The organism is Campylobacter concisus (assembly GCF_003049065.1).
In the GTDB taxonomy this organism is placed as follows: Bacteria; Campylobacterota; Campylobacteria; order Campylobacterales; family Campylobacteraceae; genus Campylobacter_A; species Campylobacter_A concisus_BE.
This window is the reverse complement of sequence record NZ_PISC01000001.1, coordinates 286,644-344,314: the sequence shown is the minus strand read 5'-3', so window position 1 is coordinate 344,314 and position 57,671 is coordinate 286,644. Positions and strand designations below refer to the sequence as shown.

At 41.4% G+C, this 57,671-nt stretch carries 54 protein-coding genes and 1 pseudogene (2 of these 55 cut by a window edge); 10 read left to right on the top strand and 45 right to left on the bottom strand.

Annotation, left to right across the window (positions count from 1 at the left end; genetic code table 11):
- A protein-coding gene (gene putP, locus CVS81_RS01665) for a sodium/proline symporter PutP (RefSeq protein ID WP_021092063.1) crosses the window boundary here: on the top strand, nucleotides 1-697 show its 3' end. It extends 791 nt beyond the left edge of the window; 697 of the gene's 1,488 nt are visible here — the last part of the coding sequence; its start codon lies off the left edge, out of view; the stop codon is at nucleotides 695-697.
- A gap of 48 nt (nucleotides 698-745) precedes the next feature.
- Here putP and tsaD read toward each other — a convergent pair whose 3' ends face one another.
- The 11 genes and pseudogenes from tsaD to CVS81_RS01605 all read right to left on the bottom strand — a co-directional run bounded on the left by tsaD (nucleotide 746) and on the right by CVS81_RS01605 (nucleotide 11,992).
- Nucleotides 746-1,750 (bottom strand): tRNA (adenosine(37)-N6)-threonylcarbamoyltransferase complex transferase subunit TsaD, encoded by a 1,005-nt coding sequence (tsaD, locus tag CVS81_RS01660; protein ID WP_107964878.1) that lies wholly within the window; start codon nucleotides 1,748-1,750, stop codon nucleotides 746-748.
- Nucleotides 1,747-3,045, bottom strand: coding sequence for a M99 family carboxypeptidase catalytic domain-containing protein (locus tag CVS81_RS01655; protein WP_107964877.1), 1,299 nt, complete (start codon nucleotides 3,043-3,045; stop codon nucleotides 1,747-1,749). Before CVS81_RS01655 ends, tsaD begins: the two co-directional genes overlap by 4 nt.
- Nucleotides 3,045-4,280, bottom strand: a complete 1,236-nt coding sequence (locus CVS81_RS01650; RefSeq protein WP_107964876.1) for a uracil-xanthine permease family protein — start codon at nucleotides 4,278-4,280, stop codon at nucleotides 3,045-3,047. The genes CVS81_RS01655 and CVS81_RS01650 overlap by 1 nt, the downstream gene beginning before the upstream one ends.
- Nucleotides 4,267-5,376, bottom strand: coding sequence for a 1-deoxy-D-xylulose-5-phosphate reductoisomerase (gene dxr, locus CVS81_RS01645; RefSeq protein ID WP_107964875.1), 1,110 nt, complete (start codon nucleotides 5,374-5,376; stop codon nucleotides 4,267-4,269). Before dxr ends, CVS81_RS01650 begins: the two co-directional genes overlap by 14 nt.
- Complete coding sequence (locus CVS81_RS01640; RefSeq protein WP_103616906.1) at nucleotides 5,358-6,089, bottom strand: phosphatidate cytidylyltransferase; 732 nt, start codon at nucleotides 6,087-6,089, stop codon at nucleotides 5,358-5,360. Before CVS81_RS01640 ends, dxr begins: the two co-directional genes overlap by 19 nt.
- Nucleotides 6,090-6,410: 321 nt before the next feature.
- Nucleotides 6,411-6,485: pseudogene (locus tag CVS81_RS09970) on the bottom strand (restriction endonuclease); the annotation flags it as partial.
- 456 nt (nucleotides 6,486-6,941) lie between these two features.
- On the bottom strand, nucleotides 6,942-7,661 hold the full coding sequence (locus CVS81_RS01625; RefSeq protein ID WP_004317555.1) for a fumarate reductase iron-sulfur subunit: 720 nt from the start codon (nucleotides 7,659-7,661) through the stop codon (nucleotides 6,942-6,944).
- A complete protein-coding gene (locus CVS81_RS01620) occupies nucleotides 7,654-9,672 on the bottom strand; it encodes a fumarate reductase flavoprotein subunit (RefSeq protein WP_004317497.1) in 2,019 nt (672 codons plus the stop codon). The genes CVS81_RS01625 and CVS81_RS01620 overlap by 8 nt, the downstream gene beginning before the upstream one ends.
- Nucleotides 9,673-9,686: 14 nt before the next feature.
- Nucleotides 9,687-10,385, bottom strand: a complete 699-nt coding sequence (locus tag CVS81_RS01615; RefSeq protein ID WP_107964873.1) for a fumarate reductase cytochrome b subunit — start codon at nucleotides 10,383-10,385, stop codon at nucleotides 9,687-9,689.
- Nucleotides 10,386-10,504: 119 nt separating this feature from the next.
- On the bottom strand, nucleotides 10,505-11,320 hold the full coding sequence (gene lgt / locus CVS81_RS01610; RefSeq protein WP_103568585.1) for a prolipoprotein diacylglyceryl transferase: 816 nt from the start codon (nucleotides 11,318-11,320) through the stop codon (nucleotides 10,505-10,507).
- Nucleotides 11,321-11,356: 36 nt separating this feature from the next.
- Nucleotides 11,357-11,992, bottom strand: a complete 636-nt coding sequence (locus CVS81_RS01605; RefSeq protein WP_107964872.1) for an IMPACT family protein — start codon at nucleotides 11,990-11,992, stop codon at nucleotides 11,357-11,359.
- A gap of 126 nt (nucleotides 11,993-12,118) precedes the next feature.
- Between CVS81_RS01605 and galU the strand changes: the two genes are divergently transcribed.
- Genes galU through CVS81_RS01585 form a run of 4 tightly spaced genes read left to right on the top strand, consistent with a single transcriptional unit; the run spans nucleotide 12,119 to nucleotide 16,356 of the window.
- A complete protein-coding gene (galU, locus tag CVS81_RS01600; RefSeq protein ID WP_107964871.1) occupies nucleotides 12,119-12,940 on the top strand; it encodes a UTP--glucose-1-phosphate uridylyltransferase GalU in 822 nt (273 codons plus the stop codon).
- Entirely contained in the window at nucleotides 12,937-14,157 is a 1,221-nt protein-coding gene (locus CVS81_RS01595) for a glucose-6-phosphate isomerase (protein ID WP_107964870.1), read from the top strand. The genes galU and CVS81_RS01595 overlap by 4 nt, the downstream gene beginning before the upstream one ends.
- Nucleotides 14,158-14,160: 3 nt before the next feature.
- Nucleotides 14,161-14,706 (top strand): DUF1287 domain-containing protein, encoded by a 546-nt coding sequence (locus CVS81_RS01590; RefSeq protein WP_107944470.1) that lies wholly within the window; start codon nucleotides 14,161-14,163, stop codon nucleotides 14,704-14,706.
- Nucleotides 14,707-14,766: 60 nt separating this feature from the next.
- Complete coding sequence (locus CVS81_RS01585; RefSeq protein ID WP_107964869.1) at nucleotides 14,767-16,356, top strand: ABC-F family ATP-binding cassette domain-containing protein; 1,590 nt, start codon at nucleotides 14,767-14,769, stop codon at nucleotides 16,354-16,356.
- Nucleotides 16,357-16,560: 204 nt separating this feature from the next.
- Here the strand turns inward: CVS81_RS01585 and CVS81_RS01575 are convergent, their stop codons facing one another.
- The 30 genes from CVS81_RS01575 to galE all read right to left on the bottom strand — a co-directional run bounded on the left by CVS81_RS01575 (nucleotide 16,561) and on the right by galE (nucleotide 50,899).
- A complete protein-coding gene (locus CVS81_RS01575) occupies nucleotides 16,561-17,238 on the bottom strand; it encodes a DUF4272 domain-containing protein (RefSeq protein WP_107964888.1) in 678 nt (225 codons plus the stop codon).
- A gap of 39 nt (nucleotides 17,239-17,277) precedes the next feature.
- On the bottom strand, nucleotides 17,278-18,624 hold the full coding sequence (locus tag CVS81_RS01570; protein WP_107945574.1) for an FAD-dependent oxidoreductase: 1,347 nt from the start codon (nucleotides 18,622-18,624) through the stop codon (nucleotides 17,278-17,280).
- A gap of 128 nt (nucleotides 18,625-18,752) precedes the next feature.
- A complete protein-coding gene (locus CVS81_RS01565; protein ID WP_107964868.1) occupies nucleotides 18,753-20,765 on the bottom strand; it encodes a TonB-dependent receptor domain-containing protein in 2,013 nt (670 codons plus the stop codon).
- A gap of 232 nt (nucleotides 20,766-20,997) precedes the next feature.
- The gene (locus CVS81_RS01560) at nucleotides 20,998-22,020 is read right to left on the bottom strand and encodes an NADH:flavin oxidoreductase/NADH oxidase (RefSeq protein ID WP_107964867.1); all 1,023 of its coding nucleotides are present in this window, start codon (nucleotides 22,018-22,020) and stop codon (nucleotides 20,998-21,000) included.
- A 614-nt stretch (nucleotides 22,021-22,634) separates the two neighbouring features.
- Nucleotides 22,635-24,149, bottom strand: coding sequence for a 2-isopropylmalate synthase (locus CVS81_RS01555; RefSeq protein ID WP_107964866.1), 1,515 nt, complete (start codon nucleotides 24,147-24,149; stop codon nucleotides 22,635-22,637).
- Between the two features lie 139 nt (nucleotides 24,150-24,288).
- Nucleotides 24,289-25,020, bottom strand: coding sequence for a CDP-diacylglycerol--serine O-phosphatidyltransferase (gene pssA / locus CVS81_RS01550; RefSeq protein ID WP_021086093.1), 732 nt, complete (start codon nucleotides 25,018-25,020; stop codon nucleotides 24,289-24,291).
- Between the two features lies 1 nt (nucleotide 25,021).
- A complete protein-coding gene (locus tag CVS81_RS01545; RefSeq protein ID WP_107964865.1) occupies nucleotides 25,022-25,639 on the bottom strand; it encodes a phosphatidylserine decarboxylase in 618 nt (205 codons plus the stop codon).
- A gap of 2 nt (nucleotides 25,640-25,641) precedes the next feature.
- On the bottom strand, nucleotides 25,642-27,567 hold the full coding sequence (gene ftsH / locus CVS81_RS01540) for an ATP-dependent zinc metalloprotease FtsH (RefSeq protein ID WP_107797007.1): 1,926 nt from the start codon (nucleotides 27,565-27,567) through the stop codon (nucleotides 25,642-25,644).
- Complete coding sequence (locus CVS81_RS01535) at nucleotides 27,560-28,393, bottom strand: 50S ribosomal protein L11 methyltransferase (RefSeq protein WP_107964864.1); 834 nt, start codon at nucleotides 28,391-28,393, stop codon at nucleotides 27,560-27,562. Before CVS81_RS01535 ends, ftsH begins: the two co-directional genes overlap by 8 nt.
- On the bottom strand, nucleotides 28,393-28,758 hold the full coding sequence (locus tag CVS81_RS01530; RefSeq protein ID WP_002939933.1) for a chemotaxis response regulator CheY: 366 nt from the start codon (nucleotides 28,756-28,758) through the stop codon (nucleotides 28,393-28,395). The genes CVS81_RS01535 and CVS81_RS01530 overlap by 1 nt, the downstream gene beginning before the upstream one ends.
- Nucleotides 28,759-28,821: 63 nt before the next feature.
- Nucleotides 28,822-29,532, bottom strand: a complete 711-nt coding sequence (gene hisA / locus CVS81_RS01525) for a 1-(5-phosphoribosyl)-5-[(5-phosphoribosylamino)methylideneamino]imidazole-4-carboxamide isomerase (protein ID WP_107964863.1) — start codon at nucleotides 29,530-29,532, stop codon at nucleotides 28,822-28,824.
- Complete coding sequence (hisH, locus tag CVS81_RS01520) at nucleotides 29,532-30,143, bottom strand: imidazole glycerol phosphate synthase subunit HisH (protein WP_021085957.1); 612 nt, start codon at nucleotides 30,141-30,143, stop codon at nucleotides 29,532-29,534. The genes hisA and hisH overlap by 1 nt, the downstream gene beginning before the upstream one ends.
- Nucleotides 30,140-31,036 (bottom strand): PDC sensor domain-containing protein, encoded by an 897-nt coding sequence (locus CVS81_RS01515; RefSeq protein WP_009294679.1) that lies wholly within the window; start codon nucleotides 31,034-31,036, stop codon nucleotides 30,140-30,142. The genes hisH and CVS81_RS01515 overlap by 4 nt, the downstream gene beginning before the upstream one ends.
- A 2-nt stretch (nucleotides 31,037-31,038) precedes the next feature.
- Nucleotides 31,039-32,820 (bottom strand): UDP-N-acetylglucosamine 4,6-dehydratase (configuration-retaining), encoded by a 1,782-nt coding sequence (gene pglF / locus CVS81_RS01510; RefSeq protein WP_012140180.1) that lies wholly within the window; start codon nucleotides 32,818-32,820, stop codon nucleotides 31,039-31,041.
- Nucleotides 32,821-33,912, bottom strand: coding sequence for a UDP-N-acetylbacillosamine transaminase (gene pglE / locus CVS81_RS01505; protein ID WP_107964862.1), 1,092 nt, complete (start codon nucleotides 33,910-33,912; stop codon nucleotides 32,821-32,823).
- Between the two features lie 49 nt (nucleotides 33,913-33,961).
- Complete coding sequence (pglD, locus tag CVS81_RS01500) at nucleotides 33,962-34,552, bottom strand: UDP-N-acetylbacillosamine N-acetyltransferase (protein ID WP_107964861.1); 591 nt, start codon at nucleotides 34,550-34,552, stop codon at nucleotides 33,962-33,964.
- Nucleotides 34,539-35,144, bottom strand: a complete 606-nt coding sequence (gene pglC, locus CVS81_RS01495) for an undecaprenyl phosphate N,N'-diacetylbacillosamine 1-phosphate transferase (RefSeq protein ID WP_021088589.1) — start codon at nucleotides 35,142-35,144, stop codon at nucleotides 34,539-34,541. The genes pglD and pglC overlap by 14 nt, the downstream gene beginning before the upstream one ends.
- A complete protein-coding gene (pglA, locus tag CVS81_RS01490; protein WP_107964860.1) occupies nucleotides 35,137-36,252 on the bottom strand; it encodes a N,N'-diacetylbacillosaminyl-diphospho-undecaprenol alpha-1,3-N-acetylgalactosaminyltransferase in 1,116 nt (371 codons plus the stop codon). The genes pglC and pglA overlap by 8 nt, the downstream gene beginning before the upstream one ends.
- A 2-nt stretch (nucleotides 36,253-36,254) precedes the next feature.
- Nucleotides 36,255-38,354 carry an STT3 domain-containing protein gene (locus CVS81_RS01485; RefSeq protein ID WP_107964859.1) on the bottom strand — a complete coding sequence of 700 codons (2,100 nt, stop codon included), beginning with the start codon at nucleotides 38,352-38,354 and terminating at the stop codon, nucleotides 36,255-36,257.
- Entirely contained in the window at nucleotides 38,347-39,471 is a 1,125-nt protein-coding gene (locus CVS81_RS01480) for a glycosyltransferase (protein WP_107964858.1), read from the bottom strand. Before CVS81_RS01480 ends, CVS81_RS01485 begins: the two co-directional genes overlap by 8 nt.
- Nucleotides 39,468-40,511, bottom strand: a complete 1,044-nt coding sequence (locus CVS81_RS01475) for a glycosyltransferase (protein ID WP_107964857.1) — start codon at nucleotides 40,509-40,511, stop codon at nucleotides 39,468-39,470. The genes CVS81_RS01480 and CVS81_RS01475 overlap by 4 nt, the downstream gene beginning before the upstream one ends.
- On the bottom strand, nucleotides 40,508-41,566 hold the full coding sequence (locus tag CVS81_RS01470; RefSeq protein WP_107964856.1) for a glycosyltransferase: 1,059 nt from the start codon (nucleotides 41,564-41,566) through the stop codon (nucleotides 40,508-40,510). Before CVS81_RS01470 ends, CVS81_RS01475 begins: the two co-directional genes overlap by 4 nt.
- The gene (locus tag CVS81_RS01465; protein ID WP_107964855.1) at nucleotides 41,563-42,495 is read right to left on the bottom strand and encodes a glycosyltransferase family 2 protein; all 933 of its coding nucleotides are present in this window, start codon (nucleotides 42,493-42,495) and stop codon (nucleotides 41,563-41,565) included. Before CVS81_RS01465 ends, CVS81_RS01470 begins: the two co-directional genes overlap by 4 nt.
- Nucleotides 42,496-43,257 carry a glycosyltransferase family 25 protein gene (locus CVS81_RS01460; RefSeq protein WP_107964854.1) on the bottom strand — a complete coding sequence of 254 codons (762 nt, stop codon included), beginning with the start codon at nucleotides 43,255-43,257 and terminating at the stop codon, nucleotides 42,496-42,498.
- Nucleotides 43,258-44,775 carry an MATE family efflux transporter gene (locus CVS81_RS01455; protein ID WP_107964853.1) on the bottom strand — a complete coding sequence of 506 codons (1,518 nt, stop codon included), beginning with the start codon at nucleotides 44,773-44,775 and terminating at the stop codon, nucleotides 43,258-43,260. It lies immediately after the preceding gene.
- Complete coding sequence (locus tag CVS81_RS01450) at nucleotides 44,775-46,904, bottom strand: STT3 domain-containing protein (RefSeq protein ID WP_107964852.1); 2,130 nt, start codon at nucleotides 46,902-46,904, stop codon at nucleotides 44,775-44,777. Before CVS81_RS01450 ends, CVS81_RS01455 begins: the two co-directional genes overlap by 1 nt.
- 8 nt (nucleotides 46,905-46,912) lie before the next feature.
- On the bottom strand, nucleotides 46,913-48,145 hold the full coding sequence (locus CVS81_RS01445) for a nucleotide sugar dehydrogenase (protein ID WP_103580004.1): 1,233 nt from the start codon (nucleotides 48,143-48,145) through the stop codon (nucleotides 46,913-46,915).
- Nucleotides 48,142-48,588 carry an ecotin gene (locus CVS81_RS01440; protein ID WP_107964851.1) on the bottom strand — a complete coding sequence of 149 codons (447 nt, stop codon included), beginning with the start codon at nucleotides 48,586-48,588 and terminating at the stop codon, nucleotides 48,142-48,144. Before CVS81_RS01440 ends, CVS81_RS01445 begins: the two co-directional genes overlap by 4 nt.
- Nucleotides 48,585-49,907: a UDP-glucose dehydrogenase family protein gene (locus CVS81_RS01435; protein WP_107964850.1), complete on the bottom strand. Its 1,323-nt coding sequence runs from the start codon at nucleotides 49,905-49,907 to the stop codon at nucleotides 48,585-48,587. The genes CVS81_RS01440 and CVS81_RS01435 overlap by 4 nt, the downstream gene beginning before the upstream one ends.
- An 8-nt stretch (nucleotides 49,908-49,915) precedes the next feature.
- Entirely contained in the window at nucleotides 49,916-50,899 is a 984-nt protein-coding gene (galE, locus tag CVS81_RS01430) for a UDP-glucose 4-epimerase GalE (protein ID WP_107964849.1), read from the bottom strand.
- A 188-nt stretch (nucleotides 50,900-51,087) separates the two neighbouring features.
- Here galE and CVS81_RS01425 point away from each other — a divergent pair, with 188 nt between their 5' ends.
- Nucleotides 51,088-51,963 carry an LLM class flavin-dependent oxidoreductase gene (locus CVS81_RS01425; RefSeq protein ID WP_234399500.1) on the top strand — a complete coding sequence of 292 codons (876 nt, stop codon included), beginning with the start codon at nucleotides 51,088-51,090 and terminating at the stop codon, nucleotides 51,961-51,963.
- Nucleotides 51,963-52,127 carry a hypothetical protein gene (locus CVS81_RS09965; RefSeq protein WP_234399499.1) on the top strand — a complete coding sequence of 55 codons (165 nt, stop codon included), beginning with the start codon at nucleotides 51,963-51,965 and terminating at the stop codon, nucleotides 52,125-52,127. The genes CVS81_RS01425 and CVS81_RS09965 overlap by 1 nt, the downstream gene beginning before the upstream one ends.
- Here the strand turns inward: CVS81_RS09965 and CVS81_RS01420 are convergent.
- Genes CVS81_RS01420 through CVS81_RS01405 form a run of 4 tightly spaced genes read right to left on the bottom strand, consistent with a single transcriptional unit; the run spans nucleotide 52,124 to nucleotide 55,640 of the window.
- Nucleotides 52,124-52,972 carry a DNA ligase gene (locus tag CVS81_RS01420; RefSeq protein ID WP_107964887.1) on the bottom strand — a complete coding sequence of 283 codons (849 nt, stop codon included), beginning with the start codon at nucleotides 52,970-52,972 and terminating at the stop codon, nucleotides 52,124-52,126. The two genes, CVS81_RS09965 and CVS81_RS01420, sit on opposite strands and share 4 nt — an antisense overlap.
- Nucleotides 52,972-53,550, bottom strand: a complete 579-nt coding sequence (locus tag CVS81_RS01415; protein WP_107964848.1) for a DNA-3-methyladenine glycosylase I — start codon at nucleotides 53,548-53,550, stop codon at nucleotides 52,972-52,974. The genes CVS81_RS01420 and CVS81_RS01415 overlap by 1 nt, the downstream gene beginning before the upstream one ends.
- Nucleotides 53,551-54,609: an NAD-dependent epimerase gene (locus tag CVS81_RS01410; RefSeq protein WP_107964847.1), complete on the bottom strand. Its 1,059-nt coding sequence runs from the start codon at nucleotides 54,607-54,609 to the stop codon at nucleotides 53,551-53,553.
- A 20-nt stretch (nucleotides 54,610-54,629) separates the two neighbouring features.
- Nucleotides 54,630-55,640, bottom strand: a complete 1,011-nt coding sequence (locus CVS81_RS01405) for a 3'-5' exonuclease (protein WP_107964846.1) — start codon at nucleotides 55,638-55,640, stop codon at nucleotides 54,630-54,632.
- Nucleotides 55,641-55,703: 63 nt separating this feature from the next.
- On the opposite strand from CVS81_RS01405, the gene waaC reads away from it, so the two are divergent.
- The 3 genes in view from waaC to CVS81_RS01390 are tightly spaced (each overlapping or abutting the next) and all read left to right on the top strand, a layout consistent with a single transcriptional unit that may run on beyond the window.
- Entirely contained in the window at nucleotides 55,704-56,678 is a 975-nt protein-coding gene (waaC, locus tag CVS81_RS01400; RefSeq protein WP_107964845.1) for a lipopolysaccharide heptosyltransferase I, read from the top strand.
- Nucleotides 56,671-57,564, top strand: a complete 894-nt coding sequence (locus CVS81_RS01395; RefSeq protein ID WP_107964844.1) for a lipid A biosynthesis lauroyl acyltransferase — start codon at nucleotides 56,671-56,673, stop codon at nucleotides 57,562-57,564. Before waaC ends, CVS81_RS01395 begins: the two co-directional genes overlap by 8 nt.
- Nucleotides 57,558-57,671, top strand: partial view of a glycosyltransferase family 2 protein gene (locus CVS81_RS01390; protein WP_107964843.1) — the 5' end (the start) only. 591 nt of this gene lie beyond the right edge of the window; 114 of the gene's 705 nt are visible here — the first part of the coding sequence; it begins with the start codon at nucleotides 57,558-57,560; the stop codon falls past the right edge of the window. Before CVS81_RS01395 ends, CVS81_RS01390 begins: the two co-directional genes overlap by 7 nt.

Sequence of the window (57,671 nt, the reverse complement as noted above, 5' to 3'; positions counted from 1 at the left end):
AAAAGAGCTTGCAAAGGCAAGAAGGATCGGCATTGGCTGGATGACGATCGGCCTACTAGGTGCAATTATGAGCGGACTTATCGGCTTTGTCTATTTTAGCCAAAGAGGCGGACTAAGCGACCCTGAAACCGTATTTTTAAAGCTTGGCGAGCTACTTTTCCCACCATTTTTTATAGGTATCATCATCTCAGCGGTGCTTTCAGCGATCATGAGTACCATCTCAAGCCAGCTTTTGGTCACTTCAAGCTCGGTCACAAAGGACTTCATCTTTGCCTTTTATAAAAAAGAGGTGAGTCAAAGCACGCAAACAGCGATCAGCCGCTATGCAGTCGTGGTCGTAGCGATAATTGCCACAGTGCTTGCCTTTATCTCTACAGATAACGTTCTAAACGTCGTTGGCAACGCTTGGGCTGGATTTGGCGCGAGCTTTGGTCCGGTACTGCTTTTTAGCCTTTACTGGAAACGTATGAGCGCACTTGGAGCGCTTGCTGGTATGATAGCTGGCGGTGCTACCGTGATATTTTGGATAACATCAGGGCTAAATGCCTATGTTTATGAAATTTTACCAGGTATTTTAACCTCAAGCCTAGCCATCATCATGGTCAGTATCTGGGGCGACGCGATAAATAAAATGACTAGCGAGCCACACGAGCAAGTGATAAAAGATGAATTTGAAAAGATGAAGACAAGGCTTTAAATTTAAATAAGGTGGCTAGCTTTAGCCACCATCAAATTTACTCTAATTTTAAATTTCAAATTTCTTAAAACTAACCCTTGGATTTATAGTTAGCTTATCATGCGAGATAAACTCTTGTTTTAAGTATTTCTCACGTCCAGCTCTTGCTATCATCAGCGCATTATCAGAGCAAAACGCAAGTGGGGCTAGTAAAAGCTCACATCCATTTTTTTGACAAAGTGCTTCAAGCCTTTTTCGTAAATTTAAATTTGCACTCGCTCCGCCAACCACGCCAAATCGCTTGAAATTTCTTAGCTTGAAAACCCTTTCAAGCTTATTTAAGATGTGCTCACAAGCCGTATTTTCAAAGGCGTAGCAAATATCTGCGATATCTTTTTGTGTGATAGTTTCAAGCTTTGAAATTTCAACTCTGACTTGGTTTTTAAGCCCTGAAAAGCTGTATTCAAGGCGCTTATCGTGAAGAAGTGGGACGGTAAATTTAAACCTCTCTTTATCCTCACACAAAAGTGCGTTTTGCTGCACCACAGCACCGCCTGGGTAGCCAAGATCAAGCATCTTTGCCACCTTGTCAAAGCTCTCGCCAAAGCTATCATCACTTGTGCTTGCAAGCTCTGTAATTTCGCCATTTTCGCTAATCTCAAGTATCATCGTATGTCCGCCACTAACTAGCAAAACGCCAAGTGGGAAGGTGGCTTCATGGTCTAAAAATAGCGAGTAGATGTGACCAACTAGGTGATTTACGGCGATTAGTGGGATATTTAGGGCGATGCTTAGCGATTTTGCCATGCTGACGCCGCCTATCAGGCTCACGCTTAGCCCTGGCTCGTTTGTCACAGCGATGGCGTTTATATCTTTTAAATTTGGCAAGATATCATTTAAAAGTGCTGGCAGCGCCTTTGTGTGAAGCCTTGCCGCAAGCTCTGGGACCACGCCACCAAAGATAGCGTGCTCCTCTTCTTGCGAGATCTTTTTATAATAAATTTGCTCCAGCGTGCCTTCATCTATGAGCGCGACAGAGCTGTCATCGCAGCTACTTTCGATGCCAAGTATCATCTAAACTCCGCTAGTATCATGCCAGCAAATTTCTCTTTGCCATTTTCGCTTTTGTAAAACTCAACTCGGTAAATTTTGCCATCTTTATCTATGCTGTAGCTTTTGTTTAGGCTGTTTTTATCGATCTCTTGCTCGCTCTCATCAACGCTTTTAGTGCCATATCCTATGACGTTTACGCGCACGTTTTTGAGAGTTTTTACTTTAAAACTTTTTTTAACGCTAAATTTGTCGCCGCTTTTTAGCTCCTGCTCTTTGCCATCGATCAAAAGAGAAATTTTATCAAGTGGCTTTGCAAACTCGAAGTATTGTGGCTTTAGTCTTGTAACAGAGCGGTTGCCATACTGCACTTTATAGGTGTCGTTATCTTTTATGACGGCGATTAGCGGATTTGGCGAGTGGTAGCTTAGCTCGCCCTTTTTAAATGGCACAAAGCTTATCACTGGTTTTAAATTTTTAAGGCTAAGAGCGTAGCTGTCAAATAACTCAAGTCTGATCTCTTTTTCGATCGCTTTTTTCACGCTTTTGACATCAAGCTCAAATGGCCTAGTAAAGCTAATGCCAGCCTTTTTCATATACTCTTCGATCGCTACTAGGTGATAATATGTCCTTTGCTCGGCGTTTAAATTTTTGCTAGCTTCGTTTGCAAAGGCGGACTTGTTTTGCGTGATCGCGTAGTAGGTGAGGCTTTTTAGCATCTCTTTATCGCCCATCGCCGTGTGCGTGTTTTTGACGTGATATTGGTGTTTTGGGTCTATGAGGTGCTTATTTAGCACGTCTTTTACACTTGAGGCGATGCTTTCAAGCTCTGGATACTTTGAGCCTGGTAGCGTGCTTTGGTCGATGATGCAGGTGTTGCCCCATTTGTCTGGATTTTCGTCCTTGCTTATAAATTTATCTCTATAATATCCGCTGCCATCGTGTAAATTTAAGATGAGAGTGACGTTTTTGTCGGTGATGACGTCTTTTATCTTCATCACTGAGTTGTAGTCTGGATCGTCCTTTTCGACGTGAGCGAATTTTCTATTCATATCGCCCTTTGTGCCGCGACTTCGCTCGATGATGCTTGGGAAATTTAAATTTGGCACAACCCAAAGCGAGCCTTTTGTGATGTTATAGTCGGTTGCCACGATAGAAGCCGCCAAAAAGCCGCCTGGCTCGTCGCCTTGTATGCCACCGATTAAGAGCATAGTATTGCTACTTGGCTCACCTTTTTTGATAAGTGCATAGTCCAGTGCGCCTGCATTTGCAAGGCTTGCAGCCGCTAGAGCTGCTAGAAAAAGTCTAAATTTACGCATTAATATCCTTCGTAATGCTTTGTCTTTGGCAAAAGCAAATTTAAAACTATACCAGTAACCGCGCCAAGTCCGATACCTGAAAATTTAACCGCTCCAAGGTCAAGCACCATGCCGCCGATGGCGAAGATGAAGATGAGGGCTACGATTATCATATTTCTAGGGTCGGCAAGATCTACTCTGTTTTTTATAAGTGTCTCCATGCCAACGCTTGCGATGATGCCAAAAAGTAGCAACATGATACCGCCGATGACTGGAGCTGGGATGGTTGAGAGCACCGCGCCAAGCTTGCCAACAAAGGCTAGCACGATAGCGGTGATCGCCGCAAAGGTCATGATCGCTGGATTATACGCTTTTGTGAGGCTAACTGCGCCTGTGACCTCTGAGTAGGTGGTGTTTGGTGGACCACCAAAGGCAGCAGCTAGCGAGGTGGCCAGACCGTCGCCTAAAAGGGTATTTTTAAGACCTGGATTTTTCAAAAAATCCTCTTTTGTGACATTTGAGATAGCGAGCATATCGCCGATGTGCTCGATCGCTGGGGCGATGGCGATAGGTATCATATAGATGATCGCTTCGAGTTCAAATTTTGGCGCGCTAAAGCTTGGCACTCTAAACCAAGGGGCGCTTGCGATGGCGCTAAAATCAACCATACCAAAGCAGTAAGCCACGATGTAGCCAGCGATGATGCCAAGCAGGATCGGTATGAGCCTAAACATCCCCCGTCCTAGCATCATGACAACGATAGTAGCGATAAGCGAGGTGGCTGCAACTATCATCGCTACGTTTTGGGTGTAAGCCTCAGTAGCTGAAGTAGCCATCTTAACGGCATTTGGAGCTAGTATGAGGCCTATGGTCATGATAACAGGACCAACGACAACTGGAGGCAAAATTTTATGCAAAATTTTCTCGCCGCCAAAGCGAACGACAAGACTTAGCGCGACGTAGAAAAATCCAGCAAATATAACTCCGCCCATCGTCACTGGTATGCCCCATTTTTCGATGCCATACTGAAGCGGAGCGATGAAGGCAAACGAGCTTGCTAGAAAGATCGGTGGGACATTTTTTCTAGTTATTAGCTGAAAAAGCAGCGTGCCAAGACCTGCTGTAAAGAGCGCTACGTTTGCATCAAGCCCCGTAAGGATAGGCACGAGCACCAGCGCGCCAAAGGCGACAAATAAAAACTGCACACCGATCAAGCTTTGCTTAAGATCAAATTTATACCCCTCATACCTTTGCATTTAGCATCCTTTTTGCGTATTCTCGAACCTCTTTATCAACTTCATAAATTTCATCTACGCTTGAAATTTTTATATCTTTAAATTTCTTAGCCAAGCCCAAAATGAGCCTTGAGATATCTAAAAATGAGCACTTTTTCTCTAAAAAGCTAAATACTCCAACCTCGTTTGCAGCGTTTATGACGACACCTAGGTCAGGACTGGCTAAGACTTCATCTTTTAGCGAAAAGACTGGATATTTTTTAAGGCTGATCTTGTGAAATTTGATATTTTTTAGATCAAGTAAATTTGCGTGCGAGACGATATTTTGCTCAACTTTTTCAAAGATAGCATGCGCGATAGCTAGCTTCATATCTGTGCGTGAGAGGTGCATCGTGCTTGAGCCGTCGATAAACTCGACTACGGCGTGGATGGCTGAGGTTGGCTCTATCACGGCCTCGATATCTTTGATGCCATAAAGCCAGTAGGCCTCCATCACCTCAAAAAGCTTGTTTGTCATCATCGCGCTATCAATGGTGATCTTTGCGCCCATATCCCAGTTTGGGTGTTTAAGTGCGTCAGACGGCGTGGCATCTTTTAGAAATTTGATCGGTTTTTTATAAAATGCCCCACCGCTTGCTGTGATGATGAGCTTGCTTGGGGTAGTTTTGTTTTCTAGTAGAAATTTAAGCCCAAAATGTTCGCTATCAATTGGCAAAATTTCTCTTGTTTTTAAAAATTTACCGCCAACTACAAGGCTCTCTTTGTTTGCAAGTGCTAGCTTTTTACCAAGTGCTTGTGTCTTTAGGCTAGGAGCAAGTCCAGCAAAGCCAACAAGGGCGTTTATCACCTTTTTTGAGCTTGAAATTTCAAGCATTTCTAGCAGTCCAGCCTCGCCAAAAAAGATGTTTTTAGCCTCAATGTTTTTTACATTTTTAGCTAGCTTTTCATCGCCCACACAGACAAATTTTGGCTTAAATTTTAAAATTTGCTCGTTTAGAAGATCAACATTTTTAGCGCAGCTTAGCGCCTCAACCTCTACATTAAATTTCTCGCAGAGCGCTAGAGTATTTTTGCCGATCGAGCCAGTTGAGCCAAGTATTACCACGATAGCGACCAAAGTAGCGCAACAACGCCAAATAAATAACCATCTATCCTATCAAGCATGCCACCGTGACCTGGAAAAAGCGTGCCACTGTCTTTGACGCCGCAAAGTCTTTTTAGATAGCTCTCAAAGAGATCTCCCCAGACCGCAAAGACGCAGACTAAAAAGCTTGAAAATAGAATTTGAAAAAATCCATCTGTTACGAAATTTCCAACGACGCAGCCAACTATGGTGCCTACTACCACGCCGCCAACTGCACCCTCGATAGTCTTGTTTGGTGAGCTTGGGCTAAATGGGTGCTTGCCAAAGGCTTTGCCAATAAAAAATGCGCCACTATCGCTCGCAACTACGCTTAAGATAAGCCATACAAGATAGCCCATGCCATACTCTGAATAAAGCATCCACATCATAAATATAGGAGTTGTTGGATAGACAAAAGGGGCAACTAGCTTTAAATTTTCGCTTTTTATATGCGCAAGGATAGATGCTACCAGCATGATAGCTAGGATCGCGATGAAGATCGGATTTGTAAAATATGTAAGCACGTAAAATGCGAGCGCTGCATAAACTAGCTGTTTGTGATCGATGCCATAAAGCTTGAGCGACTCGTTAAAGGCAAAGTAAAGCACCGCGCCAAGCAAAATAAAATTTAAAATATAATTATCTATAAAAAAAACTACCAAAATAGCAACAAACATCAAAACGCCAGTGATAATGCGTGAAGACATACACTCTCCTTAAAATCGTTATTTTGCCGTAATTATAACACTTAAAATTTAGATGGCGTTTATAAGAGTGAAATTTGGTTTAAAATGTGTTTTGAGTTGGTAAATTTTAGATTTATTTGGGTGGCTACGCAAAAAATTTATGCGATGAAAACAAAAGATTGTTTATTCTTATATCTAGAAATTATTTTCCTCAAAAAAGTCGGTGTCGATCTTGCAAATTTCATATATCTGACCTGTTTGAACGCCTACTTTATACTTTATTATTAGCTCGGCCAGTCTGTCGCCATCTATCAAGACTACGCTAAAGTTTTGACTATCTTTGGCAAACGTTTGGGCCTCTTTTGTAAATTTTGCCGTTGTAATAAAGACGCCTTTTTTGGTATTTTTATTTGAGATAGCGCCGATGAACCGCTGTACCTCTTGCCTGCCTATATATTGCTACCATCCTTATATCTCTTTGCTTGGATGTAAATTTTAGAAAGTCCTAGCTCATCCATGACGCCGTCTAATCGACATCTAGTTCCATGGTTCATTTTTCTAAAATTTTTTTAATCTTAAAAGCTATAATCACCACATGAAATATGTAAGCCTAACAGAGTTTTTCTCTGATAATATCAACTTATTTATAAACGTGATCGCTTCATTGTTTGCGCTATTTTTTTGTTTTAGTGTTGGTTTTGGTCTTTTATTTTTTATTACTTTGCCGCTTGGCTATATAATGGGCTTAGTCTTGTCGTTTCCACTTTTAATATTTGTGTTTTTAGTATTTGCAGCGTTAGATATTTGTATCTGTATCTTGGTGTCAGTTTGCAGAGTTTTTAAATAAATTTGGGGCTTTTTACAGCCCCTTTGCTACTTTATAGCAGCCATTTTTCTACGCATATAAGCTATGCGGCTTTGAAGTGGTAGGTGTTTTGGGCAGTTGTCTTCGCAGCCAAGCAAAGTCATACAACCAAATACGCCATCATCATCGCCGATTAGCTCGTAAAAGTCCTCATCGGTTCTCTTATCAAGTGCGTCTATCTTAAATCTAGCAACCCTGTTTAGACCAACAGCGCCGATGAAATCAGGTCTCATGATAGCTGTTCCACAAGATGCGACGCAAATTCCGCACTCTATACAGCGATCAAGCTCGAAAACCTCTTGAGCGACTTCTGGCTCAACTTTCTCTTCAAGCTTAGAGATATCTGTCTCATGATCTGTGTGTATCCAGCTCTCGACACGCTTGCTCATAGCGTTCATCCAGTTGCCAGTATCTACGCTTAGATCTTTTAGTAGTTTAAAGACTGGCAAAGGCATAAGCTCGATGACACCGCTTTCAAAGTCTTTTGTTAGGGTTCTGCAAGCTAGGCTTGGTTTGCCATTTACTAGCATGCCACAACTTCCGCAAATTCCCGCACGACAAACAAAGTCAAAGCTAAGATCTGGATCAAATTTCTCGCGAATTTGATTTAACGCGATAAATAGCGTCATGCCATCAGTCTCTTCAAGCTCATAAGTCGCAAAATGAGGCTTTGAAACTTTGCTTAAAGGATTGTATTTAAAAGCTTTTATGGTTATTTTTCTACTCATTTCCTATACCTGCTCTTTCATTTGGTGCTTTATATTTTGGTTGAAGGTCATAGTGCATCAAAGCCTCTTGAATTTCTTGTCTGCTCTTGCCTTCTGCTTGCATTTTCTCGCGAATTTCATCGACCTCTTTTTGGCGGATAGCGCTGTTTGGATGCTCGATGATATTTCCTTTTGCACCATAACCTCTAAATGCTGGCGGCATCTCCATCTTCATGATATCAAGTGGCTCATAAGTGATAGTTGGCATAGTGTCGCCTTCTTTCCAGCTTGTAAGCGTTCTGTTTAGCCAGTTAAGGTCATCTCTTTTTGGATAGTCTTCACGGCAGTGAGCACCACGGCTCTCTGTTCTATCAAGCGCACCTTTTGCGATACAAAGCGCTAGTTTTAGCATCTTTGGCACGCGGTAAGCCTCTTCAAGCTCTGGGTTGCCAAATAGTGCTTTGTTGCTTACTTTTACATCAAGTGACTCTTTGTAGAGTGCTTCAAGTTCTTTAACAGCAAGCTCTAGACCTTTGCCTGTTCTAAATATCGCAACGTGCTCCCACATTACCTCTTTCATCTTGTTTTTGATATCAAAGACGTTAAATTTACCCTCTTTTGTGACAAGGCTATTTAGATAGTCTTCCTGTTTTTTAACAAATTTCTCGATATCAGCTGTGTTTATCTCGATCTCGTGGCTAGCACAATAATCTGCAAAATAATCACCAACGATCATACCAGCGACGACTGTCTCAGAAACTGAGTTACCACCAAGGCGGTTAAAGCCGTGCATATCCCAGCAAGCAGCCTCACCAGCGCTAAATAGACCTGCTAGTGTTGGGCTCTCGCCAGTTGGTTTTGTCTTGATGCCACCCATTGAGTAGTGCTGCATAGGTAGGATCGGCGCCCAGCCTTTGCCACGCTGATGTCCTGTCTCGTCAGTATATACTTCAGTATCAGCAGGATCGATGCCGTTAAAAATTTCGCAAATTTCTTGAACGTCACGTAAATTTTTCTCGATGTGCTCGCGTCCAAGGATAGAGATATCAAGCCAAACGTGATAACCATAAGGGCTAGGTACGCCTTTGCCTGCACGGATGTGCTCCATGATACGGCGGCTAACGACGTCACGGCTAGCTAGCTCTTTTTTCTCTGGTTCATAATCAGGCATAAAGCGGTATCCATCAACGTCACGTAAAATTCCACCATCACCGCGGCAACCTTCTGTTAAAAGAATGCCAGATGGGACGATCGGAGTTGGGTGAAACTGAACAGCTTCCATGTTGCCAAGCTGAGCTACGCCAGTCTCAAGTGCGATCGCAGCGCCGATACCCTCGCAAACAACAGCGTTTGTAGTGTGTTTATAAACTCTACCATAACCGCCAGTTGCTATCAGTGTGCCTTTTGAAACATAAGCTGTGATCTCGCCATTTACTAGGTCACGAACGATCGCGCCGTAACAGCGATTATTTTGGTGTATCAAAGCGATCGCCTCTTTGCGGTCGTGAATTTCTACATTGTGCTTAAGCGCTTCGTTTGCAACAGCAAAAAGCATGGTGTGACCAGTTGCGTCAGCTGTGTAGCAAGTTCTCCACTTTTTTGTACCACCAAAGTCACGTGAGTGGATAAGACCATGGACCTCTTCTTTTTCAACGATAGTTGTCTTTTGAGCGTTGATGATAGCGCTTCTTTCGCCTTTTGTGATCCTAGTCCAAGGCACACCCCAAGCTGCAAGCTCACGAATCGCTTTTGGAGCAGTTTGACAAAACATACGTGCAACTTGTTGATCACAACCCCAGTCGCTACCTTTTACTGTGTCAGCAAAGTGTACATCTTCGTTATCACCTTCACTCATTTTAGAGTTACCAAGGCTTGCTTGCATGCCGCCTTGCGCAGCAGCAGAGTGAGAGCGTTTTACAGGGATAAGGCTCAAAACTACGGTGCTTAAACCCTTTTCACCAGCAGCCACAGCAGCTCTAAGACCAGCTAGACCGCCACCAATTACCAATGCGTCATAATATTTTACATTCATCTTCTAGCTCCTTTTTAATGGCTGATCCACACGAAATCAGCGATCAAAGCGATCACAGCAAGTATGCCATAAATGACAAATACAACTGTCTTTGCCTTATTTCTTTTGGCAAACATTTCGTGTTTATTTACGCCATCAATGCTTACCCATTTGACATATAAGCGGTACATACCAACGCTAGCGTGAACGACCATGAAAACAAGTAGTGCGAAGTAGAAAATTTCTAGTTTGTGAAAAGCAGCAGCTGATTTGTCAGCAGTGATGTGTCCGCCAAAGATGATATCTATGAGGTGGGCGCTTGCTGCAAAAAATAGAGCAAAGCCTGTTAAAAACTGGAACCACCAAAGTGTGGTATCAAGGTGCTTCATGCGGTCTTTGTGGCCTCTAAACATTAAGTATTGTCTATAATTTGCAGGAAATTTTCTCATTGCCAAGAAGGCGTGAGTTACAAAAACTACAAAGATAACAGCAGCTATAGCATTTGTGATCCACCAAGTAGCCTCGCCAAATAAAAATTTAGCCTCTGCAAATCCTACGACAGCGTTAAATGCGTCTTTGCCAAGTAGTATAGTAGAAGTAAAAACCATATGGCACAATATGAAACAGGCTAGAATAAATCCTGTAATACTTTGCCATCTATCCCAAGCGGCTGGAGTGCGGCTTTTTTTGCCGTCCGACCGTTTCCCCAAAAAACCTTCTATAAGCCCGGTCATGAGCCCTCCTAAGAAATTTGAAATAAGTTATCATTTCTTAATACTAATTTAAACATTAGCATTAATTGATAAAGCTAATGTTATCAGAACTTTACTTTAATAAATTTTAAATATTGACATTAAATTTTCGTAAATCTCTTGTAGAGTTTAATATAGACAAAAATTCCGAACCCGCACATAATAAGTGATAAAATTTGCCCCATTGATAGACCAAAAATAATAAATCCAAGTCCAGAATCAGGCTCTCTGTAAAATTCACAAATAAATCTTGCAAATGTGTATAAAATGGCGTAAAGTGCTATGAGCTCGCCATTAAATTTCTTATATTTTCTATATAAAAATAAAATGACAAAAATAACTAAACCTTCTAAGAATGCTTCATAAAGCTGGCTTGGATGTCTTGGCTGGCCAAAGACATTTATCGCCCAAGGCACGTCTGTAACCCTACCAAAAAGCTCTTGATTTAAGAAATTTCCTATCCTGCCAAAGGTGTAGCCAAAAGGTATGCAGATGGCGCAAAGATCGAGTAGCTGCCAAGCGTTTTGCTTATATCTTTTGCAAAATAAAATTGTCGCTAGCAAAAAGCCAACCACAGCGCCGTGATAGCTCATGCCGCGAATTCCTATAAACTCGCCGTTGTGGATTGGATTAAAAATTTGCCAAGGCTGCGTTAGATAATATCCCGCTTCGCCAGAATAAACTAAAACCCAGCCAAGTCTAGCGCCTAAAATGACGCCTATTTCTACCCAAAAAAAGTAGTTATCTAAAAGTTGATTTGAGATAGGGATATCATCTTTTTTAACGAGATACTTTGCCATGGCAAGCGCCAAAACAAGGGCCAAAATATACATAAGCCCATACCAGTGCACGCTAAAGCCAAAGAGGCTAAAGGCGACTGGGTTAAAGTGGTTATAAATGTCGTTCCAAATTTCCATTTTTTACTTTCTTTTTAAATTTATGCGATTTTACAATTAATAAATAAACAGCGCTTTGCTGCCAAGTGGCAAGGCTAGAAATTTAAACTCGCTTGCTTCAAATTCTTTGCAAAATTTAAATAGCTCAGCAAACTCGGCTTCGTTTAAATTTACGCTCCAGATCGCTCCAGCATCATTAAATTCTCTTTCAAACTCGCTTAAATTTTTAGTGGCGAAGTAGTGCTCAAAGCGGCTCATCAACGAAAATGGCGTAAAAAATTTAACCTCATCTTTTATCTCAAATTTCATCACGCCACCATCTTTTATGGCTTCGTTTATCGCTTCATTCACAGCCCCTGAGTAGGCTCTAACAAGCCCTCCAGTGCCAAGCTTTATCCCGCCAAAGTAGCGAACTATCAAGACCCCAACGTTTATAAGCTGTGCTCCTCTTAGCGCGTTTAGGCTTGGCTGTCCGCTAGTGCCTTTTGGTTCGCCGTCATCACTTTGATTTTCAACGATTTGTCCGTATTTGTTTAGCTCCCTTGTCGCCCAAACTACATGAACAGCCTTAAAATGCTCCTCTTTTAGGTGTTCGTGCAAGCTTTTAAACGAGCTTATGGGGCACAAAAATGCTAAGAAATTTGACTTTTTTATATCAAGCTGGGCTTTAAATATCCTATCAATCGTCTGCAAAATTGCTCTTTTTTTAAAATTTTAAAAATCTTATCAATTTGCTAATTAAAGCCTTGTAAATTCAGACAAATTTATATTATTAAGGAAAAGATAGTAGAATTTTGCAATTTTTTACGAAGGACTAAAATGATACAAACTTGCCTATTTCCAGCGGCTGGATATGGAACGAGGTTTTTACCAGCTACAAAATCACTCCCAAAAGAGATGTTGCCGATCCTTACAAAACCGCTCATTCACTACGGCGTTGATGAGGCGCTTGAGGCTGGTATGGATAATATGGCCTTTGTCACAGGACGCGGAAAAAGGGCGCTTGAGGACTATTTTGACATCAGCTACGAGCTAGAAAAAGAGATCGCAGGCAGCTCAAAAGAGTCACTACTTAGCGAAGTTAGAAATTTAATGAGCTCATGCACATTTTCATTTACTAGGCAAAATGCCATGAAAGGGCTTGGACACGCCATTTATACGGGCAAAACACTAGTTCGAGATGAGGCATTTGGGGTCATTTTGGCAGATGATCTATGTATAAATGAAAATGGCGAGGGCGTGCTTTCGCAAATGGTTAAAATTTATGAAAAGTATCGCTGCAGCGTCGTAGCTGTGATGGAGGTGCCAAAAGAGCAGACCAAATCTTATGGCGTCGTAAGCGGTCGGTTTATAGAAGATAATCTCATAATGGTAGATGATATGGTTGAAAAGCCTGATCCTGCCGAGGCTCCGACAAATTTAGCGATAATTGGCCGCTACATCCTAACGCCAGATATTTTTAACATCTTAGAGCGAACAAAGCCAGGCAAAAACGGCGAAATTCAGATCACTGACGCGCTAAAAACGCAGGCAAAAGATGGCATGGTGCTAGCTTATAAATTTAAGGGCAAGAGATTTGACTGCGGTAGCATCGATGGCTTTGTCGAGGCTACAAATTTCTTTTACGAGCGCAGTAAATGATAGAAACTTCATTTAAATTTAACTTTGCAAGCAGCGAGGTCATCGACTCTTATGCCAAACGCATAAACGACGAATACGAAAGTGGCGAGATAGGCTACTACCACCTGCCAGTGCTCGGGCAAAATTTACTTGGCGAGATCGAGGAGTATGAAAAAGGGCTAGTTCATATCAAAAATGTAGTACTTGTTGGCATTGGCGGCAGCAGTCTTGGCGTAAAGGCGCTAAAATCAATGCTTGAAGGCACAAAGGGGATAAAAAGAGAGCTTTTATTTTTAGATAACGTCGATCCTTGCAGCTACAAAAGCACGCTTAGTGGGCTAAAATTTGACGAGACACTTTTTATAATAAGCTCAAAATCAGGCAACACGATCGAGACGATCACTATTTTTAAGTGCTTGCTTGATGACTTTAAGCCTCAAAATTTAGGCAAAAATTTCCTCATAATAACCGATCCAGGCACAAATTTAGAAAATTTCGCCAAAGAAAATGGGATTAAATTTTTTAACATCCCAAAGAACGTTGGCGGGAGATTTAGCGTGCTAAGTGCGATCGGCCTTGTGCCTCTTGGTATCTGTGGCTACGATATAAAGGCACTTTTAGAGGGCGCGCTTGCTTGCAAAAAGCAATACATCGAGCAAAAAGATAGCTCAATAGTCGCTAAAGCCTATCACTACGCCACTAGCAGAAATGCCAGTATAAATGTCATTTTTAGCTATTGCGATAGATTTTTTGAATTTAACGACTGGTACGTGCAGCTTTGGGCGGAGAGCCTTGGTAAAAAAAGAGGCTATAAAAGGGTCGGACTTACGCCAGTTGGACTTGTCGGCAGCCGCGATCAGCACAGCTTTTTGCAGCTTATCATGGACGGTGTAAAAGATAAGAGTGTGACATTTATAAAGATAAAAGATCACGCAAGCGACAAGACTATCCCAAATTTAAGCCTAAAAGGGCTTGAGGAGTGCGATTTTGTGGCGGGTCTAAGCCTAAATGAGCTTATAAATTTGCAGTGCGACGCGACGGCTATGGCGCTGGTGCAAGAGGGCATAAGTGTCGATACGATCACACTTGAGAGACTTGATGAGTTTCACGCTGGCTGGCTCATTTTTTACTACGAGCTACTAACCTCGGCCACTGGTATCATGCTAGGCATCAACACCTACGATCAGCCAGGCGTTGAGATAGGAAAGCGTATCTTAAAAACAATGCTTTTAAAGTAGAAAATGAAGAAATTTCTACTTTTGGCTCTTTTTGCCACGCAAATTTTTGCTTTTTCGGCGAGTAAATTTGTAAATGACGCTAGGTCGCAGATCGGCGTGACGCTAAGCTACGACCCAAGCTACGAAAAGCTAGCCTATCCTATGGGCGACGTGGATATCGAAAAGGGCGTTTGCACTGACGTTGTGGTAAGGGCGCTACGTCATCAGGATATGGATCTGCAAAGGCTCATTTTTGAAGATATGAGTAGAAATTTCGCAAGCTATCCTAAAAAATGGGGCCTTAAAAAGGCTGATAAAAACATCGATCACAGGCGTGTTTTAAACATCGCTACCTATCTAAAAAGAAAAGGTTTTGAGGTTAGAGATGATAAATTCTTACCAGGCGATATAGTCACATGGATGCTACCAGGAAATTTGCCTCACATCGGCGTGATCTCAGATAAATTTGAAGGCCAAACACCGCTTGTCATCCACAATATCGGCTCTGGCGTGCAAGAAGAAAACATACTTTATAGCTACAAGATCACGGGGCATTTTAGGCTAAAGTAGCAAAATGGCTTTTTAATCAAATTTTAGGCAAAATCGCAAAAAATAAATTCAAGGAAAATAATGTTAGAAGTTAGGGGACTTACTCAAAGATTTGCAAGCAGTTTGCTATTTGAGGATGTAAATTTAAAGCTAAATCGCCACAACAGATACGGACTAATCGGCGCAAATGGCGCTGGCAAATCGACATTTTTAAAAATTTTAAGCGGAGCTATCGAGCCAACTAGCGGCGAGATCATCATAGAAAATGGACTAAAGGTTGGCGTACTTGGGCAAGATCAGTTTGCGTTTGAAAATTTCACACTAAAAGATGCGGTGCTTTATGGCAACAAACGCCTATATGACGCCGTAAAAGAGAAAGAAAAGCTCTATATGAGCGAGGAATTTACAGATGAGATAAACGAGCGCTTAAGCGAGCTTGAAATGATAAGTGCTGAAGAGGATCCGAGCTACGAGTACGAGACTAGGATAGAAAAAATTTTAAGCTCACTTGGACTAAATGAATTTGATAAGCTCATGAGCGAGGTTGAAAACTCAGATAAAGTTAAAGTTTTGCTAGCTCAAGTGCTCTTTCCAAAGCCAGACATCTTGTTCTTAGACGAGCCGACAAACAACCTTGACATAGACGCGATCGCATGGCTAGAAAACGAGCTAAACCGCCACGAGGGCACGCTTGTGGTTATCAGTCACGACAGGCACTTTTTAAATAGGGTTTGCACAAACATTTTGGATGTGGATTTTAAGAAAATTCGCGAGTTTTCAGGCAACTACGACGACTGGTATATGGCTGCAAATTTGATAGCAAAGCAGCATGAGATGGAGCGCGATAAGAAGCTAAAAGAGAAAGAGGAGCTGGAGAAATTTATCGCGAGATTTTCAGCAAATGCGAGCAAGGCAAAGCAGGCGACCTCACGTGCAAAACAGCTTGAAAAGCTAGATATCGCAGAGATCGCAGTATCAAGCAGACGCGATCCTAGCATACTATTTCGTGCAAACCGCGAGATAGGCAATGAGCTAATTGAGCTTAAAAATATAAGTAAGAAATTTGATGATAAAGTGATATTTGACGGCTTAAATTTCAAGCTCGAAAAGGGCGACAAACTAGCCATCATCGGCCACAACGGCGTTGGTAAAAGCACACTTTGTAAGATCATAATGGGTGAGATAAAGCCTGACGCGGGCGAGGTGCATATAGGTGCGACCATCGAGCTAGGATATTTTGCGCAAGATACGGTAAATAAGATAGATGGCGAGCTAAAACTTTATGAATATTTGCAAGATGCCAAAAACAAGGACATAGACGAGATCAGAAAGTGCCTTGGCAGGATGCTTTTTAGCGGTGCCGAGCAAGAAAAAGCAGTCGGAGCGCTAAGCGGTGGTGAAAAACACCGAGTGAGACTAGCTCAGCTTATGCTTCATAGGCCAAATTTACTTGTCATGGACGAGCCAAACAACCACCTTGATCTTGAGGCCATCATCGCACTTGGCGAGGCATTTTACAACTTTAATGGCTCAGTCATCTGCGTGAGCCACGACAGGGAGCTAATAGATGCATTTGCAAATAGAATTTTACACCTAAAAGGTAGTGGCGAAGTCGTTGATTTCAAAGGCACATACGAAGAGTATAGAGCAAATTTAGGTCTTGAGAGTTAGTTTTTTACCGTTTAAACCGCGCTAAGCTAATTAAATTTGCTTAACACTTATTGCGACATAGACGAGCATTTTAGCCACTTATTAAAGGCGAGTAAAAAGCAAGCTCTGAGTTTCCAAAACCAAAAGAAGCAAGCTATCTTCGCTTTCCTATAGCATTTACATTAAGATAAATTTTAAGCTCATTTGAGCTTAAAATTTCTTAGATCAAGTGTTTAGATCAGGATAGTCCCAGCAGTTAAACTCAGCGTTCAAATCGTCATTTTCCTGCCCTTTGCAGCATAGCCACTCAAGCCCTGCTCGCCTCTCCATAACGACCTCTTCGTCAAGTCCAGCCACCTTCGTGCCATTTACTCTTGCATTTACACACGCCCAGTGGTAGCGATAAACTAGATCGAGCTTGCTTAAAATTTCATCCATGCTGCGAAGCTTTGAGCGGCTTTTTAGCCCGCCTTCTCTAAAGACATTCATTACAAACTCACAGTCGCAAATTTTATCCATCTGACCGATATCTTCAGCTATACCAAGCGCCCAAAGCAAGATCCAAAGTGACTCATATTTCCAGCCCATATTCACAGCCGTGTCCATATCGGCTCTGTCTTCAACGACCTCTTTTTCTTTTACGCTTAGTCCCTCGTAGGCATCACCCAAAAAGCTCTTTGCCCACGCCATATTTTCTTCGCCCAAAGAGCCCTCGTCACGGATCGTGCAAGCACACATGATCGCTGTAAATGAGCAAACTGCGCGCCTTACTATCTCATCAATATCTCTTGGTGTAACCTCACTATTTTCATAGCGAAGCGGCAAGCTCTCAAGCACCGCCACGCCCTCTTGCTTTAAAATTTTTATGTTCTCATCTTTTCTTTGTTGTGCTGTTTTTGGCATATCTGCACCTCCTTTAAAAATATCAAACACTCCTATTTCCTACCCAAAAAACTCGGCGTTAAATTTCTCTTCGTCGAAATTTTTGCCCAAAAATTTGCAAATTTCCTCCATATCAGCCCTCGCCGTTTCAAAACAGCTAGTAGCCCCCGGGCTTGGCGTCATATTAAAGCTTATGCCCTCGCCTGTGCTGATCTTGCCCTCGCCAAGCTCTAGTCTTTTTTTGTTGCGGTCGATCACCTGCGGTCTTACGCCACCAAAATTTACAGCGTAGCTTAGGTCGTTTTCGCTTAGGCTTGGCACGATCTTTCTAGCGTCTTTGACAAATTCTTTTTTGTTGATAAATGGCACTTCAAATAAGAAATTTCTTAGTATATATGACCTGATGTCTTCGTCTTTTAGTAAATTTGTAAAGACTTCAAGGACGTTTTTGTCAAATTTTAAGCACTTTAAGAAGTCAAAAAAGCTAGAACAGCCGTGAAATCTCTCAAGCTTTGGTATGACAAGAGCAGTTGGGCCAAAGCGAGTGTTGCCATTAGCTAGGATATCTGGGTCGCCGTGAAGTGCGGCAAATGGTAGCTTGTCGTTTTGCACCATATAGACTTTGCCGTTTAGCAAGCGCTTGTTAGCAAAGTAAAAGCTTCCAGCAACTGGCAGCGTGCTAAGATGCAGCCCGTAACCCATCTTGTGAGCTAGAAATAGCGAGTGCGCTCCAGCATCGACTACGACGTAGTTTGCTGTGATCACTTCGCCATCATTTATCTTGATATGAAAGGTATCACCCACCTTTTTCATATCAGTCACTTCTGAACTTAGGCTGATCTCATAGCCATCTCCGCCCAAATTTAGCGCATTTTGCACGAGCGAATTTGCCACGCCACCAAAGTCCATCGTCGTATACTGGCCATTTTGCGTGCCAATGGCGATGATATTTTCTGGGCGCTCATTGCCATTTGCGTCAAAAACGACGTTTGGCTCGATCTGCTTTAACTTCTCTTTGTCATAAATTTCAAGATAAGGAAATAGCTCTTTAAAGCTCTCATATCGCTCTTTGATGCGCTCTACTTCGGTATCTCCGATGGCTAGCGTCATCTTTTGATGAGCAAACATATATTTGCCCTCTAAGTTGTATTTTAGAGCGTATTTTACTGGCATATTTGCCACTTGTGAGACCTTTTTTGCCTTTTCTAGCGTGTAGTTTGTCTCGATATCGCCGCAGTGGATGGTCTGTGAGTTGCCCTTGCCGCTTGAATTTAGCGTCGCTACGCCGTCATATTTTTCTAAAAGTGCGACCTTTTTTATATCGCTAAATGCAGCCAACTCGTAAAAGAGTGCCGTCCCGCTAATGCCCGCTCCAACAATTGCCACTTCAAAGTGCTTTTGCCTCATTTTCTCCCCTGAAAGTTTAGTCGCATAAATGATACTATATTAAATTTAAATCAAACAGCAAAAAGCGAGGCATGAAAAATGGGCTGTGTAAAAGTGAAATTTGGCAAGGCTTTCACCTTGCCTTGAAGTTAAAATTTATAAGAGACATTTACTTTGAAATTTCTACCTGGCTCCCAGTCTATGTAATTTTGATTACCTGTATAGTCAGCCATTCTTTGTGACTGCGAAGCGTATGCCTTGTTAAAGAGGTTGTAAATTCCAGCATTTATCTCTAGCCCTTTAAATTTACCACTGCTTGGTGCATAGGTAGCGTAGATATCGCTAACTGCGTAGCTTGGTATCTTATCGCTCTTATCATTGCTGGCTGAGATGGTATTTTTTGATGCAAAGTAGATTAGGTTATAGCCTATTAGCGTATCGATCCTTGAAAATGCATACTCGGCGTTAAATGTGTATTTATCGCCTTGATCTCGGTAGCCGATGATGTTTGAGGTGTAGTAGCTGCCATTTGGTTTAGCGACCCTATCTTTATATTTTACCTTTTGATGAGTGTAGCTAGCAGCTAGGCTTAGTGCATCTAAATTTAGCCTTGCAAGTAGCTCGACGCCACTTATATCAGCCCCACCAGCGTTTATCCTGACTAGAGTTTGATTTACACCACCACCTGCTGCGTTGTTATCGACTATTAAATTTTTATATTTTGTCATGAAGTATTTTGCAGATAGGCTATATGAGCTAGCTTCACTTATGTCGCCATGGTATTTAAGACCGGTTTCGTAGCTATTGCCAGTGGTCGCTTTTAGGTCTTTATTTGCCGCCCAGTTTAAAGCCCTGCCCCTACTACTTCCACTTGCCATCATCGACTCCATAACGTCAGGCCCTCTAAAGACCCTCGCATAGCTTGCAAACGCGTGTAACCCTTTAAGTATCTCATAATCAAGCGCAAGCGCTGGGGTAAATTCGTTAAATTTATAGGTATAGCTCTTTACATTTCCAGCTCTGCCGTCGTAGCTTTTTAGCTCGTGATGAGTGTATCTGATGCCAGGAGTAACGGTTAGTGAGCTAAAATTTAGCGCATCTTCTGCGTAGATAGAGTAGTTATTTACCTTTTCAGGGTAGTGATTGTCTGGTTTGTTGAAATTTTTACTTTGGTAAAACTCAGCGCCGTATCTAAGCGTCTGCGTCAAAGCGCCGGTCTCGACTACGCTTTTAGCCTTTGCATTTATACCATTTGTCTTTACACCCAAAATTTTTAAGACTGGATCATCTTTTTTGTGCTCGGTGTTGTATGCCGTTACCTCTAAATTTAAAAGATCGCTAGGCTTATACTCGTATTTTAGCGTTGTCGTATCACGCTCGTATTTGCGGTAGTCGTCGGCATTTTGTTTATCGTGCCAGCTACCAAATTCTGCCCTAAATGGATAAATGCCTTTAAATTCATTATGCTCTCTTGAGATAGAAATTCTATGTGCATCAAGGAAGCTATAACCAAGTTTTAGAAGATAGCTAAGGTCGTTGCCATCGCCACCTATTTTATTGCCATTGCCACTTTTGCCGTAGTCATAGCCTTTGTGATTAATAGCTGCTATAAAATCAAGCCCTTCAACTGGGGCAGTAAAGAGCATAAGGCCTTGAGAAAATTCGCTGTTATTTGAGGCGTATCCAGTCTTTATCTTTGCACCGATCTTCTCGCCGCTTTCTAGCAAGTCTTTTGCATCGACCGTTTTAAAGGCGACCGAGCCACCAAGCGCGCCAGAGCCATTTACGACCGATCTTGAGCCAACCTCGACGTCTATTGCCTTTATGAGATCAGGATCGATCAGCAAGTCGGCGTTATGGTGAAAAGTATTTCCATTTTGTTTCGCGCCATCTATCGTGATATTTAGACCGCGGTCACTTACGCCTCTCATATAAATTTTTTGATTCATGCCGTTTGTGCCGCCCACATAGACGCCAGGGATGTCCCTCATCACGTCTTTTGCTAGGCCAGCGTTTCTAGTTGAAATTTTGATATCATCAACGCCGTATCCACCGCTGCTACTTGTCACCTCAACACCGCTTAGCACGCTCTCGTCTGCTGCGTTTGCACAAACTGCCACGCTTGCTGCAAGAGAGAGCTTAAATAAGCCCTTAAATCTCATCTCTCCTCCTAGTTTGATTATTAAAATTACTATTTTAGTTTATAGTCTAATTTTGAAATTGAATATTATAATTTTAAATATAAATTTCAGGTAAAAATTTAAAATATATGCGATTTTATAGCTATAAAAATATAAATTTGTATTTGTTAGTGTAGAAAAATAGCAAGTAAATTTTAGTGATTTTTATTTAAGAAAAATGAAATTTGGCAAGGCTCTCACCTTGCCGTAAATTTTAGTAAGCCCTTTTATAGGCATTTTCTATTTTGTCATTTTCGCCAAATTCTTTCATGGCGCCAAAAGCAAAATATGGGTTGCGCAGTAGCTCTCTGCCAAGCGCCACGCCGTCGCAAACATCGCCAAGCAGCAGCGCCTCGCACTCGCTAGCCTTTGTGATAAGACCGACTGCAAAGACTGGGATTTTGACTGCATTTTTCACAGCTTTTGCGTAGCCAGCCTGATAAAGAGGCGTAAATTTAGGCGCATTATCAACTTTTGCATAGACTCCGCCAGCTGAGACGTGGATGAAGTCAGCCCCATTTTTCTCTAGCTCACGCACTAGCTTTACGCTCTCCTCTACGTCCCAGTCGCCCTTAAGCCAGCTACTTGCACTTATCCTCACGCCAACAGTGATATTAGCGCGAGCCTTGATCTCTCTTAAAATTTCAAGCAGCAACTTTATGCGGTTTTCAAAAGTGCCGCCGTATTCGTCACTTCGCTTGTTTGTGCCAGCACATAAAAATTGATTTATCAAATATCCATGTGCCGCGTGTATCTCCACAGCCTCGTATCCTGCGCTCTTTGCTCTAATAGCCGCATCCACAAAGCTTTGCTTGACGCTTGCGATATCCTCTACGCTCATCTCTTTTGGCGTGCCGTAGTCTTCACTAAATTTGATAGCACTTGGCGCGATGATGCCCTCACAAGCACCCTTTCTACCAGCGTGAGCAAGCTGGATGGCCATTTTGGCACCGTATTTGCTGCAGCCTTTTACAAGCTCCGCGTGAGCCTCGATCTGCTCGTCACTCCAAAGCCCAAGGTCTTTTTTGGTGATCCTGCCACGCGCCTCCACAGCTGTCGCCTCAACGATAATCATGCCGACACCGCCGATCGCCCTTGTAGCGTAGTGGAGCTTGTGAAAGCACCTTGGACGGCCATCCTCTTTTTTGACCTCATACATACACATCGGAGCCATGATAATGCGGTTTTTGATCTCGATGCCACCTATCTTAAGCGGCGTAAAAAGCTTGTTTTGCATGAAAATTCCTTTAAATTTTTTGATTATTTTAGGATATTTGTTTAAATTCTTGGATTTATCTAAAATTTATCTATTACGACGTAGAAAGTTCAAGCAAATTTTAAAATTTCATGAACGAGTAATTTCGGCTCTAAAATTTGAGCTAAGCTGCAAGCGAAGCCAAATTTTAGTAGTCAACTCTTGCGAGTGAATGAAAGTTTAAAATTTGCAAAATAGCTTTTTAGAAATTTAAAGTTTTGCTTCTTTGTTAAGGGGGAAGAGGCTTGAATTACGAAGTCGCTCCCTTCCCCCTTAACAATCCCCTAACCCCTACGACGTTAGAGGTGCATGCAACGGTGCTGAAGCACTGCACGCGTTTAAAAAACTAGGACAAATTTTAAAAATTTATAAGCAAGCATATCACGGCTCTAAATTTAGTGCTAAACGAAGTGTAACCTAAATTTAGCAAGTTACTAAGGCGAGTGAGTAAAGTTTTAAAATTTGCAAAATAGCTTGATTAAATTTCTAAATTAATAAAGATTTAGAAATTAAAAAGCCAATAAATTTAAACCTTTTTTTTAAAGCGAAGTTAAATTTGAAATAGCCAGCTGCAAATTTAGCAGCCAGCTAAAATTTTAGTTTTTATGGATGCGAAGGTAGCTATTTAGTGCGCCGACGTAGGCTTTGGCACTTGCCATCATCGTATCGATATCAAGCCCGTGACCCATTACGGCTGTTTTGCCCTCGAACTCGACCTTTACATCGACCTTTGCAAGAGCGTCTTTGCCCTGAGAAACAGCTGTGACCTTATAGTCTTTTAGCGTGCCACTAATGCCACTAATGCGATCAACCACCTTAAATATCGCATCTGCTGTACCGTTGCCAAGGGCTGAGTCGCTAACGATCTCGTCGTTGTGTCTGATGCTCATAGAAGCACTTGCTAGGCTGCCACCGCTACTTTGAAGCAAGTCTGTGATCTCGTAAGCTTGCGGGATCTTAGTGATCTCTTCTGCCACAAGCGCCCTGATATCATCGTCAAATATCTCTTTTTTCTTATCTGCCAGGTCCTTAAATTTCTCAAACGCCTTATTAAGCGCATCGCTATCAAGGTCAAATCCAAGGCTAGCAAGCTTATCTTTAAACGCATGGCGGCCGCTGTGCTTGCCAAGAACGAGTGAGTTTTTCTCTAAGCCGATGCTCTCAGCACTGATGATCTCGTAAGTCTCTTTGTGCTTTAGTACGCCATCTTGGTGGATGCCACTCTCGTGCGCAAAGGCGTTTTTGCCAACGATTGCTTTATTTGGCTGCGGCTCGATGCCTGTGATGCTAGCGATCAGTCTTGAAGTCGGATAAATTTCTTTTGAAATGATGCCTGTGTAAAGCGGCGCAAAGACATCCTGACGAGTTTTTATGGCCATCACGATCTCTTCAAGTGCAGCGTTTCCAGCGCGCTCGCCGATGCCATTTATCGTGCCTTCAACCTGCCTTGCACCAGCTTTTATAGCAGCTAGCGAATTTGCCGTAGCCATGCCTAGATCGTTGTGGTTATGCACCGAAACTACCGCTCTATCGCCTATAAATTTTACTATTTCGCTAATGCGAGCTGTGATCTCCTCTGGATACAAGTAGCCAACCGTATCAGGGATATTTATGGTTTTTGCTCCTGCGTTTATCGCTGCGTCGCAAATTTCTTTTAAAAAGCTCATCTCGCTTCTGCACGCATCCTCGCAGCTAAACTCCACGTCATCGCAAAATGTTTTTGAGTATTGCACTGACTCAACTGCACGCCTGATCACCTCATCTGGGCTCATTTTTAGCTTGTACTGCATATGGATCGGACTTGTTGCTATGAAGGTGTGAATTCTTTTGTTTTTTGCTGGAGCTAATGCCTCGCCAGCTGCCTTGATATCACGCTCAACCGCACGTGCAAGCGAGCAGACAGTGATGTTTGAAGCTTGCTTTGCGATCTGATTTACCGCGTCAAAATCCCCTGGGCTAGCCGCTGCAAATCCAGCCTCCATCACATCTACACCAAGCCTTTCAAGCTGAAGTGCAATCTGAAGCTTTTCAGCTGTGTTCATAGAGGCTCCTGGGCTTTGCTCGCCATCTCTTAAAGTCGTATCAAAGATTATAATTTTATTTTTATCCATTTTTTGTCCTTTTATGATTTTTATATTTAAATTTAATGAGTTAAGTAAAGAAGAATTTGCTACCTAAGTAGCAGCAGTAGAGAGTTTTTGATTTCGATTTTTGGTAAAAATTTACGCGATTTTATTATGCCATTTTCGCTCATTCGCTCTCCTTTTTTTTGTGATTTTTGCTAAACATTATAGCCGCTCTAATAATACCATAAAGCACGTAAACACTCATTACTAAAGTTGCGCTCTCGAATGGATATAGATAAAGCATAGAAAAAACAACTACAAGTGCTACTAAAATTCGTATAACATGAGTTTGTTTTAAATTCATCTTTTTAAAGCTTGGATAGCGGATGTTGCTAACCATCAAGATAGCCAAAACTGCTTCAAGCAATATCAAGCACCACTCAAAACCCTCTAAAAACGTGTAATCTACATAAATGCCGATCCAAAGCACACTGACAATCGCTGCTGATGGTATAGGAAGTCCGATGAAAACATTTGGTTCGTATGTGCCGGTAGTGACGTTAAAACGAGCTAATCTAATAGCTCCAAAGACTACAAACATAGCTGCTATTAGCGCACCAAATCTACCAAATTTTGCACCAACTGTTAAATAAAATAAAATCGCTGGAGCCACACCAAATGCTACAAGGTCCGCAAGGCTATCAAATTCCACACCAAATTTACTTGTAGTCTTTGTAAGTCTTGCCACGCGTCCATCAAGTCCGTCTAAAATCAGTGAAAGAATGATGTAAATAATGGCCTTAAAATAGTTCCCCTGAATAGATGAAATAATGCTTATAACACCCAAAAAAGCACTTGCGGCGGTAAATAAATTTGGCAAGATATACATTAACTGCATTTTTTGTATGCTATTCATTTTATTTTTCCTCTTCAAAGTATCCAAGAAGTGAAGCAGCTTTAACGCTCTCGCCAACGCTTACACAAATTTTAGTATCTCTTGGCAAGTATAAAATCACTTCGCCGCTTCCTAAAAAGCCAAATTTTCTAGAGGCTTTTAGGCTGGTAATGTTATAAATTTCTAAACTTCTACTAAAAACTCCAGCTATGATCTTTATAGCAAATTTAATATTTCCTTTTTCAAAACGAATTATCGCTCTTTCGTTTAGCATCTCTGAAATTTTCATAGCCTGGCATAAAAAGAGCCCATGCCTTCTTTTAACTTCAGTGACGTTAGCATCGCTTATAGCCCTTAGCGTACCTACGCCAAAAAATGGCTTTGAGATAACTATCTTAGCCACCTCTTTATCATCAAAATTTGAAACGCTGATCTCTTTTATCTTACCATCTATGGGCGAAAGTAAGGCTAGCTTATCATCAGTAAAAGGCTCTCTTTCAGGGTCTCTAAAAAAATAAAGAGTCAAAAGAAGTAGTGCTAGAAAAAATAGTGGCGCAATACCAAACAATGCAGATATAGCAAATAAAATCAAAAAGAATAATATAAATTTATACCCTGCTTTTGCGATGTAGCCACTCATTTTTATTCCTCTTTTTTGCCTTTTTCCTCTTCTTCAAGCTCTACAAGCCTGCTTTCAAGACCATTTTCTTCTTCGTAGTTTTTGATGATCTCTCTAACTCGTTTTCCCTCGATAGTCTCTTCTTCATAAAGTGCTGAAACCATGTTTTCAATGGCGCCTTTATAAATTTCAAGAAGACCAAGCACAGCTGTATATCTCTCATGAAGAAGTGTTTTTACAAACTCATCGACTTTTTCAGCCATCTTGTCACTATAGTCTTTTATGCTTTGTCCGCCATTTAAAAATGTTGCGCGTTGCTTTTCAAGTACCATAAGACCGGCGACATCGCTCATACCATACATGCTAACCATAGCTTTTATGATATCAGTCGCACGCTCTAGATCGTTGCTAGCTCCAGTTGATATCTCTTTTATAAATACCTCTTCAGCAGCCCTACCAGCCAAAAGTACATCGACTTCTGCAAGTAGTTCATGCTTTTGCATCATAAATTTGTTCTCTTCAGGCGTATTTAGCGTATAGCCAAGCGCTGCAAGACCGCGCGGTACGACTGAGACCTTTGTCACTCTTTTTGCACCTTTTGTTAGCTCAGCTATCAAGGCATGACCGCTTTCATGATAAGTGACTATCTTTTTCTCTTTTGGATTTACACGGCGTGATTTTTTCTCTAAACCAGCTATCGATCTCTCGACAGCCTCCACTAGATCAGCCTGCTCGACAAAAGTCTTTGACTTACGTCCTGCAAGAAGTGCCGCCTCATTTATGATATTTTCAAGATCAGCACCTGCCAAACCAGTAGTAAGCCTTGCGATATCCTCGATATTTACATCTTTGCCGATTTTAACATCTTTCATATGGACTTTTAAGATGTCACAACGTCCTTTAAAATCAGGCTTATCAACAAGCACTTGCCTGTCAAATCTACCCGGTCTTAAAAGTGCAGCATCCAAAACTTCAGGTCTATTTGTAGCCGCTATGACGATGACTGGCGACTTGTCCGCATCAAAGCCGTCCATCTCAGAAAGAAGCTGATTTAGCGTTTGCTCTCTCTCGTCATTGCCACCCATCGGACCAGAATTTCTGCTCTTACCGATCGCATCGATCTCATCTATAAATACAATCGCTGGAGCCTCTTTTTTTGCATTTTCAAAAAGATCCCTAACCCTACTTGCACCAACGCCAACAAACATCTCAATAAAGCTTGATGCCGACATAGAGAAAAATGGCACGCTAGCCTCGCCCGCAACTGCTCTTGCAAGAAGCGTTTTACCAGTACCTGGAGGGCCAACTAGCAAAATACCTTTTGGAATTTTAGCTCCAAGTCTTAGGTATTTATCTGGACTCTTTAGATAATCAACTATCTCTTGAACCTCTTCTTTTGCCTCTTCAACGCCTGCAACATCGTCAAATTTAACTTTTGGCTTTTCAGAATTTATAAGCTTTTTTGCACTTCCTATGCCTAGTATGCCACCGCCGATATTCTTTTGCATACGACTAGCGATAAACATCCAAATAGCAAAAAATATAAACACCGGTATGATCCATGAAAATATAAGATCTCCAAACCAGTTATTTTCGCTATAAACGCTGTAAGTTATGCCGTTTTGCTCAAGTATGCCAATAAGCGTTGGATCATTTATGCGCTTTGCGAGGTAGATGGTTTTGTCATTACCAACGCCTTTTATCGTAGTTTCAGATATCGCAACCTCATTTAGTTGCTTATTTTTTAGCATATCTTTAAACTCAGAATAAGCTATCATCTTGCTTTGAGCGTTGCTGCCAAGCCCAAAAGTACCGCCTAGTCCGTCGCCACTAAAGCTTCTAAAAGCTAGAACTATAACTATTGCAAAAATAGCAAAGATAAAGATGGGATTTTTGTTAAAAAATCCGTTATTATCGCCATTATTTTGGTTATTATTTTGATTATTCATCCATTTCCTTATAAACAAAGCTAACCCAATCATTAGCCTGTTTTATCTCAACTAGCTCCAAATCCTTAAACGTATCTTTAATCCTATCTTCGTATTTGTTCAAAATTCCTGACAATACTAAATAGCCGCCTTTTTTAAGCGATTTTTTCAAGTCATTTGAGAGCATAAAAATGACATCAGCAATGATATTTGCTACGACGATATCATATTTTTGCTCTAAATTTGCAATAGAACCTGTCCAAATTTTATTAAATTTAACCTCATTTAGCTGTGCGTTACTTAGCGAGCTTTGCGTGGCCTGCTCGTCTGTATCGCAGGCATCGACCTTGCAGCCAAGCTTTGCTAAAGCTATGCTTAATATCCCGCTTCCGCATCCCACATCTAAAGCGCTATCACCACTTTTTGCATATTTTTGTAAAAGTTGCAAGCAAGAATTTGTGCTTTCATGGTGCCCTGAGCCAAAGGCTAGAGCTGGGTCGATTATGATATTTGTTACGCCATTAAGTGGCTCTTCCCAGCTAGGTCTAATATAAATTTTATCAACCAAAATAGGCTTAACTGCCTTTTTATATTCGCCTAGCCAGTCTTTATTTTCTTTTAAATTAAGAGAAATTTTTAAATCATTTGAAATTTTACGAACGTTAGAGAGCCCTTTTGCATACTCTTCGACACCCCAAGCTATATCTTTTAGATCATATTCTTCCCTGATGATGATCTCATGGTCTAGCTCTTCTACACAGGTGACCCCAAAAGAAAAAACTAACTCTAAAATTTCATCATAAAAATTTGATGTTTTGATGCTTAATTCGTAAAAATTATCTTTCATTAACCAAGAACGTCTTCAAGCTTCTCTTTTAAGACTTGTGGCGTAAAAGGTTTAACGATGTAGTTATTAACACCTGCTTTTAAAGCTGTTATAACCTCGGCTTTTCCGCCCTCTGTTGTTACCATTATGATAGGCATATCAACATATTTTTGCTCAGCTCTTACCTTTTTAACAAGCTCAAGACCATTCATCTCAGGCATGTTCCAGTCAGTAATAAGAACCTCAATACCCTCATTTTGTGTCAAGATATTCCAAGCTTCAAGCCCGTGCTCAGCCTCGAGAATTTCTTGATGTCCTAACCTTTGCAAAGTATTTTTTATGATCCTTCTCATTGTTGAGCTGTCATCTACAACCAAAATCTTCACATAATATCCTTTTAGTAAAAATTGCCCTATTCTAGCTAATTAAAATTTATAAAAGCTTTAACGCTAGCCAACTTGTTTGAAAGCTTCTTTTAAATCAAGTCGTCCCTCATAGTAAGCTTTACCAACGATCACGCCAGCTATCTCTTTTGTCTCTTTAAGTGCCAAAATGTCGTTTATATCGCTCACACCGCCACTTGCTATGGTCTCAAGCTTGCTGCTTCTAGCTATTTGCAAGCTAAAATCAACATTAACTCCGCCAAGCATTCCATCTTTGTTAATATCGGTGCAAATCACAGCTTCTACACCCACATCTGCAAATTTTTTTGCAAGATCGACTGCTTTTATGCTTGAAACCTCACCCCAGCCTTGCACCGCCACATAGCCATCTTTGGCATCTATGCCAACTACGACCCTGTAAATTCCAGCCATTTTTGCTGTAAATTCTGGATCACGAAGGGCAACCGAGCCAAGGATCACCCTGCTAACTCCAAGGTCCAAGTAGCGCTTTATACGCTCTTCATCCCTTATGCCGCCACCAACTTGCACCTTTAAATTTGTAGCTTTTACTATCTTTTCGATCGTCTTAAAATTTATAGCTTCTCCTGCAAATGCTCCGTCAAGATCGACCACATGCAGCCATTTTGCGCCGTAATCTTCAAATCTCTTTGCAAGCTCACTTGGCTCGTTGCTATAAATTTTAGCGCTTTGCATTAGCCCTTTGCTAAGCCTAACTGCTTGCCCCTCTTTTAGATCTATCGCTGGGAAAATTTCCATCACAACCTCGCAAAATTTTCTAAAATTTTAAGCCCAACCTCATGACTTTTTTCTGGATGAGGTTGAAAACCAAAGAGATTTTCGTGCTGCACCGCGCTTGTAAATTCATATCCATAAGTTGTCTTTGCAAGCGCAAATTTATCATCACAAACCACGTGGTAGCTATGCACAAAGTATAAATACTCAAGCTCTTTTAATCCTAATCTTAAAGGGCTGTTTTGTTTAAACTCGAGTGTGTTCCAGCCAACGTGTGGGATCTTTAGTGGTTTATCAAATTTAGCTTCATCAAATTTAACAACCTCTCCTGGCAAAAGAGAAAGCCCTTCATGCTCGCCAAATTCAAAGCTTTTTTCAAATAAAAGCTGCATACCAAGGCAAATTCCTATAAAGGCTTTTCCATTTTTTACAGCCTCTTTTATCGCTTCATCCATGCCATTAAATTTGAGCTTCTTCATCGCCTCGCCAAATGCCCCAACACCTGGTAAAACGATGTGAGAGTGCTCTTTTAGGCTCTTGGGCTCACTTAGCAAAACGCACTCATGTCCAAGAAATTTAAAAGCATTTATCACGCTTTTGATGTTTCCAGCACCATAATCAATAATAGCGATCATCTGTTCTCTTGTCTTTTTACACTAAAGAGATAAAAACTAAGTGCCGCCATCAGCATCGCTACACCGCCTATTAGATAGATAGCATTTATGATATTTTCAGGTGCAGTGATAGCAAATTTAAAGACTAGCATGAGCGCCTCGATCGCAAGTGCGATGATGATAGAGCCGATAAATCTAACCATTGTCTTATAAATAACGCTATTTTCTTCGTGATTTTTGCCTAAAACCTCTTCTTCAAATATCGTCTTAACAAGGTCAAAAATGGCAAGAGCCAGCGTTAAAATGATGGTTGATTCAAAAATTTCTTCGACATTTATATGCTCGATACTCTTTGAGATAAAGCTCTTTACGCCATGCCAAAATAAAAATGCGCAGATCATAAAAAGCGATGCACAAAAGAGCGCATAGACTGTCTTTAAAAATCTACCAAAATGCTCCTCTACAAAGCCGCTATCGACCATATTTAGGATATTTTCTAGGCTTATGTCAATGCAAGCGATAAATTTAAGCTCATTTTTTTCATTATAGATAGGCACGCTTGCTGTGACGCATAAACCTCCATTTAGACTTGATGGATATGGATCGCTTAAAACACACCTTTTCTCGCGCACAGCGGTGTAGTAGTAGGCTTTATTTGCGCGGTTTTCGCCTTTTGGGATTTTATACTTTTCATTTAGGCTGATCGAGTCTTCGATCTGTATGCCATTTTCATCTAAGATGTATAGTGCATCAAAATTTTCTATCTCGTGGCTGATCTTATCAAAGCCAGCTTTTATGTTTTCCAAGCACACTCCAGGCAGTCTGTTTGGCAAATTTCTGCTAAATAAATAGCAGATATACGCCCTTGCCTTGTATCTCGTGTCACTAAATCTCTTAATATCTTTTATAACCAAAACTAGCCTTTTAAATTTAATGCATGATTAAATTCTGGCACAATCACCTTAAGAGCAGGTGCCACCTCGTCATCTTCAAGCTGCAAAAGCCCATTTATCTGTGAATTTAAAAGGGTCAGATCATAAGGCTGTGAGTGTGTCACAAAGATCGACTCATACTTAGTTTGAACGTCGTCTTTGTTGATAAGTAGCTCCTCATAAAGCTTCTCGCCAGGTCTAAGTCCTACAAATTCGATACCAAGATGCTCTTTGTTTGAAAGCAGAAGCATCTTTTTAGCAAGATCGACGATCTTAACAGGCTCGCCCATATCAAGCACGAAAAGCTCTCCACCTTTTGCGATAGAGGCTGCTTGAAGGACCAGCTGGCACGCTTCAGATGTCAGCATAAAGTACCTTGTGATCTCTGGGTGAGTGACGCTTAAAGGCTTATTTGCAGCGATCTGCGCCTTAAATTTAGGTATGACTGAGCCACTTGAGCCAAGGACATTACCAAAGCGCACACAAACTATCTCGCACACACCTGCTTCGTTTGAATTTAGTGCGTAAAGCTCGCAAACACGCTTAGTTGTACCCATTATGTTTGTTGGGCGCACTGCCTTGTCTGAAGAGATCATGACAAATTTCTTAGCACCATATTTTTTAGAAAGATCGACTGCATTTTTTGTGCCAAGGATGTTGTTTTCAACTGCTGAGCGAGGATTTAGCTCGCAAAGTGGCACGTGTTTGTAGGCTGCAGCGTGGATGACGATCTCTGGTCTAAATTCTTCAAAAACCTCTTCAAAGTCTTTTAAATTTGTGATATTTACAAGCTTGCTAACAGTTCTTTTATCTCTTGTATCTTCGCCTATTTTATAAAGGTTAAACTCGCTGTGCTCGACCATTATAAGCTCACTTACGCCATATTTCAAGCACTGCTTACAAATTTCGCTTCCTATACTACCGCCAGCTCCAGTGACAAGCACTTTTTTATCTTTTAAGAAATTTGAAATGGCTTCTGGATTAAGGTCTTTTGGCTTTCTAGCAAGCAAATCTTCGATCGAGATATCTTTGATCGGCTCATTTTCGATAAGCGAAAAGAGCTTCATATCTCTTATGCCATATCCAGTTAGCTCATCAACTAAAGCTTGAAGCTCGTCTTGATCAAGTGCTAGTGCGATGATAGCAGTCTTTGCGTCGTAGTCTTTTATAAGGCTTGGTATATCTTTTTTATCTTGAACTAAAAATCCATCACAATATGTGCCAACAAGATCGCTTCTGCCATCTACCACGCCAACTGCGTAGTAGTCAAGATATCCCTGCTTTAAGCCACGTAAGACGTGAAGCGCCTTTGAGGTCGCGCCTATAACGATACAAGGCTCGCCTTTGTGAGGTCTATTTGAAAAGTCAAGCACCATACGCTTTGAAATTCTCAAAAGCCCGATAAGTAGGCATGAGATGAGAAGGTCGATAAATATGACGCTTCTTGGGTAAGGATTTAAAAAATCTTGTATGATGAAAAATACGATCGTAAATAAGATCGCCGCACAAACATGAGCTAGGAAAATTTTACGAGCTTCATTTAAGCCAAAAAATCTCCACGGCACCTTGTAAATTTTAAACATCCACATAAAAAAGAGCTTAAATACGATCAAAAATCCAGCCGTTACAAAAAGCCCTTGCACGTAGATATCTGGGATGTCGGCGTTAAATCTTAAAAGATATGCCGCATATATCGAAAAAACAAATATAAAAACATCACCAAGAAGGAAAAATACGAGCCTTTTTAACTTCGTTGCATGAAACATTTACGCATTTTCCTTGACTATTTTTATCACTCTTTCTTGTGTCTGCCCGCTCATATCGCTGCCGCTTGGCAAGCAAATTCCTCTTGAAAATAGATCTTGGCTATATCCATCGACAAAGCTTAACGCACCTTTAAAGACAGGCTGCAAGTGCATAGGCTTCCAAAGTGGGCGGCTCTCGATGTTTGCATCAGCTAGTGCTTTTATAACCTTTAAATGTGCATCTTTTTTAGCAAAAACGCCAGTTGTGAGCCATCTGTTTCCACGAGAATTTGGTAGCTCTGGCATAAATTCTAAAATATCGCCAAGCTCTTTTTCATAAATTTCAAAAACTTTTCTCTTTTGCTCGACTCTTTTTTCTAAAACTTCCATCTGAGCCACGCCAATAGCGCCTAGAACGTTGCTTAAGCGGTAGTTATAGCCGTAGTCCTTGTGTTCATAGTGAAGCAAAGGCTCTCTTGCTTGCGTGCTGTAAAATCTAGCTTTTTCTACAAATTCGCTATCTCCAACTAGCATGCCACCACCTGAAGTGGTGATGATCTTGTTGCCATTAAAGCTATATCCACCCATCACGCCAAATGTGCCAAGTGCCTTGCCGCCGTAAAATCCACCAAGCGCTTCAGCTGCATCTTCAACCAAGGCGATGCCCTCGTTTTGGCAAATTTCGCAAATTTCTTTCATCTTTGAAGCTTGTCCGTAAAGATGAGTGACGACTAATGCTTTTGGCTTTTTAGGTAAATTTGATATCGCTTTTTTAAGTAGCTCTGGGCTTAAATTCCAGCTCTCGTCGCTATCTATAAAGACCGGAGTCGCCTTTTCATAAAGTATCGGCGAGACTGAAGCCATGAAAGTAAAGCTAGAAGCTAGCACAAGATCGCCCTCTTTTACGCCAAGGACTCGAAGTGCTAGGTGAAGTGCCGCAGTTCCAGCGCATAGTGCAAGCGCATCCTTAGCGCCAGTATAAGCTTTTATGCTATCTTCAAATTTATTGACATACTCACCAAGTGGTGCTATGTAGTTGCTTTCAAAAACTTTTTTTATATATTCCTGCTCTTTTCCACTCATATTTGGTGGAGATAAAAAAACCCTATCCATTTTCATACCTTTCGTGATTTTTTGGCGATTTTAGCACTTATTTTTAAATTTATATCTTAGCACGCTCGCATGCAGGCACGCCATACGCCTTTACGCCATCTTTTATATCTCTAATGACCACGCTTCCAGCGCCGATAATGCAGTTTTTACCGATGCTTATGCCTTGAATGACACTTGAGCCAATGCCAACGTGCGTAAATTCGCCCACGCTCACATTTCCAGCAAGGGCTGCATTTGGGCTGATGTGAGCAAATTTGCCTATCACGCACTCATGCTCTATCACTGCGCCAGAGTTTATGATAGCGCCCTCTTTTATGCAAGCTTTTGCGTTTATCACGGCATTTGGCATGACGACTACGCCTTTTTCTATCACGGCACTTTTGCTCACAACCGCACTTTTATGGATCAAATTTACTATCTCAAAGCCAGCGGCCTCTACTTTTTGGCTGATCTTTTGCCTTGTTTTATTATCACCTATGGCTATTATGATGTCAGCTTTTTCAAGCTCTGGGTTAAATTTACGCTCGCTAGCATCGTCTAAAAAAGCTATCTCATCATAGCCGTTATCTCTAGCAATGTCAGCGATCACAAGACCATGCCCACTCGCTCCGTAGATGTAAATTTTCTTAGTTTTTGCCATTAAATTTCTCCGTAGTCGCCTGCCCCTCTTTGCTGACACCACTTCGTTTTAGCACCTTTTCGATGGTCTGCAAAGCGATCTTTACATCAAGCATAAAGCTTAAATTTTTAGCGTAATAGACATCGTATTCAAATTTTTTCTCCCAGCTTATGGCGTTTCTGCCATTTACCTGCGCTAGACCCGTGATACCAGGGCGCACGTCGTGGCGGTGCTTTTGCGTTTCGTTATAGATGGGTAGATACTCGACCAAAAGCGGCCTTGGTCCGATAAAACTCATATCGCCTTTTAGCACGTTAAATAGCTGTGGTAGCTCATCGAGGCTAAGAGAGCGGATAAGTTTGCCAAATTTGCCAAGACGCTGCTCATCTGGCAAGAGCTCGCCATTTGCGTCACGCTCGTCGCTCATCGTCTTAAATTTATAAATTTTAAAAATTTTCTCATTTAGCCCTGGTCTTGCCTGCGTAAAAATGACGTCGCGGCTTACCTTAAAATAGATAAAGATCGCCGTTGCTATGATGATAGGCGATGTTAAGATGAGCAAAAACAAAGCTCCCAAAATATCAATCACCCTCTTTAAAAAATTTCTATACATCTATAAATTTCCTATAAATTTCTATATATCTTTTTGCGATTTGCTTCTCGTCAAACTCACTAACTGCCCAGTCTCTGCCATTTGCTCCAAGCTTAGCACAAAGCGCTTCGTCATCAAGCAAAATTTTTATCTTACTAGCAAGATCGCTTGCGTCTTTTACCTTACATAAAAGCCCGTTGTAGCCATCTTTTACAGCTTCATTACAGCCTGTCACGTCGCTTGCAACGACTGCTTTAGCCATGCTCATCGCCTCTAAAACCGTTCTTGGAAAGCCCTCTTTGTAGCTTGGCAAAGCAAGTAAATAAGAAGCCTTTAAAAGCTGTGGTATGTCGTTTCTAGCGCCAAGATATCGCACTTTGCCACCTTTTAAAAAGCTCTCGTCTGCGGTTGATTTATTACCAGAAAAGCCCTCGCCCACAAAGACAAATTCGCAGTTTTTATAGCCATTTAAAATTTCTGCTGCCTCATAAAATTCACGAACGCCCTTGTGCCACATGGCTCTGGCGATCATTAAAATGACCTTTTTTTCACCCAAGTCCGCTGCCTGCGTGATAGCTGGGTCAAATTTAGCAGTATCGACGCCGACACTTTTTATGCGGTACACCTTGCTTTTATCTATCAAATTTTTAGAGATCAGATAGTCTGGATCTGCGTCATTTACGAAGATGCAAGCATCAGCCTTTGCAAAAGAGAGCTTATAAAGGCTCTCCATGACAAAACGCACAGCCTTTGTCTTAAGATCATCATCGATATAAAAGCTACCAAGGCCTTCAACCAAATTTATCACGTGCTTTATGCCAGCGTTTTTAGCGGCAAATGTGCCAAAGACATTTGACTTGTGAGCGCCAGTTTGAAGCAGGTCTAAATTTAGCTCGCCTAAAATTTGAGATAGTTTTTTTGAGTTATTTATCACGGTTAGCGGATTTAGGCTCGCCTTATCAAGCTCGTAGGTGACGGTGTGAAAGCTTTTAGCAAGCTCATTAGTAAAATTTCCTTTTGGAGCGATAGCAAAAACTTCATGCCCCATATCTTTTAAAGCCTGCATGATAGGGCGTCTAAAAAAGTGTATGCTCATATCAGCGTGGCTTAAAAATCCTATCCTTGCCATCTCTACCTCTTTAGCCTATAAACTTTTGCTGCCCCATCAAGTATGACTGGCTCAAAGACCTTAGGATCGTATCTTTCAAGCACGAAAAGCTGGATGTAGGCGCTATTTAAAATGCTCTCATCAAGGATGATAAATCTACCATAATCCCTCATAAAAATGACAGAAATGTTTGAGCTTTCATTATTTTTATACTCTTTGACATTTAGCTTGCCAGCCTCGTTGTAGTCGGTCTCTATGAAAGATCTTAGTGGTAAGACATTGCCATCATAGATCAAATTTGTGACATCACTTGTTAGAGTAAATCCACCACTTAGCCTAATGCCCTTTTCGCTTTGCGAGATCGCTCTTGTGGTGATGAAAAGTCCGTTGTTTAAATTTTTACCACTTTTTAGATCGATCTTGCTAAACTGCAAAATGGTCGGAAAGATGCTAAGCATCCTATCTGGCAGGTAATAATATATCTCTCTGCTCTTTGCTGGTAGGCTAAAATTTGCCTCTTTTATCTCGCTAAAAAACTGATCAACACTTAAATTTCTATCTTTTAAAATTTGAGCCAGGTTGCCATTAAAGTGCTCTTTGAAATTTCGCTCCGTATACTCAACATCAAGCCTTGCCATATTTGCCGAGCTCATCTCGTCGCTTCCAAGCGCAAAGCTCACGGCAAAATTTTCACGCCCAAGGTGCTTTCCGCCGTCAATTAGCGTCTTAACATCGCTGTAATATCTAATCGGATATCCATAGTCCCACCACGCAACCACGTAGTCCTCGCGTCCTGCGATACCTTTTAGCTTATTTAAAATTTCAACCTCTTTATTTACAAAGACTGGCTCAGCCTTGTAACCATAGATGTGAATGAGCGCTGGAGCAAGCACAAGAGCTGCTATGAAGGCTCTTATGAGATTTAGCACGGCTCCTTTTAGCTTTGAATTTGCAAGCACAAACTCTACTAAGTAACCAAAGCCAAGCGCCATGATAGGTACAGCATAAATGGTAAATCTAAGGCCGCTTTTAAAGGCTAAAAAGCCAAGTGCGAGCATGCCAAGCGAGACGGCAAATGAGCGGTGCTTGTAGCAAAAAAGAGCGACGCCAGCAAGCGAGATCAAAAATGTGATGACATTTGCGCTGATCCTCTCGCAAAATAGCGTAAAATCAACGACGCTTGACTCTTGGATAGTTTGATTGACATTAAAAAAGTGAAAGCTCATGCCGCCAACTTCAGGCGCATCCCTAAAGACGTAAAATTTAAGTTGAAAGATTATCGGATTTAGCCCGCCACGGATGACAAAAATGACAAAGATAATTGCCAAAATGCCAAGAGCAAATTTTAAATTTATCACATCTTTTTTAAGTAGGCAAAGTGCGTAAATAACGATGACAACGATGAATTTAAGAGTTAGATCAAGGTTTGAGATAGCAAGTAAAAGCAGCGAAATTTCAAGGTAAAAAAGTGGATTTTTCCTATCAAAAATGAGCGTGTAAAACAAAAATAGCCCAGTTAAAATGCTAATAAGCGAAAAGGCGCTCATATACCACCACATATAAATAAGCACGCTTAAAGGTGCTATTATCAGGCTCTTTGCGTCCTTTTTCTCAAGCACTCTAACAAGTCCCCAAACGACAAAGACGCTAAGCGGGATGATGAGCATGTCGGTGTCGTAGTAACCAGCCATCGTGCGGTTGTAGTAGCTATTTGCGATCACTGCAAGAAGTGCAGCGATGAAGCCAGCCATTTTTACTTTGTATTCATTTGCGATCAAGATAACAGGCACAGCCACAAGCGACGAGAAAAATACACTCATATAAATCATCGCCGCCTCAAGCTTGACGCCTAGAAATTTCACGATCCAGTAAGTAAGTGTCGAAAGCGGATAGCCGTAGTAGCTAAGGTCGTTTTCTTGGTGAAAGCCAGCTAGCATATCCCTTGCACCCTCGGCAAATGCGTAGCCGTCGTTTGTGCTGATCATCAGCTCGTTGTTCCAGAAAAAGACTGGATACTCACTCGCCCAAAAGACCCAGTAAAGCCTGCAAACCATGCCAAAGATGACTGCGGCAAATATCATAAGGTATAAAGAGTAATTTTTAAAAAATAATTTTCTATTCATTAGGATTTTCCAAAAAATTTATAAGCTTGCTCGCTATGTTTTCACTATCAAAAGATTTAGCCCGATTATACGCAACATTTTCAAAATTTTGCCTTATTTCACGCTCATTAAGCACTTTTATCATCGCCTCTTTCATCGCATTTTCATCATCAACAGGCACTAAGATGCCAAACTCGCTATCGCCCAAAAGCTCCTTTGCGCCACTCTTGTGCTCGGTTGAGATGATAGTTTTTTCGCACGCTAGTGCCTCCAAAAGCACATTTGAAAAGCCCTCAAAACGCGAAGCGCAAAGCAAGCAGGAGGCGTTTTTTATATGCCTAAAAGGATTTTTATCAGTGCCAAGAAGCTTTACTCGCTCGCCCACGCCAAATTTGTCTATCAAATTTTGCAGCTCATCCTTTAAAGGCCCTTTGCCAAGGATGCCAAGCGTGGCGCGAGGGTCGTTAATTGAAGCTATTATTTTTATTAGCATAGCTTGATTTTTACCGCTATCAAGGCGGCCTATGTTTATGAAAAATGGCTTAAAATCATCCTCAAGCGGCTCATCTTTTAGCAAATTTATAGTTTTTAGATCAAGGGCGTTATAAAGCACCTTTGTTTTTGCTTCGCTCATGCCAAAATTTCGCACCAGATCCTCTTTGTTGCCAGCTGCATTTGCGAGGATTAGATCAGCTTTTTTATAAAGATGAGTGAGTAAAAATTTATTAACTCGCCCGCTTAGATCGTTTTTATATAAGATCGACGGACAGCTTCGCTCGCTGATAACCAGCCTAGCCTTTAGCCCTAAAATCCTAGCAACCCCAGCGATATAGCAAGGGCGGTTCATCAGCACAAACTGCGTGTCGATGTTTAAGCTTTGACAAAGATTTTTATATTTAAAGGCAAGCATTGGCATCGCTAAAAAGAGCCTTGCAAGCTTCTTTAGCCCACTCTCGTAAGGATCGCTATTTTCTATAAAGTGGATCTGCACCTCGCTTGGGATCTCGTAAGCGATGACCTTGCTCATTAAGATGAGATGAACTTCATAACGTTTTACCAAAAATGGCAGTAAATTTGCCACATTTCGCTCAGCCCCGCCAGGTCCCATCGAGTATAAAAAAACGGCTAATTTTTTCACTTGCTAACAACCTTTTTTATAAATTCTCGCCACTGCTTGATGATATTTTCTTTGCTAAATAAATTTGCACTTTCGCTGGCGTTTTTTGCTAGTTTTTGCCTTAAATTTTCATCTTTTAAAAGCATTTCAAGCTTATTTTTTAGATCATTTGCATCGCCATTTTTAAAGATAAGCCCGTCTATACCGTCATTTATAAGCTCTCTTGCGCCCACGGTATCGCTACTTAGCCTAGCGCAGTTAAAAGCGCCTGATTCTATTAGCACATTTGAAAGCCCCTCGCTTCGTGAGCTAAGAGTAAAAATTTTTGCCTCGCTATAAAGCTTGCTAACATCGCTCATGTGACCTAAAAATTTGACGTTAAGCCCTAAATTTGACGCCATTTGCTTTAGCTCGGCCTCCTGCCTGCCACTGCCTGCGATCTTTATCTCCCAGCCATCAAGCAAGCTCTTATCCACCTTGCTAAGCGCCTCAAAATAGATATCATACCCCTTTACCGCCTCCAGCCTTGCCACGCTTAAGATGACGTTTTGCTTCTCGCAAATTTCAGGCACGCCGATAAAAAGTGGGTTGTGGATGACCTCGCGGTTTTTGGCAAATTTATAGTAGTCGTAGTCGCTTTTGCTTAGCACACTTAAGCCATCTACAAAGCGGTAGCTAATATCACGCATAGCGCTTGCGATTTTGCTTTTTAGGTAGCTGTGCTCGTGGTGCTCAGTTGCTATTAGTTTGCTCTTTAGCCCAGCATTTGCCAGCACGCAAGCGACATTTGTCCAGTCGATAAAGCTCATTATCAGATCAGCCCTTTGCTCTTTAAAAAGCGCTCTAAGAGCGAGGATTTTCTTAAATTTTAAAGCAAGCCCTGAGCCAGTGACGCTAAGGTTTATGATATTTATCTTTTCACTAAATTTATAAAGCCCAAGGTCCTCTTCAAGCAAAGCGATAGTGATCTCATTGTCCCTGCAAAGCTCATTTGCAAGCACGTTTAGCACGCGTTCAGCCCCACCATTTCTAAGCGCAGCGATGACAAAAAGAATTTTCACTTCACACCTCCAAGCTTTAAAAGCTCCAGCCATTTTTTATAAATTTGCTCCACACTAAACTCATCAAGCCTAGCTCTTGCGTTTTTAGCAAATTCGCCCATTTTTGCCTCATCTTGCAGCAAATTTGCAAGCTTTTTACTCATCTGATCAGCGTCATTTATCTCACAAAGTAAGCCATCAAAACCATCTTTTATAAGCTCTTTTGCCCCGCTAGTTCTTGTCGCAACCCGCACGCAGTCGTAGTTTATCGCCTCTATCAAGGTGTTTCCAAGACCCTCGAAATTTGAACAAGAGAGTAGCACCTTTGCCCTTTTATAGAGCGAGGCGATGTCGCTTACATTGCCTAAAAACTCTACATCAGCGCCCAAACTTTTAGCTAAATTTTCTAAATTTGCTCTCTCGCCGCCATCTCCAGCGACAGCGAATTTATAGCCGCTTTGTTTTAAGCTTGCAGCCACTCTTACAAACATTTCGCAGTTTTTTATCTTATTTAGCCTGCCAACAAAGATGATTAAATTTTCTTTAGCAAAGCTCTCACTGCGCACCTTTTCAAAGAGTGGGTTGTAAATTTTCATCACATTTTTGCAAAATTTAGAGTAGTAGTCTAGATCCTCGTCGCTTAAGACGCTAAGTGCGTTTGCAAATGGGTAGATAAGGCGTCTTAGCACCTTAAAAATGGCTCTTTTTGGCGCAAGATAGTTTGTGTGCTCGCTTATGATTATAGGCGTTTTTAGTCCAGCTGAGCTAAAGAGAACCAAGGTATTTACGGCGTCTAAAAAGGATATCACAGCGTCAAATTTGCCCTCTCGTATGAGCGCTCTTAAAGCAAGCACCTTTGAAACTCTCTTTTTTAAATTTCCAACAAAGCCAAGCTCATCAGCCCCAACGCCTAAATTTATGAGCTTCACGCCGCTTGCTAGCTCGTAAAATGGCTCGTCTTTGTCAAATTTAACAAGGCTTACCTCGTGATCCAAGCTAAATCTTGATGCGATCACCGCGCAAACTCGCTCCGCACCGCCACTTCTAAGCGTTGATGTGACAAATAATATCCTCATACGCCAAACCTTTGTTTTATCTTCACTCTAAGCCTTGAGAGTGCTGGTAAAATGCCACTTGGAAACGGGCTAAGCAGTAAGAAAATAAACGCCTCTTTACTAAATTTAATGCTAAGGCTTTTAAAGATACACCTTAGCATAAGGCCATATTCGCCCGCTATTTTGGCGTAGTAAGCGGCATTTTTATACTGCATAGCTAGAAATTTTGGCTCATTTTTTATAGCGATGTCGTAGTGTAAATTTGCTGTTTTGATGTAAGCGTTTGCCACATTTAGCGCGTGTTTGCCAGCATTTAGTGTCGCACTGTCACTTCTTGCGATGCGGTAGATGTAAAGTGGCTTTTTAAGATAGAAGACATTTTTTTCAAAAAAACGGATATAAAGCTCATTTTCGCCGCCAAAACTGCTCTCATCAAACCTAAAGCCGTCTATAAATTCACGTGAAAAAAGCTTAAAATACTCGCCATTTATCCGTCCACAATGATAATCAACCTTGCTCATCGCCCCACTCTTACTATATGGGCTTCTGCCAGCCACGACCTCGGTCATCACGCCATCTTTTTCGCAGATCGCGTCTGCAAAAACGCACGAATACTCGCCACTTTTTAAAATTTCATAGCACTGGGCAATCGCCTCTGGTAAAAGCTCATCGTCATCATCTAGCAAGCAGACAAACTCGCCTGTTACGTTGTCAAAGCCGTTATTTTTGTTACCATTTGGGCTCTTTTTGTGAGCACTGTTTTTTACAAATTTGATCCTTGCGTCGTTAAAACTCTTGCAAATTTCACTCGCACTCTCGTCATCGCCGTCATCGGTTACAACTATTTCTAAATTTTTATAGCTTTGAGCTAGAGCGCTTTTTATGGCCTTTTTTAAAAGCTCTGGACGCTTATAAGTCGCGGTTACGATGCTGATTAATGGCTCGCTCATTTAGCCCCTTTTAAAAATTCTCTCATAGCCTTGAAGCTTTTCAAGTCGTGAGAAAAGTATAAATTTAAATGTTTTTATGTATGCCTTTAAATTTGCGCTGTATCCTCTCTCAAGGCGCTCACCCTCGATGTTTGAGCCACTAAGATCAGTTGGGTGCGCAAAAAGATCGCAAAAATACATCTGCATATCATTAACGCCAAGCAAATAGTCCCAAACATCGGTCGTGCAAAGCGCACGTTTATGAATTTCAAGCAAATTTTTAGCACTTTTTTTAGTTAGCACATAAGCCCCTGCTCTATAAATGCTCGAAAATGAGTGCTTTGAGACCTGCCAAAGTGGCTTACTTAGGCTACTATCCACCTTTTTGCCAAAGGCGCTAAACCTGCCATCCAGCCCATCTTGCATGCCACATATCAGCACGCTATTTTCAGGCATCTTGCTGGCTGCTAAAAATGCCTCTTTTATGGCATTATCATCTCCGATCACGTCGTCTTCAAAGATGAGGGCACATTTTGCCTCGCTTGCCAAAAATGCCTCGTAGGCTTTTACGTGCGAGAGCGAACAGCCAACCTCTGCTGGGCTTAAAACCTTGCCGTAAGCTTTAAATGATGGCGAAATGATCTTATAGTACTCCCTCGCGTTTAGCTCCCTGCCATCAACTGCGTCTATTAGCTTAAAGCTATCATAAGAGCCAAATTTCTGCTGTAAAAGCTCGCGCCTTTTGGTATCTTTAGCCAAAGAGATCAGATAAATTTCATTCATTTAAGACCTTTTAAATTTTTTTAAAATTTTACGCCAGACTATGCCTCGCTCGAAGGCATTAAAAAACAAAAAATATCCCAAAACATAAGCTGCGCCGGCGTATATCGCAGCAAAGATAGCAAATTTTAGCCAGTTATTTAGGCTCACAAAGTCCTTGCAGGCAAACATCGCAAGCACGCAAAGCGCAAAAACGGCTAAATTTTTAAAATAAACCCCATAAAATGTGGTGAGCTTCACCTCTAAATTTAAGGCGGCATTTATGAGGTCAAAGCCGAGGATTCTTATGCTATAAAAAATGGCTGCGACGATGACGATACCATAAACGCCGTAGTCACTAAATTTAAGCAGTGCGATCTGCGCTATGATCGTGCTAACGCCAAGGATAGTGTTGGCAATGGCTGGGCGGCGAAGCTTGTTTGTCGCGCTATCAAGGTTAAAAAGCGAAAAAACAAAGCTTATAAATACGATAGGCACAAGCGTGATCATCGAGACATTGTAGATAAATTTAACCTCATCTGCGCTTTTAAAAGGTAGCCAAAGCGTGTAAAAATCAAGCCCAAAAACGACGAAAAATGCGGCTGGAGCGCTCATCACAAAGGCGATCACCTTCATTGAAAATTTAGCCTCTTTTATGAGGTCTGTGATCAAATTTTTAGAGTAAAGCTCGACAAATTTTGGCGCAAAGATACCGCTAAGCTGCGCTACAAAGCTCTCAAGTATGATAGGGGCGGCCTTAGCAACTGAAAGAAGGCCAGTGGCGTTTGCATTTACGAAAATGTTGCAGATAAAAAGATCCATGCCTGTTAAAAGTATGCGATTTAGCGCATTAAAGCTATTCCAAATGCCAGAGCTTAGAAGCTCTTTGATCTTAGAAAAGTCAAATTTACTAAGGCTAAATTTTAGCTCTGGCGTGATGCGAGCAGACATAAAAATGGTGCTAAAAAAGACAAAAAGGCTAGCAACTAGCGCTGAAATGGCGATGTATGAGATAAAGGGCTTAAAAAAGAAAAAAAGCGCCACGATGAGGGCTGCTAGAATCGCGCTTGAGATGGCGTTTCTGATGGAGAGTAGATAGAGCTTGTTTGTCACAAAAGCACAAACCGTCAAAACGCCGTTAAATAGCCCAACGCAGAAATTTATAAAGTAAAAAACAAGGGTCATTCTCACATCAAAGAGTAAATTTTCAGGGACGTTTAAAAAGCTTTGCAAATTTAGTATGAAAATGGAGCTTAGAGCCACGACAACGGCGCAAAAGAAGATATTTACAACAAGCACTGATGAGTAGTAGGTGTTTGCAAGACTTAGATCTTTTTTGTGCCACGCATGAGCGACAAAGCGCCCACTTACCGAGTTTATAGCTACACTTACGACCGCTGCATAGCTAACGATGGCGTTGCTAAGACCCACAAAGCCAAATGCCTCGTTGCCAAGGCTTTTTAAGATAAATGGCGTAAGAAAGAAATTTATGCCCATTGATACGACAAAAACGACGATTGAGCTTATTAGATTGATTAGCATTAGACTTTTAACCTGTAAATTTTTACGCCACTTGAGATGATAAATGGCTCAAAGTATCGCTCATCTGCTCGCTCAAATATAAAAAGCTGCACAAGGGCTGAATTTAAGGCATTTTCATCAACTAAAACCACGCGTGCATAGTCCTCTAAAAATAAAACAGAAATTTTCGCCTTTTCGTCGATAGTTTTCTCGTCTATTTGTAGCTCTTTGCCAGAGCCTTTTATCTTATAAAAGGACTTTACCGCAACTTTTTCGCCATTTTGAGTGATAAATTTTGGCTCTTTTAGCGGCAAGATATAGCCATTTCCAAGGTCTATGCCCGCTTCACTAACGCTATTTATAGGGCTAATGTAGTAAAAAAACTCCTCTTTTGGCCTCTCACCGCTCATAACGTCGATGTAGCTATATCTAAAGACATTTGGTGCGATATCTATCATGTCTGGCACAAGATAGTAAAAAACCTCTTTTTTTGCCGCTGGCAGAGTAAAATTTACTCTTTCAAGCTGGCCTAAAAAGAGGTTTAGGTCGCTTGTGTTGTGATCTTTTAAAATTTCTTCTAGCTCTCTACTTTTTTTCTCAAACGAGATGTCGCTATACTCGCTCACTACTCTAGCTAGCTTGGCTGAGGTTGCCTCATCTTTTTTTAAAGCAAGGCTAACAAAATAGTTATTCTCGCCGCCTTGCCTGCCAGGATCATTTAGTGTCTTAACATCAGCAAAGTATCTTACCGCATATCCATAATCCCACCACGAAAGCACGTAGTCATCGCGCTTAGCAGCTTTTTTTAACTGATCAAGTGCCATTGCCTCATCGTGCGTGATCAAAGTATGAGGTCTATAAGAGTAGGCGATCTCTAAATTTGGATCAAGCGCAGCAGCTGCAAAGATAAAAAAGGATAAATTTTTAAGAGAATTTCTAAGGTCAAATAAATTTAAAAAAAAGTGTAAAAAATACCCAAAACCAAGTGCAACAAGTGGCGTTACATACATAGCAAATCTAACTCCGCCAAAGAGCGCTAAAGCGCCAAGTCCAAGCAGTGGCAAGCTAAGTAAAAATGGGCGAAATTTAAAGCAAAGCGCCAAATACCCAACTGCTGCAGCTAGCAAAATAAGGATGTTTCCAGCCATGAAATAGACAAAATATAAAGGGCTAGCGCTTTTTACCTCGTCAATTAGCGTGTATTCGCTTATAAAGTGAAATTTATTTGCAACCTCTGAGCTGCTTTTTAAAACGTAACTGCCAATCTTTGAGATGATAAGATCAAAACCACCAAAATAGATAAAAATAGCTAGCATAATAGCTAGAAAAATGCTTAAATTTCTAGGTGAAAGTAGTTTTTTATATTTGCAAAAAATGGCGTAAAATGAAGCAATGCCCGCTAAATTTAAAATCAAAATTTTATTTGCGATGAGTGGATCTTTTGAAAAAATATTGAAGCTAACGATGCTTATAAACATAAAAAATATCGCTTGGTAGTTTTCTATCTTGTTTCGCATAAAAGCAAGCGTGTAGACAAAAAAGACAAAAATGATGCTCAAAATAAGAGCATAAGAGCTTTGATACCACCAAAGATAAAGCGATATAAAAAGTCCCGGCAAAACGATAAATTTTTGTTCATTTGCATTTAAAAGTCTGATCAAAAGATAGATGATGAAAAGCGCAAATGTGACATTTAGCATATCGCTATCAAAGTAACCAAGTGACGTTCTTACAAGATAGCCTGGCAAGATAACGCTCATAAATGCAGCCACAGCTCCAGCTTTTAGGGCTTTAAACTCATTTGATATCAAGATAACTGGAAGCGCGATAAGGGGTGCCAAAAACGCACTCATATAAAACATCACGCTTTCGATCTTGAAAGGTAAAATTGTGCAAATATAAAAAACTATGGTTGAGATTGGGTGATTAAAGGGGCTAAAGTCATTTTGCTGATGAAAGCCAGCAAGCATATCTCTAGCGCCCTCTGCGTAATAGTATGCGTCATTTGTCGTAAGCATAAATTCGCCATTAAAGTAAAACTCTGGCATATCCTTTGCCCACAATACCCAAAGCATCCTAGCTGCAAATCCAAACAGATAAGCAGCCAGAAAGATAAGTAAAATTTTACAATTTACGCTTACTTTGTGCACTAAATTCCTTACAGCCTAGCGTCAGCCTCTGGGTAGATATTTTTTATATCATAAACCAAGTGGCCTTTTAGGTTGAGCTTTTTAAATTCATTGTGAGCTACGGCGATCACGATGCAGTCGTAGTCGTCTAGGTTATACTCTTTTACTAGATCAAAACCGTACTCATGTTTTACCTCGGCGCTATCAGCCCAAGGGTCAGTCACATCGACCTTGCAGCCAAAGTCTTTTAGCTCATCAACTACGTCTATAACGCGAGAATTTCTTATGTCTGGGCAGTTTTCTTTAAATGTCATACCAAGAACAAGCACACGCGCTTTGTTGATAAGCACACCTTTTCTTATCATGAGTTTGATCACTTGATCGGCTGCGTATCTGCCCATATCATCGTTGATACGGCGACCTGCTAGGATCATTTCAGGGTTGTAGCCTACCTCTTGAGCTTTGTGAGTTAGGTAGTATGGATCTACGCCGATGCAGTGACCACCGACTAGACCTGGGCGGAAATTTAAGAAATTCCACTTAGTACCTGCAGCCTCAAGCACGTCGATAGTGTTGATGTGAAGCTTTTCAAAGAGCATCGCAAGCTCGTTTATAAAGGCGATGTTGATGTCGCGCTGAGTGTTTTCGATGACCTTTGCAGCCTCTGCTACTTTGATGCTTGAAGCTTTGTGAGTGCCAGCTGTGATGATAGAGCGGTAAATTTCATCAACCTTCTCAGCGATCTCTGGGGTTGAGCCACTTGTGATCTTTTTGATCTTTGTCACAGTGTGCTCTTTATCGCCTGGGTTTATGCGCTCTGGAGAGTAGCCGCAGAAGAAGTCTTTGTTAAATTTAAGCCCACTCTTTTCAAGAAGTGGCACGCAAATTTCTTCTGTAACGCCTGGATAAACGGTGCTTTCATAGACAACGATGTCGCCTTTTTTAAGCACTTTTGCCACGCTCTCAGTCGCTTTTACCACTGGAGTTAGATCAGGGCGTTTGTTCTTATCTATCGGAGTTGGGACGGTTACGATGAAGAAGTTGCAACTTCTGATGTCATCTAAATTTAGGCTAAATTTCATGCCATTATCGATCGCTTTTTTCATCTGCTCGTTGCTAAGCTCAAGCGTTCTATCATAGCCACTTTTAAGCTCTTCTATACGTTTTGCATTTACGTCAAAGCCGACTACTTCGTACTTTTCACTAAAAGCTGCTGCTAGTGGAAGTCCCACATATCCAAGTCCTACTACTGCTATTTTCATTTCTCTTTCCTTTTTAAAATTTTTGGTTTTATTGTTTCTACACGTTCATAAATTCTTATCTCTGCGCCCACGCTTTGTGGGGTTACGATCTTAATGGGGCTAATGCCAGGCAAAATTTGAGTAAATTCATAATAAATTTGCCTCTTTTTATTTTTGCCATTGCAAGGTTTAAGTGGCACATCTTCTGCGCTAAATTTATAATAAACCCCACTTTTATCCTCTTTTTTATCTAAATGTCCGCCCTCTAGCATAGCAAATTTGCAATCCGTTTGCACCTCTTTAAAAAATGCAACTTCATATTTAAAATAATCATTCGGCATCTTTGAGATGGGCAGCTCAAAAACCTGCTCTTGCGTCTTTGCTTCACTTTTACCTGCCACTTCGCTAGCTAAGAGCGAAAAAGGCAGCAAGCAAGCTACAAGAAAAGACAAAATTTGCTTCACGCTTTGACGCCTATCTGAAAATACTTAAATCCATGCTCGGCTAAAGCTTTAGCGTTATACTGGTTGCGTCCGTCAAATATGACAGCATTTTTTAGCCTCTCTTTGATCTCCATAAAATCAGGCGATCTAAACTCACTCCACTCGGTTACAAGCACCATTGCATCGGCACCATTAAGAGCGTCATACTTATTTTTAGCATATTTCACATCTAAATTTGGTATATATTTTTTAGCTTCTTCGCTCGCTTTTGGATCGTAAGCGACCACTTTTGCGCCAGCCTCGTCTAAAAGCTTTATCAAAGTTAGTGAGCTAGCCTCTCTCATATCATCGGTATTTGGTTTAAACGCAAGCCCCCAAAGTGCGATCGTCTTGCCCTTTAGATCGCCGCCAAAGAAGTTATAAATTTTATCAAATAGCACTCTTTTTTGGGCCTTATTTCTTGACTCGACCGCGTTTAAAAGCTCTGGCTCAAAGCCATTTTGTCTAGCTGTGTAGATGAGCGCCTCGACGTCTTTTGGAAAGCAGCTACCGCCATATCCGCAGCCTGGGTAGATGAAGCTATATCCGATCCTTGAGTCGCTACCGATGCCCTTTCTTACCAAATTTACATCAGCGCCCACACGTTCGCAGATATTTGCTATCTCGTTTATAAAGCTTATTTTGGTTGCCAGCATCGAATTTGCAGCGTATTTTGTCATCTCAGCTGATTTTACATCCATGCAAATGAGCCTATCGTGATTTTTCATAAATGGTTCATAAAGCTCTCTCATCACGCTAAAGCCCCACTCGCTGCTAGCTCCGATAACTACGCGGTCTGGCTTTAAAAAGTCCTCAACCGCCGCACCCTCTTTTAAAAACTCTGGGTTTGAGACGACTTCAAATTTAACATCTACATTTCTCTTTTTAAGCTCAGCCTCGATCACCTCATGTACCTTAACTCCAGTGCCTACTGGAACGGTTGATTTATCGACAACTATTAGCGGTTTGCTTAAATTTTCTCCGATTGATTTGGCAACTGATAGGACATATTTTAAATCAGCCTGCCCATCAGCGCCCATAGGCGTGCCAACTGCGATAAATAGCACATCTGCATGCTCTAGCGCCTCGGTTATCTGCGTGCTAAATTTAAGTGAGCCATTTTTGTAGCAGTCACTCACGATATCAGCAAGCCCTGGCTCATATATAGGCACGACGCCGTTTTTTAGCGCCTCGATCTTTTTACTATCGACATCGACGCAGATGACGCTGTTGCCCATTTTAGCAAAGCATGCACCACTTACTAGTCCAACATATCCAGTTCCGATTACTGCTATTTTCATGTTTTCCCCTAAATTCTCTTTTCCCACTCAAGGGCGGTTTTTATGATGAGCGCTAGATCGTCTCTTTTTGGCTTCCAGCTTGTTAGCGAGCGTAGTTTGCTTGCGTTTGAGATGAGGATAGCTGGGTCGCCGTCCCTTCTTGGCGCATTTAACACCTTAAAATTTACCCCACTTACTTTTTTTGCGGTCTCGATGACCTCTTTTACGCTAAATCCCCTGCCATATCCCACGTTAAAGGTTTCGCTGCCATTTTGACTGATGTATTCAAGTGCGCTTATGTGGGCGTCCGCTAGGTCGCTAACGTGGATGTAGTCTCTAACGCATGTGCCATCTTTTGTCGCGTAGTCATCGCCAAAGATACCCATGCTATCGCGCTTGCCAAGTGCTGTTTGCACGGCTACTTTGATAAGGTGCGTGGCGTTTGGATAGTTTTGACCGATAAGCCCCTCCTCGTCCGCACCTGCTACGTTAAAGTAGCGCAAAATCGCAAATTTGAAATTTTCATTTGATGCGGCGTAGTCTTTGATGATCTGCTCGCTCATGAGCTTGCTTCTGCCGTATGGATTTATCGGGTTTGTAGGTGTTGTTTCGCTAACCTCCGCCACGTCTGGCTCGCCATAAACTGCGGCAGTTGAGCTAAATATAAATTTATTTACGTTGTAAGTTTTTGCGTATCTTAGCACTCTTGCGACGTTTGCGGTGTTGTTTAGATAGTATTTTAGCGGCTCGCTCATACTCTCAAAAACCTCGATAAATGCTGCAAAATGGATGATTGCATCAAATTTGCCATTTGCGAAAATTTCGCTTAGATCATCCTCTAAATTTGCATTTATAAATTTAAAATTTCCTATATTTTTGAGTGCCTCAAGTGCTTTTTGTGAGCCCTTGCAGAGATTGTCGATGATGGTTATCTCATCTTTGCCTTGCTTTAAAAGTGCTTTTACTACGTGGCTGCCGATGTATCCAGCTCCACCTGTTACTAAAATTTTCAAGTTTAAGCCTTTCATTAAAAGTGTGTAATTTTATCAAAAATAGAGTAAAGCAAAAGTAAAGCAAGGTTAGTTTTTAAAATTTGCCTAAAAGCTGCAAAATAGATCTTTGCCTTTATAAATTTAAAATAGACTTACAATCTATTTTAAATTTAATCTTTATAATCCTTCATCTACAAAAAAGGATAAAAATGGAAGTCTCAATATTAAATTTACTACCGATAAAGCAAGGCGGTGACGCAAAAGCTGCCATAGATGCAGCCGTTAGACTAGCTATTTTTGCCGAAGATATCGGCATAAAGCGCTACTGGATCGCTGAGCATCACAATATGAGAAATTTAGCTAGCTCAGCCACACAGCTTATCATCGCGCACATCTTAGAGCACACAAAGAGCCTGCGCGTGGGCTCTGGCGGCGTGATGTTACCAAACCACAGCCCCTACTCTATCGCAGAGCAGTACGCCACCATTGAGACGATATTTCCTAACCGCGTCGATCTTGGGCTAGGCAGAGCTCCAGGGACTGACCAAGATACAGCTGCAGTGCTTAGACGAGGCGCAAGAGAGATAGAGTTTGACCTGCAGATAAACGAGCTAATGGACTATTTTAACGCCAAAAGAGCCGTGAAAGCCTATCCAAAAATTGAAAAATTTCCGCCCATCTACATACTTGGCTCAAGCATATATAGCGCATACGTGGCGGCTGAGTTTGGCCTGCCTTACGCCTTTGCGTCGCACTTTGCACCACGTGCGCTAGAAAAAGCGGTAGAAATTTATCGTCAGAATTTCAAGCCATCCCACTTTCTTGCCACACCTTATGTCATCGCAGGAGCAAATGTGATAATAGCCCAAACTGACGAGCTAGCAAAGAGTTTAGCAACTACGCAAACGCAGTTTTTCTTAAACGTGGTCACTGGCGAAAAAGAGTATTTGCAACCACCAAAAAAAGATAACGACGAGGTCTTTGCTGCCTCTTACAAAACAGGCATCAAAGCTCCACATTTTGGGCCGATCGACTTTAGGCAAATAGAGCTAAAAATAGAGAAAGAATCGTCACAGAAGAGATGATGGCGTGCTCTTTCATAGGCTCAAAACAAAGCGTTAAAGAGCAAATTTTAGAGTTTCAAAATAGGCTTGAAGTCGATGAGATCATGGCTCAAAGTTTCATTTTTGATGAGGAGGCGCAGCTTAGCTCTTTTAGGGTGTTAAAAGAGACCATAGATGAAATTTAATCCTCTCTAACCCTTAAAAATATAGGAAATCTTGGCTTGCCATTAGAGGTTAAATTTTGAAATTTATATGTGATGATAGAGCCTATCTTTGGGGGATTTGTGCGCTGCTCGTCGCTTAGTCCTGAGCCTATTTTAAAGATAGTGCCCTCTTTTGGCTCGCCAGCTTTTTCTTCTTTATCTTTGCCGCCAAGCGCCCTGCAAGTGAGCGAGCCAGCAAGATTAGCGTATTTGCCGCTGCCTTTATTTATAGAAACAACCTCGCACTCAGCGTCTTTAAATTTCTTAAATTTAAGTGCATTTTTGCTTCGTTTTCGCTCGTAGGGCGCATTTGGCTCACGCACGACTGCTCCCTCGCCGCCTTTTGCGACAATGTCCTTTGTAAATTTTAAAAATTGAGCGTTATCGCGCATTTTTATCTGTTTTATGATGATTAAATTGTCATTTGGCTCATTTTTTAGAAATTTAGCCAAAACTTCAAGCCTATCAAGCAAGCCGCCACTTGCCTCTGGCACGTCAAAAATGTGAAATTTAAGCCTGCTCCACGCCTTTTCATCTGGCAGCTTATCCATCACGGTCGCTTGAATTTCTTCAAATTTAAGCTCCTTTGCGTAAAGCTCGCCATCAAGTGCAAATTTTGGGAAATTTTTAGTAAAACTTTGCGGTGCATTTAGCCTTTTGCCCTGTCTTGAGAGTAAATTCTCTCCGTCCCAGTAGGCACGCACACCATCAAGCTTCTCGCTAGCTAGCCAGCCTGAGACGTTTTGATCTTTAAATTCGCTAAGGCGCAACAGTTCAAGAGAAAATGCAAAATTTAAAAGCACCAAAAGTGCAAAAATTATTCTAATCAAGCCTTGCACTTACAAAAACAATAGTCCATATGATCATCCACCACGCCCACGCTTTGCAAAAAGGCATAGGTGCTAACAGAGCCTAGAAACTTAAACCCTCGCTTTTTTAGCTCCTTTGCCACAAAGTCAGACATAGGCGTAGTAGCTGGCACTTGCTTGATATTTTGGTAGTGATTGATGATCTGTTTGCCGTCAAATTTAGGATCAAATTTTCTTAGCAAATGTCCCCAAAGATAATCATAAAAGCTACCAAATTCTTGCGTTACCGATAAAAATGCAAGGGCGTTTGCAGAAAGCGATTTTAGTTTTAATCTATTGCGTATAAGCCCTTCGTTTTGCATAAATTTAGCTATCTCAGCCTCGCCATAGAGCTTGATCTTTTTAGGATCAAAGCCGTCAAACGCCGCTCTCATAGCCTCTCTTTTTTGAAGTACCCCATGCCACGAAAGTCCCGCTTGAAAGCCCTCCAAAACTATCATCTCAAAAAATTTTCTATCATCTTTTATGACCTTGCCCCACTCATTATCGTGGTAGGCTATGTCAAGCTCGCCATTGGCCCACTCGCAACGTCTCATTTAAATTTTGATCCCATAAAACTCGCTGTACCACTCGACAAATTTAGCCACGCCGTCATTTACTTTTGTATTTGGCTTGTAGTCAAAGTCAGCCACCAAGTCGCTCACGTCCGCGAAGGTCGCTGGCACGTCGCCTGCTTGAAGTGGGAGAAAATTTTTCTTGATCTCGCGGCCGATCTTTATCTCAACTGCTTTGATGTAGTCCATGAGCTCAACTGGGCTGTTGTTGCCGATATTATAGACCTTAAACGGCGCTTTTGAGGTGGCAGGGTCTGGGTGCTTTGCGTCCCAAGCTGGATTTGGCTTAGCAGGGTTGTCGATGCACTTAATGATGCCCTTTACGATGTCGTCCACGTAGGTAAAGTCGCGCTTCATCTTGCCGTAGTTAAAGACGTCGATGGTTTTATCTTTAAGCGCGGCATCAACAAACAAAAATAGCGCCATATCAGGGCGTCCCCATGGTCCATAAACCGTAAAAAAGCGAAGTCCAGTCGTTGGCACGTTAAATAGGTGGCTGTAAGTGTGCGCCATCATCTCATTGCTCTTTTTGGTCGCTGCGTAGAGGCTTATAGGGTGATTGACCCCCTCGTGCGTAGAAAATGGCATGTTTTCATTTAGTCCATAAACCGAGCTAGAGCTTGCATAGACTAAATTTTTGATCTCATTGTGACGGCAGCACTCGAGGATATTCATAAAGCCTGTGATGTTGCTGTCGATGTAGGCTTTTGGATTTATAAGCGAGTAGCGAACGCCAGCTTGTGCGGCTAAATTTACCACTACGTCAAATTTCTCTTTAGCAAAAAGCTCTTTCATCGTCTTTTCATCAGCGAGGTCTGCTTTTATAAATTTTAAATTTGGATGCGTTTTTGAGGTGATGAGCTTGCCATACTCTATCTCGCTCACATCAAAGCCAGCCGTTTTTAGGCGCGCAAGCTTTAAATTTACGTCGTAATAGTCATTTATCACGTCATATCCAACGACCTCATCCCCACGCGCCACAAGGGCATTTGCAAGGTGAAATCCTATAAATCCAGCTGTTCCAGTTACTAAAATTTTCATATTTTTCCTTTCATTTTGACTTATTCGTCGTCTAAATTTATCTCAGGCACTTTCTCTTCAAAAAGTGTCTTGCTCTTTGGCTCTTTTGGCTTTAGATCGCTTGCTTTTTTAAGCAAACCGCCCAGCATATCGCGGTTTAGCTCCTCTTTGCTAATCGGCCTTACATCATCAAATTCGCTAAATTCCAAAGCCTCTTTATCTACCTTTATCTCATAGTCTAACTTGCCAGAAATTCTTGCTAGCTCGTCACTTATCGCAGAGCAAAAAACCTCGCTGTATCCTCTGTGAGCGCAGTTTTTAGCTAGAAATTCGCTCATCACGTTTAGGTGATTTATGTAGTCATCTTGCAAGATATTTGCCTGCAAAAGCTCAAATTTCAAAAATAGCCAGTAGGTGTTAAGCACGTCGCTTTCGCAGTATTCGTTTATCTTATCAAGCTCGCCTGCGTAGTAAAGCTCAAGCACCTGATCGCCGTGCACGTCGTATTTACCTGGTAAATTTAAGCTAGCGCAAAGCGTATCAAGCTTTAGCCCTCTTACGCTTCCAAAATCGCTTATAAAATCAAGCAGATCAAGGTGAAATTTAGGCGAATACCTGGCTCTATAATTTTCCCATTTGTTTTTGTTTAGCTCTTTGTTCTCGCTCTCGTAATATGCCGCTGCGTTTAGGTTGTAGCGCATCGCACGCACCATAAGCATTGGCAGGTCAAAACCACGGCCGTTAAAGCTAACAAGCCTTGGGTTATAGTCATTTATAAATTTTAAAAATTTAGCGATGATCTCGCGCTCGTCCTTGCCCTCCATCGTGCTGACTTTTAAAAATTTGCCGTATTCATCGGCCATCACCGCAGAGATCGCGACCACTCTATGAAACATCACAGGCAAAAACTCACTCCCGCTAGCCTCTTTTTGCAAGGCCATCGCCTGCACGCTCACATCTTCGTCGCTCCCGTCAATGCCGTAAATTTTTCTTATCAAATTTGCATCAGGTATCGTCTCGCAGTCAAAGACGCAGATGTAACTTTTCGCCATTTTAGCCCTTTTTTAAGCATTTTTTTTTAAAATCATACCAAAAATTTATATTTAAAGTAGCCAATGCAAGATAAAAATCAACTAAAAATAGCCATCGTAAAGCTTTCGGCACTTGGGGACATCGTCCATGCAGCCATCGTGCTTCAGTTTATCAAAAAGCACTGCCCAAATGCTCACATCACATGGCTAGTTGATGCCCGTTTTGCAAGCCTTTTAAAAGATCATCCCCTAATCGACGAACTAGTCATTTTGCCGCTTAAAGAGAGCTTTAAAAAGAGCTACAAGATCATAAAAACGCTTGGTAAATTTGACAAGATCATCGACCTACAAGGACTTTTCAAATCAGCCGTAGTCGCAAAACTACTTGGCAAAGAAATTTATGGCTTTAGCAGAGAGAGCGTCAAAGAAAAGATCGCAGCCAGGCTTTATAGGCATAAATTTAAGATCGACTACAACGAAAATATCATAGTTAGAAACCTAAGTCTTGTTGGATACGCTCTAAATTTTAGCTTTGACAGAGATGAAATTTTAAAAAAATCACCCTGCTTTGAAATTTGCAAAAAATTTAAAAATGAAAGTGGCAAAAAACGCGTTTTAATCGCTGCTTTTGCAAGCGAAGAGAGCAAAATTTATGACAAATTTAAAGATGTGATCAGACTACTTGATGGTTGCGAAATTTACCTTTGCTACGGGAGTGAGAGCGAAAAAACAAGGGCTGAGGCGATCATTTCAGGCACTAAAGCAAAACTGCTTGAAAAACTAAGCATAAAAGATATGATAGATTTTATCGCAAGCTGCGATCTGGTAATAGGCAACGACAGCGGTCTAACGCACCTTGCATGGGCTGTAAATAGGCCTTCTATCACGCTTTTTGGCAACCGCCCAAGCCACCGAAATGCCTACGTCACGGACAAAAACCTTGTTGTTGATATGGGCAAGGAGATAGATGCTAGAAGTATCGATAAAAATGACTTTTGCATAAGAGAAATTTACCCTGAAACGGTTGCGAATTTCGCAAAAAGGCTGCTAAATGGATAGGCTCTATCTAGCTGGCTTTTATACTTTGAAATTTCTTATATTTATATTGCCTAGCTCCCTTCAAAATATGCTTGCTAAATTTTTAGCATTTGCCTTTATGAAGCTTAAAAAAAAGAGATTTCATGTCGTGATGACAAATTTAGACCTTGCATTTGGTGAGACAAAAACCAAAGAAGAGAAGCTAGAAATCGCCAAAAAATGCTACTACAACTTTGCAAAATATCTTGGTATAAATTTCATTCTCAATCAAAACACGACAAAGCAAAAGATACTTGAGCAAGTTGTTTTTAAAAATGAGCACTTTTTGCTTGATGCGATAAGATCTGGCAGGCCTATCATCGTTACAACGGCACATTTTGGGCAGTGGGAGATATTTCCTCTAGCTGTTGCGGCGTATTTTGGGCCATCTTCGGTGCTTGGCAGAAAGCTTGATAGCAGCGTCATGGATAAAATTTTAAGGGCAAATAGAGCGCAGTTTAATGTGGAGCTAATCGACAAAGATGGCGGCGCAAAAGATATCTTAAAAGCGCTGAAAGCTAGGCGAATAGTAGGAATTTTAGTCGATCAAAACACCGCACCAAAAGATGGCATAAAGGTGCAGTTTTTTGGCAAAGATGTGCTTCACACGCCAGCTGCAAGCGTGCTAGCTCAAAAGACAAATGCCCTTATCATAAACGCATTTATCTACCAAAAAGGTGAAAATTTAAACGAAATTTGCTTTGAGCAGCCAATAGATATAAGCACGTTTGACAAAGAAGATGCTGTGCAAAAAGTGACGCAGATGCAGTGCAGTGCGTGCGAAGAGATGGTTAGAGCAAGGCCTGAGGAGTACTTTTGGTTTCACCAAAGGTTTAAGAGATTTTACGAAAATGAGTACAAATGCTAAGCGTTGTCATTTTGACTTTTAATAGCGAAAAGTACCTAAAAGAAGTGCTAGAGAGCGCTAAATTTGTTGATGAGATCATCGTGGTTGATAGCGGCTCAAAAGATAGC

Excerpts from the sequence above, each read along its gene's own strand:
- tsaD (WP_107964878.1), bottom strand. The coding sequence starts at position 1,750 with ATGATACTTGGCATCGAAAGTAGCTGCGATGACAGCTCTGTCGCGCTC.
- CVS81_RS01655 (WP_107964877.1), bottom strand. The coding sequence starts at position 3,045 with ATGCGTAAATTTAGACTTTTTCTAGCAGCTCTAGCGGCTGCAAGCCTT.
- CVS81_RS01650 (WP_107964876.1), bottom strand. The coding sequence starts at position 4,280 with ATGCAAAGGTATGAGGGGTATAAATTTGATCTTAAGCAAAGCTTGATC.
- CVS81_RS01640 (WP_103616906.1), bottom strand. The coding sequence starts at position 6,089 with ATGTCTTCACGCATTATCACTGGCGTTTTGATGTTTGTTGCTATTTTG.
- CVS81_RS01625 (WP_004317555.1), bottom strand. The coding sequence starts at position 7,661 with ATGAGTAGAAAAATAACCATAAAAGCTTTTAAATACAATCCTTTAAGC.
- CVS81_RS01620 (WP_004317497.1), bottom strand. The coding sequence starts at position 9,672 with ATGAATGTAAAATATTATGACGCATTGGTAATTGGTGGCGGTCTAGCT.
- CVS81_RS01615 (WP_107964873.1), bottom strand. The coding sequence starts at position 10,385 with ATGACCGGGCTTATAGAAGGTTTTTTGGGGAAACGGTCGGACGGCAAA.
- lgt (WP_103568585.1), bottom strand. The coding sequence starts at position 11,320 with ATGGAAATTTGGAACGACATTTATAACCACTTTAACCCAGTCGCCTTT.
- galU (WP_107964871.1), top strand. The coding sequence starts at position 12,119 with ATGATACAAACTTGCCTATTTCCAGCGGCTGGATATGGAACGAGGTTT.
- CVS81_RS01595 (WP_107964870.1), top strand. The coding sequence starts at position 12,937 with ATGATAGAAACTTCATTTAAATTTAACTTTGCAAGCAGCGAGGTCATC.
- CVS81_RS01590 (WP_107944470.1), top strand. The coding sequence starts at position 14,161 with ATGAAGAAATTTCTACTTTTGGCTCTTTTTGCCACGCAAATTTTTGCT.
- CVS81_RS01585 (WP_107964869.1), top strand. The coding sequence starts at position 14,767 with ATGTTAGAAGTTAGGGGACTTACTCAAAGATTTGCAAGCAGTTTGCTA.
- CVS81_RS01575 (WP_107964888.1), bottom strand. The coding sequence starts at position 17,238 with ATGCCAAAAACAGCACAACAAAGAAAAGATGAGAACATAAAAATTTTA.
- CVS81_RS01570 (WP_107945574.1), bottom strand. The coding sequence starts at position 18,624 with ATGAGGCAAAAGCACTTTGAAGTGGCAATTGTTGGAGCGGGCATTAGC.
- CVS81_RS01565 (WP_107964868.1), bottom strand. The coding sequence starts at position 20,765 with ATGAGATTTAAGGGCTTATTTAAGCTCTCTCTTGCAGCAAGCGTGGCA.
- CVS81_RS01560 (WP_107964867.1), bottom strand. The coding sequence starts at position 22,020 with ATGCAAAACAAGCTTTTTACGCCGCTTAAGATAGGTGGCATCGAGATC.
- CVS81_RS01555 (WP_107964866.1), bottom strand. The coding sequence starts at position 24,149 with ATGGATAAAAATAAAATTATAATCTTTGATACGACTTTAAGAGATGGC.
- pssA (WP_021086093.1), bottom strand. The coding sequence starts at position 25,020 with ATGAATAGCATACAAAAAATGCAGTTAATGTATATCTTGCCAAATTTA.
- CVS81_RS01545 (WP_107964865.1), bottom strand. The coding sequence starts at position 25,639 with ATGAGTGGCTACATCGCAAAAGCAGGGTATAAATTTATATTATTCTTT.
- ftsH (WP_107797007.1), bottom strand. The coding sequence starts at position 27,567 with ATGAATAATCAAAATAATAACCAAAATAATGGCGATAATAACGGATTT.
- CVS81_RS01535 (WP_107964864.1), bottom strand. The coding sequence starts at position 28,393 with ATGAAAGATAATTTTTACGAATTAAGCATCAAAACATCAAATTTTTAT.
- hisA (WP_107964863.1), bottom strand. The coding sequence starts at position 29,532 with ATGGAAATTTTCCCAGCGATAGATCTAAAAGAGGGGCAAGCAGTTAGG.
- hisH (WP_021085957.1), bottom strand. The coding sequence starts at position 30,143 with ATGATCGCTATTATTGATTATGGTGCTGGAAACATCAAAAGCGTGATA.
- pglF (WP_012140180.1), bottom strand. The coding sequence starts at position 32,820 with ATGTTTCATGCAACGAAGTTAAAAAGGCTCGTATTTTTCCTTCTTGGT.
- pglE (WP_107964862.1), bottom strand. The coding sequence starts at position 33,912 with ATGGATAGGGTTTTTTTATCTCCACCAAATATGAGTGGAAAAGAGCAG.
- pglD (WP_107964861.1), bottom strand. The coding sequence starts at position 34,552 with ATGGCAAAAACTAAGAAAATTTACATCTACGGAGCGAGTGGGCATGGT.
- pglC (WP_021088589.1), bottom strand. The coding sequence starts at position 35,144 with ATGTATAGAAATTTTTTAAAGAGGGTGATTGATATTTTGGGAGCTTTG.
- pglA (WP_107964860.1), bottom strand. The coding sequence starts at position 36,252 with ATGGCAAGGATAGGATTTTTAAGCCACGCTGATATGAGCATACACTTT.
- CVS81_RS01485 (WP_107964859.1), bottom strand. The coding sequence starts at position 38,354 with ATGAATAGAAAATTATTTTTTAAAAATTACTCTTTATACCTTATGATA.
- CVS81_RS01470 (WP_107964856.1), bottom strand. The coding sequence starts at position 41,566 with ATGAGGATATTATTTGTCACATCAACGCTTAGAAGTGGCGGTGCGGAG.
- CVS81_RS01465 (WP_107964855.1), bottom strand. The coding sequence starts at position 42,495 with ATGAGCGAGCCATTAATCAGCATCGTAACCGCGACTTATAAGCGTCCA.
- CVS81_RS01460 (WP_107964854.1), bottom strand. The coding sequence starts at position 43,257 with ATGAATGAAATTTATCTGATCTCTTTGGCTAAAGATACCAAAAGGCGC.
- CVS81_RS01455 (WP_107964853.1), bottom strand. The coding sequence starts at position 44,775 with ATGCTAATCAATCTAATAAGCTCAATCGTCGTTTTTGTCGTATCAATG.
- CVS81_RS01445 (WP_103580004.1), bottom strand. The coding sequence starts at position 48,145 with ATGAAAATAGCAGTAGTAGGACTTGGATATGTGGGACTTCCACTAGCA.
- CVS81_RS01435 (WP_107964850.1), bottom strand. The coding sequence starts at position 49,907 with ATGAAAATAGCAGTAATCGGAACTGGATATGTTGGACTAGTAAGTGGT.
- CVS81_RS01425 (WP_234399500.1), top strand. The coding sequence starts at position 51,088 with ATGGAAGTCTCAATATTAAATTTACTACCGATAAAGCAAGGCGGTGAC.
- CVS81_RS09965 (WP_234399499.1), top strand. The coding sequence starts at position 51,963 with ATGGCGTGCTCTTTCATAGGCTCAAAACAAAGCGTTAAAGAGCAAATT.
- CVS81_RS01415 (WP_107964848.1), bottom strand. The coding sequence starts at position 53,550 with ATGAGACGTTGCGAGTGGGCCAATGGCGAGCTTGACATAGCCTACCAC.
- CVS81_RS01410 (WP_107964847.1), bottom strand. The coding sequence starts at position 54,609 with ATGAAAATTTTAGTAACTGGAACAGCTGGATTTATAGGATTTCACCTT.
- CVS81_RS01405 (WP_107964846.1), bottom strand. The coding sequence starts at position 55,640 with ATGGCGAAAAGTTACATCTGCGTCTTTGACTGCGAGACGATACCTGAT.
- waaC (WP_107964845.1), top strand. The coding sequence starts at position 55,704 with ATGCAAGATAAAAATCAACTAAAAATAGCCATCGTAAAGCTTTCGGCA.
- CVS81_RS01395 (WP_107964844.1), top strand. The coding sequence starts at position 56,671 with ATGGATAGGCTCTATCTAGCTGGCTTTTATACTTTGAAATTTCTTATA.